Origin of the sequence: Sporomusa sp., assembly GCF_035561155.1 — a bacterium.
Classification (GTDB): Bacteria; Bacillota; Negativicutes; order Sporomusales; family Sporomusaceae; genus Sporomusa.
Map to the genome: position 1 here is coordinate 1 of NZ_DATMYD010000089.1, position 43,269 is coordinate 43,269.

Consider the following 43,269-nt stretch of genomic DNA (forward strand, 5'->3'; position numbering starts at 1 on the left):
AAAGAATAGTGAACTCAAACACAGACACGGGTATGATGTAGCGTCATCTTCGGGTCTTGTTGGCATGGAGTTACAGGGGGCGATGGCGATCTTTACTGTGAATATAAAGAGAATATTGAAACTGATAAGGTAGAAGACAAGCTATAAAGGTTTCCTAAATGGTAAAAGACGACCCTCACCCCAAAATTGGGAACAAGGGTCGTCTTCTGTTTCGTACTTTTTAAGCTTTGCTCCGTCAAAACCACAAGTTCTTCAGTGGCCTCGAATTATTCCGGGAGTTTTTTAAAACTATTACAGTTGCTCTCTTGCAGTGCCTACCAGTTTACCAAATGCAGGCATATCGTTAACTGCCAGGTCTGCCAGCATTTTACGGTTGACTTCTACTCCAGCCTTTTTGAGCCCATTGATAAGCTGGCTGTAAGAAATACCGTTGATGCGGGCGGCAGCATTAATCCGAGTAATCCACAGTTTACGGAAATCGCCTTTTTTGGCACGACGGTCACGGCGCGCATAGTACAGCGCTTTCATTACTGTTTCGTTTGCTTTTTTGAACAACTTGCTCTTGGAACCGCGATAACCTTTAGCTAATTTAAGAATTTTTTTATGACGTCTATGTGCAGTAACGCCTTTTTTAACTCTTGGCATGACACATACCTCCTGATGTACTTATAAATTGTTATACGTTTAGGCGTAAGGAAGCATTTTCACTACGCGATCGTGGTCAGATTTACTAACCATAGCAGCTTTACGCAGGTTGCGTTTACGGGACGGAGATTTTTTTTCAAGAATATGGCTTTTGAAAGCTTTGGCGCGTTTAAATTCACCGCTACCAGTTACTTTGAAGCGTTTAGCAGCGCTTCTGCGGGTTTTCATTTTCGGCATTGTTGGATATCCCCTTTCTATTTATGTGCTAGATTGTGTATTGTTGCTTGGTTTAGGAGCAACAATCATAATCATATTTTTACCTTCAAGCTTGGCTTCACGTTCGATATTAGCCATGTCTTTAAGTAAACTAGCCATTCGTACCAGCACTTGCTTGCCAAGTTCGGGATGGGAAAGTTCCCTTCCTCTGAACATGATAGTTACTTTGACTTTGTCGCCATCTTCCAAAAAGCGCTGGGCGTTCTTTAGCTTAACGTTAAAATCATGATCCTCAATATTTGGACGGAGTTTAACTTCTTTAAGCGCAACTACCTTTTGCTTCTTTTTGACTTCTTTGTCGCGTTTTTGCTGCTCGTACCGGAACTTACCAAAATCCATAATCCGGCAGACCGGCGGCTTAGCCGTTGGCGCCACTTCCACCAAGTCAAGATTTTGTTCCCCTGCTAAACGCAATGCGTCTCTCAGCGACATAATTCCCAGCTGCTCATTAGTGCTGCTGACTAACCGAACTTCCCTTGCCCGAATCTCTTCGTTAATCTTTAAAGTCTCTTTGCTAATTGCCGCTCACCTCCTGATATACTTTGCTAAAACAAAAAGCGGATGGCATAAACCACCCGCGCAACAGCTTAATCAAATAATGATTTGCTTAATTGTGACCCTACTAACAACCCTGCCGGCGCTGTAAGGTGAGAAGCGGATGGCTTCTGCTTTAAAAACGATTCAATTTACTTGATAATATTAACATCAACTACCAGGGAAGTCAAGCTGTTTTTTTACATTTTATCAGCTTTTGGTAGCAATTTCGTCAACTACTGTAGTAATAAAGCTATCGACAGGCATAGCGCCAATATCACCTTGACCGCGCTTACGAACAGCCACACTGCGGGTTTCAGCCTCTTTGTCACCAACCACCAGCATGTAGGGCACTTTTTCTAATTGAGCTTCACGAATCTTGTACCCAATCTTTTCGTTGCGGTCATCAACTTCCACCCGGATGTCCTTGTCACGCATTTCTTGAGCAATGTCTCTGGCGTAATCGGCATGACGTTCGCTAATCGGCAAAATCTTAACCTGTACAGGTGCCAGCCACATGGGGAATGCCCCTGCAAAGTGTTCGATTAAGATTCCAATAAACCGCTCTATGCTTCCGTAAGCCACCCGGTGAATCATTACCGGACGGTGCTTTAGACCATCTTCACCGACATAGGTCAAATCAAATTTTTCCGGCATCAGCATATCTAGCTGAATGGTGCCACACTGCCAAGTACGGCCAATTGAATCTTTAAGGTGAAAGTCAATTTTGGGGCCGTAGAAAGCGCCGTCTCCCGGATTAATTTTAAAAGGCATATTAAGCTCTTCCAATGCTTCTTTAAGGGCAGTCGTAGCAGTTTCCCACACCTCATCAGAGCCCATGGCTTTTTCAGGTTTGGTGCTCAGTTCAGCGTGATATGAGAGCCCAAAAACGCTGTAAACGGTATTAAAAAGTTCAATAACCTTCTTGATCTCAGCCTTAATTTGGGATGGCAGCATAAAGATATGAGAATCATCTTGAGTAAAGCTGCGTACCCGCATAAGCCCATGCAGTGCTCCGGAAATTTCATGGCGGTGTACAAGCCCTAATTCGCAAGTGCGAAGCGGAAAGTCACGATAACTATGGTGCTGAGTGCGATATACCAGAATACCGCCCGGGCAATTCATCGGCTTTACGGCGTAACCTTCCTCGTCAATTTGGGTGAAATACATATTCTGCCGATAGTGATCCCAGTGGCCGGACTGCTGCCATAGTTTTTGGTGAAGAATAATCGGAGTTTTAATCTCCTGATAGCCGTATTTCACATGCAGCTTACGCCAAAAAGCCTCAAGTTCATTCCTGATAACCATGCCTTTTGGATGAAAGAACGGGAAGCCGGGGCCTTCTTCTTGAATGCTGAATAAATCAAGCTCACGGCCTAGCTTGCGGTGATCACGCTTTGCGGCTTCTTCCATCATAGTTATATAAGCATCCAGATCAGCCTTTTTCTCAAACGAAGTTCCATAGATACGTTGTAGCATTTTCCGTTTTTCATCCCCGCGCCAGTAAGCGCCGGCAATGCTTTGGAGTTTGATAGCTTTAACACGCCCTGTGGAATGAACGTGAGGGCCTGCACACAAGTCAACAAATTCGCCTTGCTTGTAGAGCGATATCTGTACATCTTCCGGCAAATCGCGGATGAGTTCCTGTTTATATATCTCACCTTGTTCGCCAAACAACGCCAGCGCTTCTTCGCGACTCACCGTCATACGCTCAAGCGGCAGGTTTTGTTTAACAATACTCTCCATTTCAGCCTGAATTTTCCCCAAGTCTTCAGGCGTAAATACATGGGGAGTGTCAAAGTCATAATAAAAACCATTGGCAATCGCTGGGCCAATCCCTATCTTAACATCGCCATACAGGCGCTTGACGGCTTGTGCTAGGATATGAGATGAAGTATGCCGTAAAGCATCTTTGCCTTCAGCATCTTCAAAAGTTAAAAATTCGACGGCAGCATCCTTGTCAAGTCTGGCAGTCAAATCTGTGACTTTGCCATCTACCTTGGCAACCAGCGCTGCTTTAGCTAGGTTCCGGCTAATTGATTCAGCAGCTTCAGCCAGTGTTACTCCTTGTTCGACTTCGCGCACAGCTCCGTCTTTTAACGTCATCTTTATTTTGCTCATCTTCGGCAACCTCCTTAAAAAATAAAAAACTCTCAATCCCTATAGGGACGAGAGTTTAAATACCCGTGGTTCCACCCTGCTTGGCGAAATCGCCATCTCAGAACTTTGATAACGGGGTTATATCCCCCGGCTCAGCTTACGCTTACTAGTTCAGTTGAGCAGTTTCGAGGTGGTAATAAACGCTTGGTTTGCGTAAAGATGCTTACAGCCTATGACATCTTTTCTCTGGGACGCCTTTCAAGACCTTATCTTGTCCTCGGCATTACTGTTACAGTAGTTTTTAGTTATCAAAAGTATATACAAATCCAGCAGCGTTGTCAAGACTATAACTCGGTATGATTAGATTTTCCATAATCTGTAGCGCACATCTCACAGCCATCACACAATACTACCCGGCCATCAAAAACACTTTTGATTGTCTCCAGTGCTTCCTCATCTCTGGCGCGGTTGGTGCTATGCACCATGATATTGTGTGGTGCAATGGTGATGAGTGCACTTATTAACAGATCTTCATAATTAAGGCTGTTGGGGTCGCCGGCGCTATGGCTTTGAAGTACGACGCTTTCCAAGTGCTGATTATTTAAAATTTTGCGGTGTGAGTCATAAATTTTGAACACACCAATACCGCTGATAACAACATGAGCTTCTTCAACCCGCGGTTCCTGAACATCAACAAAATAGCGCAAAACTCGAATAAATTCCTTATATTCAAGTTCCATCATGAAGTCATCTACAACTTTGTCAATGACTTCAGACAACTGCAGGCGATAATCCTTCAGCCGGAAGTTCAAAAAACCGTCAAGCACCAGCTCATGATGATTATCAAGATAATCCAGAATGCGGGCCAGGATCAGGTCATAGCGGGTAGCCGGACTGGCCCTGAGCGCTCTTACGGCATTAGACTCGACTATAGCACGCTCATCGTGATTAAAATAACAATAGTTGCTGGTAACAATTTTATTTATAATTTTGTTTTCCTCAGTACTAATAATCCAGTCGGCAAGTATCTGTGAGACACTGCCTCTTAGCACATTTTTTATCCGCTCGTAATTACGAAAAGATAGCTCGCCGTCACTGATATTTAAGCCGAGAAACTTATAACCGCCCCGATCAAGTTCTTCTATAACTACGCGGAAGCCTTCTTGGGTCAGCGTTTTACAGTCGCATTCCAGTTTTTCTCTGATTTCTCCAGTTGTTCCGTTCAGGCCGATCGAAAGTAACTTCACCACCCTCACTCCCTTCTCATATAGTATATGTTCCACAGTGTATTTGCATACAACGAAGGGAGTGAAGTGTTTTTCAGTTTAGTTTACCATGTCTATTTGATTGTTAATCGCCGCAAGCCATTGATTACGGCCTTTTACAACAAATTTAATTACTTTATCTTTAATAGTAACGACCTTAAGTACATTGGGAATAACAAAAAAAGTCTTTTCCGTCCCGAGGGTTTTTATATGAGTCAACAGCACTTCGTCCATATACTTGTTGGCAATGCTGAGTGAATAGCCAACAAATACCAGCCGGTGATCTGTTAAGTAGAGAGCTCCGTTTAAAACATCTCCCTCACAGCTATAACTGGCAAGACACTTTTTTATAATGGTTTCATCTGGTTCTAACGGAAAGCTATACATAGCAATACCCCTTAAGCCTGCCGCGCATCTTCAGGCACGACCAAAAATTCAATGTCCGGGTTGCGCTCCATCACCCATCGAAGCTGCCATTCATTGCTGATTAAGGCTACTGGTCTATCTTTTATATCCTGCACCAAAAGGCCGCTATCCATATTTTTCATGGACTTTACGTCAATATTTTCACCGTAAAGCCATCTGGCTACAGAGTACTGCAGTCGATTCATTAAAATATCAACGCCATATTCGTGTTTCAAACGGTATTCGAGTACTTCGAACTGCAGTGAGCCGACAACCCCAATGACAAAAGATTCTACCCCATAATCCGGCTGACGAAACACCTGGACAGCCCCTTCTTGGGTCAACTGAGTCATCCCTTTGACAAATTGCTTACGCTTCATCGTGTCTTTTGCCTGTACACGGGCAAATTGTTCTGGCGGAAACACAGGGAAGTCCTGGAAGGTAAAATTAGAACCCTCCTGACATAGAGTATCACCAATGCCAAAAATCCCAGGATCAAATAAACCGATAATATCGCCCGGATAAGCTTCGTCGATAATGGTCCGCTCCTGGGCTAAAAATTGCTGCGGCTGAGCTAACTTTACTGGTTTGCCGGACTGCGCATGATAGACGGTCATGCCTCGTTCAAACCGGCCTGAGCATATTCGCATAAATGCCAGACGGTCACGGTGGGCTGGATTCATATTAGCCTGAATTTTAAATACAAAGGCTGAAAACTTATCATCACTAGGGCTAATCAACCCTTCTGATGATACTCTGGGCATCGGTGGCGGTGCTAGCTCTAAAAAGTCTTCAAGAAACATTTGCACGCCAAAATTAGTCATTGCACTACCAAAAAACATTGGGGTCAGTTCCCCTCTGGCTACTTTATCAAAATCGAACTCTTCACCAGCCATGTCTAAAAGCGCAATATCATCACATAGCGCCTGATGAATGTCAGCACCAAGAATTTCTTTAAAAGCCGGGTCATCCACATTGCCTTGTGTTGATGGCAAAGCCCATTGACCGTGTACACCACTGCGCTCAAACAATTCAATTTTTGCTTGTTTTCGTACATAGATACCGCTGTAGTTACCGTCAATTCCAATCGGCCAGTTCATCGGATAAGCACGAATTCCTAAAACATTCTCGATTTCTTCCATAAGTTCAAAAGGGTTACGGCCATAGCGGTCAAGCTTATTTACAAATGTAAATACGGGTATCCCCCGCTGTTTACAGACCTGAAACAGTTTTTTAGTCTGATCCTCGACGCCTTTGGCCACGTCAATAAGCATTACTGCACTATCGGCTGCCATTAGCGTTCTATATGTGTCTTCACTGAAATCCTGGTGACCAGGAGTATCTAATATATTGACACGGTAGCCGTCATAATCAAATTGCAACACACTGGACGTTACTGAAATACCCCGCTGTTTCTCGATCTCCATCCAGTCAGACACAGCATGTTTCTGCGCTTTTCTGGCCTTGACCGAACCGGCCAGACGAATGGCTCCGCCGTAAAGCAATAATTTTTCTGTTAGCGTTGTCTTACCGGCATCAGGGTGAGATATAATTGCAAAGGTGCGCCGTTTATTGGTTTCGGGAGCAAGGTTTGACATTATTGCCTCCTAAAGTGAATTATATTATTTTTGCGGCATAACTGTCCTATTACCGGGAATAATCATACCGAGACTATTAATGGAGGGACACTTATGAGTATACACATGAGTCAACTGCCAGTCAAAAAAGTTTGTATTGATGCCCGTACGCTCTCAGGCGACGGAGTATATGAATTTACCGTCGATTGCGGTGCTGTGTACTTTGGCGCAGTTTATGATAATGATGGCAAATTACAGTCAATTGACCAATATTTTTATACTGACCGTTTTTCTCGCGATGATATTGACAGTGCAATGAATGACGACCAATTGCTCACTGTCGATAACCGGGATTTTCCAGCCAAAGCCTACCTGTTGAGCAAAAACATCTCAGGCCAAGATTGGCTGAGATTTCATGCCGTTGTGCCCTGTGCTGTAAACCCTGATTATTTTTTCAACAAATTTATCGGCGAGTAGTCCTCTCAATAACGTAAACAGTACAATAATTTAATATACACCATTCATTAACAGTAGTCAACGTCACTTTATCTCTACTTACTTTTGTATGGTTTAAAATGACGTTGACATATTACATGCTGTGCTATATAATCTACTTTGTGATAAAAAGTCCAATATCGCGGGATGGAGCAGTTGGTAGCTCGTCGGGCTCATAACCCGAAGGTCGCAGGTTCAAGTCCTGCTCCCGCAACCAATGCTGGTGTAGCTCAGTCGGTAGAGCGTATCCTTGGTAAGGATAAGGTCACCGGTTCAATCCCGGTCACTAGCTCCATATTGTTTGGCGGCGTAGCTCAGCTGGCTAGAGCATTCGGTTCATACCCGAAGTGTCCGGGGTTCAAATCCCTGCGCCGCCACCAACTAGATTTTTAAACCTCGCCGGTTGTGGCGAGGTTTTTTTATTCTACTGTAGTTTCTTATATAAAAAATAAAAAAGGCTCACAGGTAAAAACCTGTAAACCTATTATGTACTGGTGGGACTAACTGGACTCGAACCAGTGACCCCTACGATGTCAACGTAGTACTCTAACCAACTGAGCTATAGTCCCTTAACACACATTCAATTATATTACGGTTAACTGAAAAAGTCAAGCAGTAATTTATAAAGTTCAACTAAGCCTCAGAGTGACTTTAAGGCTCTGAGGCTTAGTTGAACTAATCCTCAGAGCTTAGCGCCACTTATTCCGCCGCCCCAAGAAGCGAGGGTATTAGTGGCGGTTAGCTATCGGATAATCTAGTACAGGATGTTATTAGCAATGACCAGACGCTGAATTTGATTGGTTCCTTCGTAAATCTGCATGATTTTAGCATCTCTCATGTATTTTTCTGCCGGGTATTCTTTAGAATAGCCGTAACCACCCAGTACTTGCACCGCGTCGGTAGTAACCTTCATGGCAGTGTCAGCGGCAAAGCATTTGGCAATCGCCGACTCTTTAGCATAGGGAACTCCCTGATCTTTCATCCAGCAGGCTTTAAACACCAGCAGTCTGGCAGCTTCAATCTGCATAGCCATATCAGCCAACATAGCCTGCACGAGTTGGAATGAAGCAATTGGCTTATCAAATTGAACGCGCTCTTTAGAGTACTTAACAGCAAGTTCAAATGCTGCTTGGGACAACCCTACCGACACTGCACCAACAAAAGGCCGGGCAGCATCAAGTGTCTTCATAGCGATTTTGAATCCTTCACCTTCACGGCCAATTCTATTGGTTGCTGGAATACGAACGTTTTCCAAAACTAATTCGCAGGTGTTAGATGCTCTGATGCCCATCTTTTCTTCTTCTTTACCAACAGAGAAGCCCGGTGTGCCACGATCGACGATAAAGGCAGTCAAACCGCGAATACCGGCAGTTTTACGCGTATTGGCAAATATAATGTAGATATCGGCAATGCCTCCGTTGGTAATGAAGCATTTGGTTCCATTAATAATATAATGGTCGCCATCTTTGACGGCAGTAGTGGCAACTGCTCCAGCATCTGAACCGGCACCCGGTTCAGTCAGAGCAAAAGCAGCCAGCTTACCGTCATTAATAACATCAAACATTTTTCTTTTTTGAGCGTCAGTACCTAATAAAACTACCGGGTAGGAAGCTAACGCATTGGCAGCTGTAGTTGTGGCTACACCTGCACAGCCTTTTCCTAATTCTTCATATATAAGAGCAATTGAAACCGCATCAAGACCAGGTCCGTCATATTCTTCGGGAACAGTTAAATTAAGCAAGCCTGCTTCGTCAAGTTTCTTCCACAGATCAGGTGGAACCACACCCTCTTTATCCATTTCCAGAGCGTGAGGCGTGATTTCTTTAGCAACAAAATCTTTTACCATCTTTTGCAGATCCAGTTGATCGGGAGTAAAGTTAAAATCCATGCTTTGCCTCCTTATTTGTTAGCATAATACCAAAAAATACTAATGATAAGTATACCGCATAATTTTTTTTTTGTTAACACCTAATTGCGAAAAAATAAAAAAAATGCGCTATTTTAACAACAATTTAGCGCCAACTGCGAGTAATACCAATCCAAACACCTGTTGTGGACTGCACGCCGAACGATCAAGACCAAATCCGCCAAAATGGTCAATAATAATAGCCGTTAGCACCTGACCAACAATAATTGCTGTGGTGGCATTAGCCACACCGACATTGGGGATACTGGCAGCTACCAGATATATTATACCTACGCCAATAATACCTCCCAGCCAGGAATACCAGGGCGCCTCCTGCCATGCATACAAATTGCCTTTACCCATGTTAAATATAAACAACAATATCATGACTAAAATAGTTCCGGTTATTTGAACTACAAAAGTGGCCTCTAAGAGGCCAACAGCCTTACTTAACGAAGCATTAAGCGACCCTTGTACCGCCATTAGCACTCCGGAAATTAAAGCCAGTACCAGTGGCAGCATTTCACCTGAGATAAAATTCAATCCTAACACGCCCCCTACAAATTATAAAGAGAGACTTAGCCTCAGATGGGGTTTTAACCCGATCTGAAGTTTAGTCGAACTTGTCCAGTGATTTGGTCACCGGATAAATGTAGTATAATACTCGGGACTCTTTAATATTCGGGGATCAATTAGTAAGATACGCAAATAAAAAAAACAGCAGGCCGAAGCCTGCTAATCTTTTAGTCAAGTATATAGACTGTTACTTTTTGAACACCAAAGTTCAAAGCATCACGACGGCTGTCAAAAGCTAAGTCAATCCGTTGTCCTTTAATAGCGCCACCGATATCGTCAGCTATGGCATAGCCATATCCTTTGATATACAACCGACTTCCTAAAGGAATTACCGATGGGTCAACAGCAGCCATGCCTTTACGTAAGAGGTTACCCCGGTATGTATAACTGCCATTACCAGGGTCATATGCAGAGTAGGCGGATGCATTCATAACAAGCGAGCGGCTGTATCTACTAGTCTCACCAGCCAAACGCTCAAGGTAGGTAAATGTTTCTTTGTCAACAGTACCAGTTACTTGTAGGCTGGCACTTTGTTGAAAATCTTTTACGGCTTTAGCGGTAACCGGACCGAAAACACCATCAATCTCTCCGGCATAGAATCCACCATCTGCAAGAAACTTTTGGACGGCTCGCACTTTGTCGCCACGTATGCCCACAGACAAAGGCGCTTGTTCCTGTGGTACTTCCTGTGGTACTGCAGCCACTGGTACTGCAGCCACTGGTGCTGCAGCTGATCCCACGGAAGGAATGCTAATGCCAAACAACAGGGCAACGGTAAAAATTGCTGCCAAAAGGGCTTTCTTCAATGTATCACCTCTCTTACAATAAGCCTCCGAGGTTAGCTGTCGGGTTAGGGTCAAAGAGAAGGAAAGAGAATAACCCCTCCGCATTAAGCGGATTCACCCCTGTATCTTTACTGGTTCCCCCGTACCTATAAGGATTCGGCATTATAAATATGATACACTGAAATTCCATGTTGGTCAAATTCAGTAAAATGCTGTATTTTTATCTTATCACCCAATAGCATCCAATTGTTTAAATTTTATTAAAAATCCTTAATAATTTTTATATTCCAAGTGCTGTACAAAGTTCTTTAGTAGCTACACCGCTAACAGGTATTCCTTTGTCTGATTGATAAGCCTTTACAGCTTCTTCTGTCATAGAACCAAATAAACCGTCAGCGCGTCCCTGAAAATATCCTAATTCTTTAAGTTTAAGCTGGAGGGCAACCACGTCAGATCCCGCAGTCTTGAATTTTAAGCTTCGTGCAACTTTAATCTTTCGGTCCTCAATACGCACAGGAGTACCAACAGGAATCCATTCAAATAGTTCTTCAACATCTTTATTGCGCATCCTTATACAGCCATGACTGGCGAATTGGCCAATTGACCATGGTTTATTCGTTCCATGAATGCCATAGGTACCCCAAGGTACATTTAGCCCCATCCAGCGTGTTCCAAACCCTGTTCCCCAGTTATAATCCTTCCATACTACATTCCACTCACCGATTGGTGTAGGGGTTTCGCTTTTCCCTACAGCAATCCGGTATTTTTTATATAACTGGTCATCATTGTAGACTTCCAGTACCCTTGACTGAATTTTGACTACTACACTTACTTTCCCCGGCGGCGCTTCAGTAGGCTGGTTGTTTCCGACAGAGGCCAGCTCTCTCTCATCCATATATTCAAAACCAATAATACTAAAGACAATGCTCAAAATGGCTAAAATCGCTATACCGTAAAAGATTCGGGATCGCCTGAATCTAAAGGACATAATCGAGTTCACTCTATTCCCTCCCAGCAGCCAGCTATTCTTCTCAAAATATATGCGCCAGCACTAAGGGATATGAGGCAAGAAATAAAGAAAAACCGGCCGTAGCCGGTTAGTTAAGAACATATACCTTTACCTTTTTTATGCCATAATCCAAAGCCTCTTGTCTGGTATTAAAAGCTAGGTCGACGCGATTGCCTTTTATTGCGCTGCCTTGGTCGTCAGCTATTGCCTCGCCGTAACCTTCAACCCACAATTTAGATCCCATAGAAATAACATTAGGATCAACAGCCACTACACCTTTTTTTACTTTTCCGCCTACATAAGTCAGATCATTCCACTTACCATTATCAAGCGGCCCAGGACCGTAGGCAGTTGCTGTCATATCAAGCATTTTACGATAGTTTTGCGGAGCGCCGGCAAGTGAGTTGTTACTCTCCACTGCGTTAGGAGTCAGGATATTGCTGTTGTTCAGCACCATAGAAAGCAAGGCAAATTCACTCTGATATCCGGCCAGACGATTAGTTACCTCTTGTTGGACTTTCTCTTGTACTTTACTGCGTGCGGCAGTCTCTACAGCCTTAACAATATTATCCTTTACACCTGCCTGGTCTTGACCAATCAGTTGTGCGGCCACGGTGGTAATATCGTTAACCGTATTAGCTTTTCCTGCACGTTCAACAGCAGTCTTAGCAATTGTTCCCCACAAGGCTTCTTTGCTGCCCGCTCCCAGATTATCTTTTATCTTGATTAACTCTTGTATTTGGGCAGCAGCGGTGTTGCCAGCAACGGCTTCAGCCAGCTTGTCCTCCAAAAACGCGGCCTCAGCTTTAGGCAAGGCTGGCGAAAACATCGGCATTGCAAAAGCCATCAACAGGATCGCGGCTATCTTTTTCTTCAAGGTTAATATACTCCTCTCATTTGATGGTCTACGGTTCGAATGACATTTTATCATATACTTTACATAATAAACAGTGGTAAGTTTAAGAAAAAAGCCCGCTTGCAACTGCAAACGGGAAAATAGTAGCTAATTTAGGTAACATAATATAAAGGCTGTTATTTTGCTAATTGGTATAGCGTTTCGGTTAGAACCTCCAGGCCAGCAGCAATAGCTTCAGTTTCTACATATTCGCTGCCGTTGTGACTAATACCCTCTTTACAAGGGATAAATATTAATCCTGTCGGTGCGATATGAGCTATATTCATTGCGTCATGCCCGGCACGACTATCAAGCCTCAGGCTTGTCAGTTTTAGCTTCTGACAGACAGTCTCGATGGTTTCATTGATTGTTTGGTCAAGTATAATCGGTTTTTCTGATGAGAGCACTTCGATGGCCACCGGTGTATCGTTATCGTCTGCGATCGTGCTGACAGCATCTTTTATTTCTTGCAGGATATCGATTATGCTTTCATGCTCTGTGCCGCGAATATCGACCCACATTTCAACCTCTCCGGGAATTACACTGATTACGCCTGGATAAGTTCTTAAAATTGTCACTGTCGCCACTGCACCCTGATAGTCATATTCTGCAGAGATATTTTTGACGGCCAGCACAATCATAGCCGCGCTAACCAGCGCATCCTGCCGGTCTTCCATTGGGGTGCCGCCGGAATGACCTGGTATTCCAGTCACAGTTATTTTCAATTTGGTGGGAGAAGAAACTTTATCAACTATGCCAATACTCACTCGGCCCTGTTCCAGAATTGGTCCTTGCTCAATATGCAATTCCAGAAATCCCTTAATACTATTATTAGACCGCGCGGCAGACCCAACATGCTCAATTTCAAGTCCAAGGGCGACTAATTCAGAAGCAAGGCTAATTCCCTCCTGGTCCTTAATTCGTTTCCAGGAGTGAACATTCGCTAGCCCCGCCATTGCTTTACTACCTATGGTCGCAAAGTTAAACCGGCTGGACTCTTCAGCAGCAAAAACGACTACTTCCAAAGGATGCTTAATATCGCCGCGAGCCTTTAAAGCTTTAACAGCTGCTAGGCCGCAGAGTACACCCAATACACCGTCGTATTTGCCGCCTGAAGGGACCGTGTCAAGATGAGAGCCTGTCATCACAGCCGGAAGATGGGATTGACTACCTTCAGGCTCATACCGGCCGATAATGTTGCCAATGGTATCAGTATGTATGGTAAGACCGATCTCTTGCATAAGCTCCGTAATAAATTGCCGCGCCTGATGGTCGGCTTTGCTAAACGCCAGGCGCGTGACGCCAGACTTGTCTTGACCAAACTGAGCCACATGCTCTAGCTGCGCAAGAACCCATTCAATATTCTGCGAATGATTAGCTTGAATAGCCACCGCCCCCTTAATACATTCTTACTGACAGTATACCGCTGTTTCAACAAAAATTCCATAACTCTTGTTAAAAAGAAAAAACGCCTGGCATGCCAAGCGTTCTACTGTTTAGCCTAGAATACCTTGTTTTACAGTATCTAATCCTAAACGGTCTATCATCATGCCAATACGCTCATGTTTGCGAGCGGTCTCTTTGTAGTAGGTAATAATTTTCTCGATAATTGGCAGCACTTCGGCCTGTGGTATTTCTTCAGCCAAGAGATCAGCGACTCTGGCTCTAGCGCCAGCGCAACCACCAATCACTACTTTCCAGCCTTTGGCGGTACCGATAAGTCCAATATCCTTAACCCAACCCTCACCGCAGGAATTGGTACAGCCGCTAACGCCAAATTTAAGCTTTCCAGGTAACTCCATGCCATGATACAGTTTATCAATTTCAAGACCTAGAGTTAATCCATCTTGTTGTGCACGCTTACAGAAATGGGTAGCCGGACATATCTTAACGCTACGGACACACAGACCTACGGCAGCACCTTTATCCATTCCCAGGTCATCCCAAACAGCATCAATTTTATCTTCAGGGATACCAACAATGGCAATCCGCTGTGCTGAAGTCAATTTGAGCGCCTTAGCACCATATTTTTCGGAAACATCAGCAATTTTTCTTAATAAATTGACATCAAGAATAACCCCGCCAGGAATATGAGGCGCAATCGCATATGTTTCTCTGTCGCGCTGAACAATAGCGCCTTTCGCAAGTAAATCTGTTTTAAGTTCCATAAGTAAACCTCCCATAAGATAATTATATGTAATAGAACATTATTATAAATTAGATGTTTAGCTAAAAAATTCCTGCTTAAAAAAAAATTTTTTATTGAAAAAAAATAGCGCCACTAAGACGCTATTTCTACATCATTAACATTTAGCCTTAAGCCCAACCATCAAGCATTTCCCGCAGTTTTACAACATGCGTCTGTTCCTCAAATTTCAAGAGGTTAAATACATTTCTGGCTTCTTCAAACTTAGCACATTTAGCTAAAGCGTCATAGAACAGAATTGAGTCTTTCTCATCCTGCATAGCTGCTCTTAAGATATCGGCAATGCTCTTAAATTCAGGAAACATTTGTGCGGCCTTGTCTTTAGGGAAAATATGCGGTTCAGCAAGTACGGTCAGGTAGCGTGAAGTCTCCTGATCAAACAAATAGTCATCACCTGTCTGCTGGTTTTCTTTAACCTTATTATAAAGTTTAGTAAATTGATCGTGGTGGTGAATCTCCTCATTCATAAGCAACATGAACAAGTCTTTGTGCTCTTTGGTATCTGCTTGATCATACGCCTTTTTGTAAAAATCGCGACCACGGGCCTCCATATCAATAGCTATTCTTAGTGCTTCCAGATCACTAAACAAGTTGCCCATATCACAGGCGTTTTTTTCCATAATTATATAGCCTCCTTTATTTGCAGTAATTCTACTGATATATTCCATATTTCCAAGCAAATTCCTTTTACCCTTGTGACTTTTTTAACTTTTTTATCAAACAATAGTGAATAATCCGTAAGTTAGTGTTACATTCTTATTATATATAGTAATTATTCTTGGGTGGGAGGACTTTCGTGAGTATACTTACCACACTACAGACACCAATATTTGCCGCTGAAGGTATTTTACATCTAAATAGGGAAAACTATCAATTAGAAGTTGCCGGCCTAGCCGATAAGCATGGCATCTTTTCACTCCAGGAACTTAAACAAAACTTTCCTGAGCAAAGTAAAGATTTCCGGTTAACCTCGGTAAGCGGCTGGTCAGTGCGGGCCAAATGGAACGGGATATTATGGCAAGATTTCATTGCCATGATACAACCATTGCCTACAGCCAGATACGCCCTATTTTCAAGTGCCAAAGACTATACCACTGCCGTACTGATGAGTGATTTGATGGCATCAACCTCGATGCTGGTATGGGGTGTAGACGGCGAATCGCTTGAGGATGAATACGGCGGGCCCCTGCGAATGGTTATCCCCAATCTTTGGGGTTACAAAAGCTGCAAATGGCTGGTAAAAATCGAGTTTGTTGAAAAATATGCGACAGGCTATTGGGAGTTAAGGGGTTATAGTCACCGCGGTGCAATTGAGCCTGGCGAAACCTATGATGTTAACGCCAGGAAATATCGGCCAATTAGCGGCGGAGAAGTAACCGAATTTTAAATTAGGGGGATATTTATGGATAAGCGTAACAACGTAGTAAAATTTGGTGGAAATCCGCTAACACTCCTCGGCAAAGAGGTTAAAGTTGGAGACAAAGCATCCGACTTTACGGCATTAACTCCCGACTTAAAACCACTCTCTTTGAGTGATACTAAAGGGCAGGTACGCGTAATTAGTTCTGTACCATCAATTGATACCCCTGTGTGTGATATGCAAACGCGCTGGTTTAATCAAGATGCCGGTAATATTGAAGGCCTTGTAGTATTATCCATTAGTGTTGATTTGCCATTTGCCCTGACGCGTTACTGCGCGGCCAAAGAAATTAGCAATGTAAAAACCTTATCCGACCATAAAGATCTTGATTTTGGTTTAAAATACGGATTTGTGATTGAAGAATTACGTTTACTCAGCCGTGGCGCTATTGTTATTGATAAGAATGATGTTATTCGTTATGTTGAGTATGTGCCTAATATTGAAGAACAGCCAAATTATGAAAAAATTATGGAAGTCGTAAAACAATATTTATGATAAATTTGCAAAACAAAACTCCCAGTGAATCACTGGGAGTTTTGTTTTTTAAAATGTTTTAGCAGATGTGTATCATATTTTTTTTGTATTGACGATAGAGCACTTTTAGCGAGCTTACTTTTTCTGCTAATTCAATTTGAAGTTCGGATGCACTATCAAAGTCACCGGCTTGAATAGCATCTTTAATACGGGTAAATAAGCTTTTTTGCGATAAGCAGTCTTTTGCCAAATATACTCTGAGGGTATTTATTTTATCCCAATTATTCAGATCAAGGTCACTGGCAGAGTCAGCGTCATGTAAAGGCTTAGCCTCTTTAACTATATTGAGGTTTTCCGGAATAATGCGGTTTAACAACTCAGTTTGCCAACGAACCAGCGCACCGGCCACAAAGGCTTGAACAAGTTCAGGACGGAAAGCGCCGCCATTGGTAAGTGTTTTAACTTTTTCCGGGTATTTACTAATACTTTGCATGTTTTCCCAAACCGTAGCAGGCGGTTTGCTGAACAGACGGTCACGCTCTTCAGCAGAATAATCATCAAACACGTCATGCTCGCTGCGGTACGCCCGGTCAGTTTCAAGATAGAAGCCTTCAGTGCCGGCCTCTTTAGATAATTCTGCATCAAGTGCTTCTACTGATTTTCCGGAGTTAACGGCAGCTTTAACGCCATCAAGTATACTCATGTAGAAGGCAGTCAATGCAATATAAGTATTGGTGTAAGGATTCGGGGAACGAACTTCAAATCTTGTAGCCATCGGGCTATTAATATCACGTACAAGACCAGCAAGGATCGTTCTGTTACGGGAAGGTACAGCAGGAGTATGACCTAGGGAGGTCACGATACATATTGGGGCCTCGAAACCAGGCTTTAAGCGGTTAAGCGAGTCATTTGTTGAAGAAATAAACGGATTGATAACTTCATAATGCTTCAGAAGGCCCATGATAGCGCCGTAGCCGATTGCACTCAAGAAATATTGTTTCATATCAGATGGCGAGAACAGGTTAACAACTTTACCAGATTTAAGCTTTGCGGCAATACCAATGTGAGTATGTTCGCCACTACCGGCAACACCTATAATCGGCTTAGCCTTGAAGGTTACTTCCAGGCCGTTAGCGCGGAAAGCTTCTTTAACTAAAATTCTGGCTTGCAACTCGTTATCTGCGCATTGAAGAGCATTAGAGAACTTCCAGTCAATTTCAAGCTGTTCCATAACATGGCTCAGATGGCCGGATTCATCGATTTTAGCTTTTACGCCGCCAACCTCTTTATGACCCATTTCCGGCTCAAGACCGTATTTGGCCATCATCAGCAGGGCTTGTTCCATAGCTGTACGGACATTGCCCCGAGTACGCTGCCAATATTGTTCCTGCATAACCTGCGAAGCAGACAGTTCTTCTACTTCTGCTTTATTAGCCGGAGTTTTTACCCAAAATTCAAGTTCAGTGGCAGCCGTGAAAATGATCTCTTCAACGTCAGCGTTATTGATATGTTCTAGCCCGGCAATTTTGTCGTTCTTTTGGAAAAGAGCTTTGAGCTCACCTTTAATATATTCCAGGCTTTGCGCCAGAATTGAACGGGAGTCAACTCTAACACCATTATGTACCAAGAAAGCAGGAATCCTTAGTGTACCAACAGGCTTACCGGTTTCCTCATCAATGTGTTCAAAATTATAGTCTACAAACCAGTTAACACCAGCATCTGCCAGCATATCTACTTTGGCATTATTTAAAGTGGCAATACCAGTGAGAACGACAGACGAGCCATCAGTTTGTACCGCGCTGCCGTTATAAAAATCATCCATATCCTTAATAAACAGGTTAATTGGCACTTTTTCATCAGTATCATTGCCAGCCAAGTCGATGCCAACAAGTGAAGCAAACTTGATTTCCGGGTGATTATTGAGCAAGCTTAAAATTTCTTCTTTGCTATACTTACCAGCAGGAATAAAATACACTAAATCTTTTACCATTTTTCTTCACCTCATACACAAAATGTCTTACAGTATAGGTTTTCACATTATTCCCTGGTCAATACAAGTAAAAAAACAGACTCCTCCCACTGCTGATTGCGGAAGAGTCCTCATTGACTCAGGCTTTAAATATGTCTTTATTATAGCATAAAAATCTAGTTTGTCTACAGTCTACAAACCAGTTGTGTTTAACTTGTGATAATGTCACCTTGTAAACTAATAAAATGTCACTATGAACAAAGAGGTGCGTTATCTTGCCTCACCAGAAAATAAAAAGCCTGGCTTTATCAAGCCAGACTTTTAAAATCATGTATTATACGTTAAATAATAGGTCGCCATAAGTTGGCATTGGCCATACATCTTTATCTACTAGAGTTTCAAGTGTATCAGCAACTTCTCTTAATGTTCCCATCTTTTCAAATACATCAAATCTGAATAATGAAGCTTGCTCATAAGTATCGCCATGAGCATTTGAAGCTTTTTCTACAGCTTCTTCAAGTACAGCAATATTTTTCTTTAATGATGCAGTTAATGAAGATACTTCTATTAACAATTCAGTTTGAGCTGTTAAATCAGCTGCTACACCTGTAGCTTTAATTGTATTGATTGAAGCAGCAAGGTTGGTAGCAAACTTGATAACTGCAGGAAGTATTTGCCTCTTAGCCATTTCTATCATTGTTAGAGCTTCAATGTTAATAGTCTTGATATAATTTTCAAGATCTATTTCATAACGGGATTCCATTTCTACTCTGCTTAATACACCATGTTTTTCCATTACTGCTAAATTCTTTTCAGAAATTAATGCTTTAATGGCTTCTACAGTAGTCTTTATGTTTGGAAGGCCTCTCTTTTCAGCCTCAACTACCCATTCATCTGAATATCCGTTTCCATTAAATACTACATTCTTATGCTTAGTCACATATTCAGTAAGAATTGCTTTAACTTCAGCCTCTACATCTTCAGCCTTCTCTAATCTTTCAGCAACTTCACTTAATACCTCAGCTACTATAGTATTCAAAATATAGTTTGGTGCTGCGATTGAAGCAGAAGAAGGAACCATTCTAAACTCAAACTTATTACCTGTAAATGCAAATGGAGATGTTCTGTTTCTGTCAGTTGCATCCTTTGGTAATGCTGGAAGTGTGGTAACACCTATTTCCATGTGACCGCCAGTTTTCGAGCTTGTTGCTCCACCATTTTCAAGTTGCTCTAATATGTCTTGTAATTGCTCGCCTAAGAATATTGAAATTATAGCAGGAGGAGCTTCGTTAGCACCTAGTCTATGATCATTTCCTGGATTTGCAGCTGATACTCTTAATAAATCCGCATATTCATCTACAGCTTTTATAACAGAGCATAAGAATACAAGAAACTGCTCATTATCATGTGGAGTATGACCTGGCTCAAGTAGGTTCACTCCATCATCTGTTCCCATAGACCAGTTATTATGTTTACCGGATCCGTTAATTCCCGCGAATGGTTTTTCATGTAATAAGCACACAAGATCATGTCTTAAAGCAACCTTCTTCATTGTATCCATAGTAAGTTGGTTGTGATCTGTTGCTATATTTGTAGTAGTGAATATTGGAGCTAACTCATGCTGTGCAGGAGCAACTTCGTTATGTTTAGTCTTGGCAGAAATTCCAAGCTTCCAAAGTTCTTCATCCAATTCCTTCATATAAGCAGAGATTCTTTCTTTGAGTGAACCAAAGTAATGATCTTCTAATTCCTGTCCCTTTGGAGGTTTAGCTCCAAAAAGTGTTCTTCCTGTAAATATTAAGTCTTTTCTTTGTTCAAAAGTTTTCTTATCAACAATAAAGTATTCTTGTTCTGGTCCAACAGTTGTAATGACTTTATTTGTAGTTGTATTTCCAAGAGCTTTTAATACACGCAGCGCTTGTTTTGATAAGGCTTCCATTGAACGTAATAATGGAGTCTTCTTATCCAACGCTTCTCCTGTGTAGGAACAGAAAGCAGTTGGTATACATAATGAATCATCTTTTATAAATGCTGGTGATGTACAATCCCAGGCGGTATATCCTCTAGCTTCAAAAGTAGCTCTAAGACCGCCGGATGGGAATGAAGAGGCATCTGGTTCTCCTTTAATTAATTCTTTACCAGAAAACTCCATTATAGCCTTACCATCTGCAGTTGGTGATATAAATGCATCATGTTTTTCAGCAGTTATGCCTGTCATTGGTTGGAACCAATGAGTAAAATGTGTTGCACCTTTTTCAAGCGCCCAATCTTTCATTGTGCTAGCTACTACGTCTGCAACTGCTGGATCTAAAGGAAGCCCCTCTTCAATTGTCTTCTTTAAAGCTTTGTAAGTAGCTTTAGGAAGACGTTCCTTCATAACAGCATCATTAAATACGTTTGAACCAAAAATTTGTCCTAGTTTGCTCATCAAAAAAACCCCTTTCAATTCTTTAAATAATTTAGGTTATACTTTCAATTTGCAGTAGTTTAAAACACCCTTATGATAAAACCATGAAAAAAGTAAAAGAACTAAGCTAAAAAAAAAGACTCCTTCACATAACATTATTATGTGAAGGAGTCATCATTGACTCAGATATTAAATATGTTTTTATTATAGCATAAAAATACAATTTGTCTAGGGTTCAAATAACATTTTAAACATATTTTTTTCATCAACTGCCTACGGCTGTTCCCGCGGAAGCTTGTCACCACCCATTTTTGCAACAAGGAAGATTAATAGTAAAATTGCCGCTATTCCACCGACCATAACAGGAGTTGTTAACACCTCACGCGGCAGGTACTCATACAGACCATATACGCCGAAGAAAATAAATATGACGGCAGCAACCCACTTTACTAGCCGTTCGGGTATTTTTTTGCCCAAAACTACGCCGATGAGAATCCCGATTGCATTAGCTATCATCATACCAGCCGTAGTCCCCAGCCAAACTGGTATCATTTCATTAGCAAACTGAGCAGCCAGCGCAACGGTAGCCAGCTGCGTTTTATCTCCCATCTCCGCAATAAAAAAGGCAATAGTAACTGTCCAAAAAGGGCTACGATGTGTGGCTTTATCCTCTCCATTTAATTCATCGCCCCGGATTGTCCATAAGCCAAATATGATAAAAGAGGCGGCGGCAGCAATCTGAACATTCTGTAAGGGAATAAACATGGTTATGTAACTACCAACTACTACAGCAAGCAGATGATTAAGTATTGTCGCTACAAAAACTCCCCACATTACGGTAGGCCATGGATAGCGAGTGGCAAACGCCATACCCAATAACTGCGTCTTATCTCCCATTTCGGCAAGCACAACAAAGGTAAGCGCGGTAATAAATGCGGTCAAGAAAGTCTCCCCCTAATAAGTAGTCAAATGCAACAGTTATAGTATGACCAAAAGGCAGCAATACTTCATCCCCAAAACTTTACATTTATAAGTGATTAGGATAATATGTTCCTATAATTAAATAGGCCACTTAGAAATGTCTAGATGCAAGGTGTGTGTCAACAGGCGTTGATAAGCCTATTCAGAAAGGATGGATTTCAGTGGAACTACATGAAGTCATAAATAACCGCCGTTCAGTGCGGAGTTACACCGATACCAATGTAGATAAGGCAATAATCGAAAGGTTATTAAACTCAGCAATACAAGCCCCCAGCGCCATGAACTCTCAGCCTTGGGCTTATGCGGTAATTCAAGATGTCACTCTTTTAAAAGAGTATTCTGACCGCAGCAAGCACTTTCTCTTGAGTTTACTTGACCAAGTGCCGCAATTGAACAAATATAAAGCAGCATTCGAGAACCCTGAATTTAATATTTTTTATAATGCGCAATCCCTTATTATTATTTTTGCAAAATCCAAAGATCTGCATAGCAACGAAGACTGTTGTTTAGCCGCACAAAACCTCATGCTGACTGCACACAGTCTAACCCTTGGAACGTGCTGGATCGGTTTTGCCCGCCCATTTCTCAATCTACCGGAGGTTAAAGAGGAGCTCAATATTCCCATCGCCTATGAAGCCATCGCCCCTATCATTGTGGGCTATCCGCAGGTTAACCCACCTGCAGTCCCCAGGAAAGCGCCTGAAATTCTGTTCTGGAAATAACACAAAACCCGCAGCTATTAAGGCTGCGGGTTTTCCTGTTTTCTTATCTGAGTAGTCATTAAGCCGAGTTCTGTTCCGCGTTAGCGGTGACGATCATTTATCTTGGCCGGCAGTTGCCTGACGGCTCTAGCGACACAACCCGGAAGGCTCAGCGGGCAGCTTCATCCCTTCCCTATTCGGTCTTGCTCCAGGTGGGGTTTACCTAGCCAGTCAGTCACCTGACTGCTGGTGCGCTCTTACCGCACCGTTCCATCCTTACCCGGCAAATGCCAGGCGGTTCACATTTCTGTGGCACTTTCCCTGAGGTCACCCTCGCTGGACGTTATCCAGCACCCTGCCCTACGGAGCTCGGACTTTCCTCGAATACATAATGTATCCGCGATCATCTTTCGTACTCAGAAGCTATAATACTTTAGTATTTTATTATATCACTAATCAGCGAATGAGTCAATAAGTGAATTACTGTTGATTAATCGTTTGACGAATTGATTGTACCTTGGCTGGAATATCACTGGCACCGACAATATCGGTAACTATCGCAATAATCTTTGCACCGCACTGTTTTACTTCTCGAATATTGTGCTCTTTAATACCACCAATGGCGACAAATGGAATTTGATGGTTTTTAGCAACATACTCGAGATAGGTAAGCCCTACTGGTTCACAAACGTCTTTCTTAGTATGGGTGGCAAATATGGGCCCAACACCAATATAATCTATACACCCTAATTCTACTGCAGCTTTAACCTGCGCCGGTGAGTGGGTGGATAAACCAAGAATCATGTCACTGCCGATCAATTCTCTAACCTTGGTTGGCGGTAAATCTTCCTGGCCAACATGTACGCCGTCAGCGCCAATCAGCATCGCCAAATCAATATGATCATTAATGATGAAAGTGACGCCGGCTTTCTTCGTCATTTCCCGTATTCTCAGACACTCTGCATACATTTGTCCAGCCTTTTTGTCTTTTTCCCGATATTGAATCACTTTAATTCCGGCAGCAATTAATAATTCTACTACTTCAACATTGTTTCTGCCAAGAGAATATTCTTCGGCGGTCAAGGCATATATGTCTGTGGTTAAAAAATTGGCCATACCAGGTTTATGCATCGAATTATCCCTCCTTATTAACGTAAAAAATAACTTAGAATGACATCTGCTTGTTTAGCTGCCGCAATATGCACACGTGGCGCAAGCGGCGGACACTCTGGCCCAATTGCCGAGGTCAAATCACCGATAAGGTAAAAATTTTCTTTAAGTTGACGGACAATAATACTGTCACTGTCGCCCCAACCAGCCAGCCCCGAAGCAGCCACAAGCAGTTTCCCTGAATTAATATATGTCTCAACAATCAGCTTCTTATATTCCGCGCGGTCAAATGCTTCGACAACAGCGTCACAGTCTGCAAACACATCCTCGGTCATATTGTATTCAAATTTTCCTTGGACTGCCTCGATATTAATATCAGGATTAATAAGCCTAAGATTCTCTTTAAGTGCTTGGACTTTTGATTTTCCTACCTGGTGCATGAAGTAAAATTGCCTGTTTAAATTGCTGGCATCAATGACATCAAAATCAATTATCTTAAAATGCTTAAAACCGGTACGTACCAACATCTGGGCGCAGTTTGAACCAAGTCCACCAGCCCCAGCAATACCAATTTTTATTTTGGCGATTTTGGCCAGTCTGTCTGGAGTTAAATACCGGCTAAGCCCTTGTTCGAATTGACTCACCACTGTCACCACATCTGCCAGTCTTTATATACAGGTTGGTAATTGTGAGAATACAGCATGGCTGCCATCTCAGCTACGCTGCGTTCGTCAGATATTTCAAACTGTCCGACAGATGGCTCTTCTGAATGACCACCAACGGCTGTGCATGACCCGGCTGACATTTTGGTAATTCCAAGTTTGACCATATTATTACGCAATGCAGCGCTCTCACGTGTAGATAGTGTTATCCCCCCGCGCGGCATAAACAGTCGGAAAGCCAACACATATTGGACGAGATTTTTGTCGCTCACAATAACCTTTGGTGGAAAGCCACCGACATGTGGTCTCATTCTAGGCGGCGACATACTGATCTCAACATCCAGATACTTTCGCTGCAAATAATCGGCATGTACACCTGTCAGAAAAGCCTCGCTGCGCCAATCACCAAGACCTAACAGCGCACCAATGTTAACAGCACGCATAGCTGCCTGGCAAGCCCGTTCAGGAGCGTCTAGGCGGTAACGGTAATCACGCTTAGGCCCGGCCGGGTGTAGTTCAGCATAGGTTTCCTCATGATATGTTTCCTGATAGATAGTCATTCCGTCAACGCCGGCTTTAACAAGTTCACTATATTCTTCTGTATTGAGAGGATATATCTCAATACTAATAGATGTAAAATAGTCTTTTAATATTTGAACACATTCTTTGATATACTCGACAGAAGAATGATGCCGTGATTCTCCAGTAAGAATAAGAATATGCTTCAAACCGGTAGCGGCGATGGCCTCAGCTTCAGACTTTACTTGCTCGAGTGATAATTTTTTACGCTCAATCGTGTTATGGGCATGAAAACCGCAATATACACACTGGTTGACACAGTAATTAGCCAAATATAGCGGTGTATACAGCAGGATGGTATGTCCAAACTGTTGTACTGTGAGGCGATGTGCCTGCTGGGCCATAGACTCAAGATGCCTCTCGGCTCTAGGGGACAAAAGCGCCAGGTAATCAAAGGCGGTTAAACGGTCTTTACTAATAATCCGCTGAATATCGTTGTCAGTAATCTGTTCAAAGAAAGCAGCGAAATTCAAATCCTGGTATTTTAACAATTCTTCATAAACACTCATGTTACGACCTCCTCCCGACAACGCTGCAGTTATTCGTGCAGAAAACCAGTCAATGGTGACGAAGCATCCGCATAGTCCTGAATGGCCCCAGGTCCGGCGAGGTATGCTTTGCGACCAGCGGCAACAGCCAAGCCAAATGCTTCAGCCATAACGATCGGACTGCTTGCTGTTGCTACAGCTGTATTAACTAGCACTGCCGCCGCTCCCATTTCCATGGCTTCAGCAGCTTCTGATGGACGGCCAATGCCGGCATCAACAATAATTGGCAGAGGAATTTCTTCAATAAGGATTTTCACCAGTTCTTTTGTTTTAAGACCGCGATTCGTACCAATTGGCGCTCCCAGCGGCATAACAGCAGCTGCACCGGCGTCCACCAAACGCTTTGCAGCCATTAAATCTGGACTCATATAGGGAAGTACAACAAAACCTTCTGCAGCTAAAATTTCCGTAGCTTTAATGGTTTCAATATTATCGGGGAGCAAATAACGGTTATCAGAAATAACTTCAATCTTAATCCAGTTGCCACACCCGGCTGCCCTGGCTAACCGGGCAATGCGAACGGCTTCATCCGCAGTTCTGGCACCTGATGTATTTGGCATTAACGTACACTCTTTCGGTATGTAGCCGACTATGTTTTCTTCGTTATATTCAGGGTCGATTCGCCGCAAAGCAACCGTTATCACCTGGGAACCGGAAGCTCTGACGACCTCTGGGATAAGTCTGTTATTTGCAAATTTGCCTGTTCCTAAAAATAAACGACTGGTTAGTTCCTTACCACCAATAGTTAAACCATCCCAAGCTAATTTTTTCTCCATAAAACTCAGCCTCCTCCTACAAAAGTGACTACCTCGAGGCAGTCTTCCGGTTGCAAAACAATGGCTTGCCATTCTTCTTTTTTAACTATTTTCTGGTTATACTCGATCACAATGACTTCAGGGTTAAATCTTTGGTCAACAACAAGTTCAGCAATGCTAAGACCATCTGAAATAAACAATTCTTTGCCGTTCACAGTCAATCGCAAAATTCTTCCTCCTTTTGAATAATAAAAAAAGCACGTCCCCCCGATGGGTAATGACGCGCACAATTACACAAATTACACACGACCTCCCTCCGCAGGTATTATCCCGATCAGGTAATGGAGGTAAGGAACTCGTTAGTTCCACTCTCAGCCCATAACATGAGCTCCCTCGGTCACTCGATATTTTTTTGTATGAATTTATTGTATACCAGGATTAGGCAAATCGTCAAACTATTTATAGCTGCAAAATACAGACTAAATAAGCCTAATAGGTTGTAAATACGTCCTCATTCGTATTTTTGGCAATAATTGTAATATTCCAGAGGTTTTTCTTGGCACAATCGTTTAAATAGCCAGCTACACATTCGACTACCGGTTGTTCGGTGGCAAAATGGCCAGCATCAATAATAGTCAGTCCTTCTGCAACTGCCTGTTGCGCCTCATGATATTTTACATCGCCGGTTACCAAGATATCAGCGCCAGCTCTAATTGCGTTTTTGATTAGACTTGCCCCACTGCCGCCGCATACTGCTACTTTGCTTATTAAGGCATTTACCGAACCCGCCGCTTTTACTGAGTTGATATTTAACGCTGTTTTTACGTGACTGATAAAGCGATCAAGGCGCATTGGACTGATCAGGCGGCCCACTCGTCCCAGCCCGTAGCTTGAACCTTTATTTAACAGCAAGTATTCGTCATAAGCAACTTCCTCATAGGGATGCGCTGCCAACATTGCGCTTATTACGTCTGAACGCAAACTAGCCGGCAAAATAGTTTCCAGACGGCATTCATCGACAAACTCAAGTCTGCCTGGTTCACCAATGAACGGCTTCGATTCAGTTAACGGCAAAAAAGTTCCTGTACCGTGAGTCAGAAAAGTACAGTGACTGTAATTGCCAATATGCCCCGCACCAGCCTCAGTTATAGCCTTTCGCACCTGCTCAACATGAGTACTAGGCACAAAAATGACTAGCTTGTGAAGTTGTTCCTGATATACAGTGGCTAATGGTCTAACTTCTTTTAGCTCTAACTTTTGAGCTAATGCATCATTGACGCCACCAGGGGCGCTGTCAAGATTAGTGTGAGCGGCATAAACGGCTATGCCAGCTTTAATTAGAGCAGCCAACATACTACCTTGCGGTGAATCAGTTCGGATGCTGGTAATGCCTTTGAAGATCAGCGGATGGTGAGCTATAATCAAGTCAACACCTACCGCAATTGCCTCGTTAACAAGCGTTTGATCTACATCTAAGGCAACAATAACTTTATGTATATTTTGCTCAGGGTGGCCAAGAAGCAGCCCGACATTATCCCAGGTCTCCGCCAAGTGTTTTGGAGCCAGTTTTTCAAGCTCTGCAATGATATCCCGGCATATTACAGGCATAGCAACTTTTCCTCCAATTCTTTAAGCTTAGTGGTATATTCTCTGTATTTAACAGATTTAACAGCGTCGGCACTGCCCTCCATAGCTAAAATCACGCCACGCAAATGGCTGATTAACTCATTAACGTGCAGCTTTAGCAACGGATGCTTTGACTGCCATAGGAGCGGTCCAATTTCATATAGCACCGGTTCAACAACTGAGCTCACACCAGGTTCGGCAGCAATGATCTGATACAGTTTCCCTTCTTCCTGCACCAACTGCTCATCGACAATCCGCCAGCCATGAGTATGTAACCAACTGCGAACATTTGCGGCAGCAATCATGGGTTGTAAGATAAGACGTTTTACCGTTCTAGTTACTTCAGGACGGGCCTGTAAGATATCAATAATATTTGCTCCGCCCATGCCAGCGATAACCACGACATCCGCTTCGCCAGGCTCGACAACCTCAAGTCCATTGCCTAGGCGTACTGAGATATGCTGCTTTAGGTGTACCGCTGCAACCGCGTTGTGAGCCGATAAATACGGCCCCTGATGAACATCACCTGCAATGGCAGAGGTAACAATTTTCTGTTCTACAAGATATATGGGCAAATATGCGTGGTCTGTGCCAACATCAACCATAGTTACTCCGGCAGGTACCATGCCTGCAATAGCTCTTAATCGCTGACCCAATTTCACTAAACAGCCCTCCTGGCAAAATTCCATTAGATTCACTTGATGGATTAAGTAAACGCAGTAGTATGTATAGCAAAAAACCTGCGAAGTTAACTTCGCAGGTTTTTTGCTGTGGTGGGCGATGACAGGATCGAACTGCCGACATCCTGCTTGTAAGGCAGGCGCTCTCCCAGCTGAGCTAATCGCCCAAGATGGTGACCCGTAAGGGAATCGAACCCTTGATACCGCCGTGAAAGGGCGGTGTCTTAACCGCTTGACCAACGGGCCATAAAATAAATGGTGGGCCCACCTGGGATCGAACCAGGGACCAGCCGGTTATGAGCCGGCTGCTCTACCGCTGAGCTATAGGCCCTAGAGATATTAAAACAGGTTTTCCGAAGAAAGCCTGTTTCATCCGTTTAATAACTGGCTCCTCGAGTAGGACTCGAACCTACGACCGATCGGTTAACAGCCGATTGCTCTACCAACTGAGCTATCGAGGAATATCGCCAACGTTGATTATTATAAAACAATGTCTAGGTTACGTCAAGTGCTTTATTTAGTTTTTATTCAAGAAAATCTTTCAACTTTTTGCTACGGCTGGGATGACGAAGTTTCCTGAGCGCTTTAGCTTCGATCTGACGGATACGTTCGCGCGTAACACCGAAATACTGCCCCACTTCCTCAAGTGTCCGCGCCCGGCCGTCATCTAGGCCAAAACGCAGACGCAGTACCTTCTCTTCACGAGGAGTCAGTGTTTCAAGAACCTCTTCAAGCTGTTCTTTGAGCAACATGAAAGATGCTGCTTCGGCCGGAGCCGGAGCATCCTGATCTTCGATAAAGTCTCCCAGATGCGAGTCTTCTTCTTCGCCAATCGGCGTCTCTAGCGATACGGGTTCTTGCGCTATTTTCATAATTTCCCGTACCCGTTCAACGCTGACATCCATAGCTTTGGCAACTTCTTCGGGTGATGGCTCCCGACCTAATTCCTGCAGGAGCTGCCGTGATACCCGAATAAGTTTATTAATGGTTTCAACCATGTGAACAGGAATACGAATCGTACGCGCTTGGTCAGCGATCGCCCTAGTTATTGCCTGGCGTATCCACCATGTAGCATACGTACTGAACTTATATCCCTTATTGTAATCAAACTTTTCTACCGCTTTGATTAAACCGAGATTACCTTCTTGAATAAGATCAAGGAAAAGCATGCCGCGACCAACATAACGTTTGGCAATGCTTACAACCAGCCTCAAGTTGGCTTCAGCCAGCCGACGTTTAGCCTCCTCGTCACCTTGTTCCATACGCTTGGCCAGTTTAATCTCCTCGTCAGCAGTTAAAAGTGGTACCCGGCCAATCTCCTTAAGATACATTCGAACTGGGTCATCGATGCTAATGCCTTCAGGAATGGTGAGATCTATATCTACTTCTTCGGCCGTTGATTCAATCTCAGACATGTCTGGGCCTTCAATCAGTTCAACATCCGGAACTTCGTCAACAATCTCAATGCCTTTGTTACTAAAAATTTCATACATATCGTCAATTTCATCAGGGCTCATATCTTCGGTCTGCATTGTATCCATAATCTCAGAATACGTTAACACGCCACGTTTTTTAGCCTTGTGTAAAAGCTCATTGACTTGCTCACCCGACGTATTTTTCTTATCGGCCATAGTTTTCCCCCCTTCCTCTGGCATTTGACGGTAATAGACAGTTTACTATTTGATTATTAATGATGTAATTTGCTAATTTCATGTTTAATTCGCTGACTTTCCGCCAATTCCTGCAGAAAGCTACTATCCCCCATGCGTTCTAATTCATCGGCCATTAGCCGGTGTTGTTCATATAATGCGGTCAGATGTGCTAGCCGTATAGTTTTAATACAGTCATCAACAAATTTGACCACATCATCAAATTGTATATCCATTAACATAATATGAGAAAACTCAATCTTTGCTTTTTCACTTAGGCTATCTACACGGGCATGGATTGCCGTCTGCGTTATATTTTTTTCCATATTATACGCAGTAAATATGAATTTAATAATCTCTTGTTGTAGAACGCCTTGTATTTCTTGTGGTAAAATTTTAGCCGATACATAGGGAATAAGAGATAAATCATCGCACAACAGTCTGATAAGCTGACGTTCCGCCTGTACTACAGCTGGAGGCACCTGCTTATATAAGAGCGCAATATTTATAGTTTTCCCGTTTTTTACATTTTTATCCTTTTTGAGTTGCACAATATACTTTGTTATCTCGCTTCTTAAAGCACTTTCATCAACTGCAAGTACTTGAGATAAACGGGTAATATGAGCGTTTACTTCGACTGCGTTATCTGCTTCCGCCAGAATAGGCGCCAATTTGCCGACAACGGCAATTTTGCCTTGAACTGTAGAATAATCATCCGATTTGAGTGCCCGGTCAAGTTGATAATCCAGCAGCGGCTGAGCTGATTTGAGCAAGTCGTTGAAGGCACTGCTGCCATGTTTCCGAATAAATTCGTCCGGGTCTTTACCATCAGGTACTGACACTACTTTAATGGCCGCCCCTAACGAACGAACTGTATCCAGCGCACGAACGGTAGCGTTTTGTCCAGCGGCGTCGCTGTCATAGGAAAACAACAGCTCGGCGTTAAGTTTAATGAGATTTCTAGCCTGTTCAGACGTAAACGCTGTACCTAACGATGCTACTACATTTTTGATACCCTGACTATACAGTGTTATAACATCCATATAGCCTTCTACGATGATAACCTGACCAGAATCACGAATGTGCTTATAAGCATGATCAAATCCAAATAAGACATGTCGCTTGTTAAAAATCTCAGTCTCCGGCGAATTGAGGTACTTAGGCTGACTATCGTCTAGGACCCTGCCCCCAAAACCAATGATTCGTCCCCTCACGTCACTTATGGGAAACATAATCCGATTACGGAATCGATCGTAAACACCATCCCCTGAAGTGCGGGCGGCAGATAATCCCGATTTGAGCAATATATCGAGGGCAATACCACGTTCACAGAAGGTTAATGATAGTTTATCCCATGCCGGCGGTGCAAACCCTAGTTTAAAGAAATCAATCATTTCGGCAGATATGCCACGGTTAATCAAATATTCGCGGGCAGCTTTGCCATAATTGGTTTTAGTTAAACAAGCATGGAAAAAGTCTCTGGCTAACTCATTTACCTGATATATTTTCGCAAGTTCCTGGTCTCTGGCTTGCTCGCGGGGTGACTTCTCCTTTTCCGGCAATGGAATATTAAGTTTTTTCGCCAGCAGTTTTACGGCTTCGATAAAAGTAATGTTTTCAACCTTCATTAAAAAATTAAAAACATTGCCGCCGGTCTGACAACCAAAACAATAGAAAAAACCTTTGTCCGGAGTTACCGAAAACGATGGCGTTTTCTCATGGTGGAAGGGGCAGCATCCCCAATAATTTTTTCCCTTCTTTTTTAGCGATACATAATCGGAAACCACGCCGATAATATCGCTCTCTGACCGCAATCTATCGATAAAATCATCGAAAACTGCATCTTTCATAAGATTCACCTTATCCAGGCAATGACAAATTCCCTGCTTTGTTTTATGGCTTCGAAATATGCAAATAGTTCCAAGCTTTGACTTTATTCTACATTAAGACTAATATTCCTGCCAAAGGGATGCAAGTCATACAAAGTTGTTTATAGAGCCTTTCTTATCATCTTTTATTTTTATAATTATTATTCAATATGAATGACAAAATTCCTCTTTTAGATCTTGACAAAGGTGAACATTTTTGCTCAAGAAAAAAAACAGAGCTCTAGTTTAAGCTCTGCAAACTATCTTGATATCCCCCAGGTAGCTGGGATGAATAGTTTCTCAAATTGTTTAATAGCATATAGATCAGTCAAACCAGCGATGTAGTCAATCACAACCGTCTGCAAGCCCCACTGTTCTTCACGCTCTAAAAATTCTTGCGGTAGACTGCCAGGGTTGGCTATGTAGTATTCAAACAGCTTACTGACAACATATTTGGCCTTTTTCCGGTCAGGTTCCAGCTCAGCTGAATGATAGATTTTTTTAAACATAAACTCCCTAAACTCATTCATAGCCGCTTTGACCCGGCTGGACATAATAATCTCATTCTTTCCTTCAGACTCGGTAATAATATCCGATACCATCACCGTTATCATGCTTGAGGGATTTGTACCCAAAACCTTACTCACAGGTGACGGCAAATCCGAAGGCTTCAACATACCTGCACGAATGCCATCGTCATAGTCGTGGCACAGGTACGCAATACGATCACCGCTGCGCACGATATTCCCTTCAAGTGTAAAAGGTTTGTTATCACCAGTATGATTTAAAATACCGTCTCTAACCTCTGCAGTCAGGTTAAGACCCTGCCCACCTCGTTCAAGATATTCTACCACTCTTAAGCTTTGCTCGTTGTGATTGTAATGGCCGATAAGTTCGCGTAGAGCATACTCACCAGCATGACCAAAGGGGGTATGTCCAACATCATGGCCTACTGCAATCGCTTCGGTCAAATCTTCGTTGAGCATAAGGCCACGAGCAATTGTTCGGGATATCTGCGCAACTTCCAAACTGTGGGTCATACGCATGCGATAATGGTCGCCGGGAGATATGTACACCTGTGTTTTATGTTTAAGACGCCTAAAAGATTTACTATGTATGATACGATCCCTGTCTCGCTGAAAAGCAGTACGGAAATCACACAGCGATTCTTCCCTGTCCCGTACGGCATCGCGACTTTTTGCAGCATATGTTGATAATATTTTAAACTCTTGTTCTTCAATGCGCTCACGAACTTTCATGCTTAAAAGCCCCCTTTCCTTATATAGTATTATAACATTATTTACCTTTATTTAATAGCTAACCGCCCTTAACACCTGTTTTTTAAGCTAGAAGGCAGATTGCTGCATATTTTGCCAGAGGCATTTTCTAAAGTTATTTGCTATAATAATGTAAGAAGGGAGCGAACTAAATGAAGTATAATAAAATATTTTTGTCTACTCTTTTAATATTTATTCTATTAACGGGGGTTGCCTCTGCGGCCAAACCAATTATAACTGCTGATCGTACATACTTTGATATTAATTCAGGCTTATATATTCTAAACGGCAATGTTTACATTGAAGTGAGAGACCGGGTTATTATGGCCGGCCAAGCCAGAGTAAACCCAACGACTATGGAAGTTTGGGGAACAGGCGGCATTTCTGTACAGCAGCGTGATATCAATTTTACCGGTGATAGCGTTTATATTTATGGTTCCAAGGCGCAGGCAAAAATTGACGGTGGAGTAAACCTGTCACGTTCGGGACTCTCCATTAACGCTGATAATGTAGACTTTAACTGGCGTACCAGAGTCGCCGTTTTTAATGGTAATGTACAGGTATCTCAGGGCAGCAACAATTGGTCAGCTGATTCTGTAAGCTATAACGTTGATTCGAATAGTTTCTTGTAAAATCAAAAATATCCCTGGCAAGCATTGTGAGCTATGCCAGGGATATTTTTATTTATTATTTGCCAGTTTATTTTTCTGAACTACTTCTAATATTCGATTAGCCGTTTCTTCTATCGCCTTGTTTGATACATCGATTACCGGACACTGCAGCCGTCTCATAATTGAGCGTGCATAATCAAGTTCCTCATGGATCCTTCCAATGTTGGCATAGCTGGCATCAGGCGCCAACCCCATGGTTTTTAGGCGCTCACAACGGATTTCGTTGAGCTTAAACTTATCTATGATCAGGCCCACAATACGGTGAGATGGCACTTGAAAGAGTTCTTGCGGCAACGGCGCCTCCGGAACGAGCGGAACATTAGCCACTTTAACCTTCTTATGAGCCAAATACATACTAAGTGGAGTTTTCGAGGTACGTGATACACCAATAATGACGATATCGGCTTTTAAGAGACCCAAAGGATTCTTGCCATCATCATATTTAACAGCAAATTCTACTGCTTCTACCCGTTTAAAATATTCCTGATCCAGTTTATGGATCAGACCCGGCTTAAGGCGGGGAGTCATTCCTGTAACTTTTTGCACAGCATAAATCATTGGTCCCATTATATCAATTGTCGGAATGTTATGCGCTTGAGCCTGTTCTAGCAACGCCTCACGCAAATTAGGCGACACCAAAGTATGACAAATAACACAAGCATGTTTCGCCGCTTCTTGCACTGTTTCGGCAATTTGTTCCACCGAGTTGATATACGGGATTCTAATAATATCAAATTCTCCGGAGCTAAACTGGCTGGCAGTAGCACGAGCCACCATCTCGGCAGTTTCACCGATAGAATCTGATAATGCATAAATAATCGGCAGGCTAGCTATAGCAGTTCCCCTCCTCGTCCCTCGCCAAGTTCAACAAACAATCTGGCGATATTAGTTTTGGTAAGCCGTCCGATCACTTCATAGGCTTTCGCACCTTGATGATTGGTTAACGAAACGACCGGCAGACTATCTACCTCGTTATCGATAATTTTCTTTGCAGCTGTTAAAACAGATTCGTCCGGAGATGTAACAACGATCTTGGGCATTGGAGTCATAAGTACTTTAACCGGCATCTTATGAAGGTCACTCCCGCCCATAGCTACCTTAAGCACATCTTTACGAGACACCACTCCGGCTAGAATTCCACCAGGCTCTACTACAAATACTGAACCAACATCTTCAAGAAACATGGTGACGACAGCATCATAGGCGCTGGTGCCTGATGTCACAACAACAGGCACTGACTGTATATCCTGCACCTTTATCCTGCTTACTTGTTCTGTAAGCATGCTTATAGCATTTTTTCCGGTATAGTAGTAGCCTACTTTGGGGCGGGCATCGACCATACCGGACATCACCAGGATAGCTAAATCAGGCCTGAGGGCCGCTCTGGTTACATTAAGACGTTCAGCGATCTGTTCCCCGGTAATAGGGCCTAAAGTCCTGACCATCTCAGCAATTTTCTCTTGCCGCGGCGATAAACCCAATAAGTGCCACCCCCTTTTCATTACGGGCGTAATTCAACTAGATAACGACAATTTTAGTTATATCAGCAGTATGTGCCGATAGGCCGGATATAGCCTTTAATAATGCCAATCGATTGTTTTTGACAGCCTCATCTTCAACCATAACCATAACCGCTCCAAAAAAACCATCAATTGGCGCAGCCATACCAGACAGCACATTAAGTACACCCTGATAATTTTTTTCTGTTTCATATTTTTCAATTGCGTTGTGAGCTTCTAAATAAGCTTTGAACAAGTCGTGCTCAGCCGGGGCAGCAAACAGGCTGGGGTCAACGGTCTGAGAACCGGCATTTTTCGCTAGATTTCCCACCCGTACAAGAGCCTGTACGGCCTTTTGCATAGCAATGCTTCCACCCGCTACAGCCATAGCTTTAGCTCTCAGCCATGTATCATAAATATCATCAACACCTGTTGCCAATACAGCGTCGATCATGTCATATCTTAATTTTTCGTCAGATAGAATATTTTTAATTCGAAGGCGGAAGAATTCCTGAATGTCTGTTAACAGTTTAGTCCTGCGCTCATTATCGGTAATACCTAACAAGTCCATAGCCTGTTCAGTTACAGCGGCTAAAGAAACATGATACTTAGCGTCAATAAAAATATTCACTACACCAAGCGCTTGGCGCCTCAGTGCATATGGATCCTGAGAACCTGTCGGGATAAGTCCCCGGCTGAAGGTAGCCACAATATTATCAACCTTGTCGGCAATACTGATTAACCGACCGGCAGTTGCCTGGGGCAATTGGTCACCAGCAAACCGCGGCAGATAATGTTCAAACACTGCCTCAGCCACTTCTTGCGGTTCGCCGCTTAGCAGGGCGTATTCCCGACCCATTATGCCCTGTAGCTCAGTAAATTCATTGACCATACCTGTCACTAAGTCGGCTTTAGCCAAATAAGCGCCGCGGTTCACAACAGTAAGTTCGCCCTGACTAATCGCAAGCATTTGTCCTATTCCTGCAGCCAGACGTTCTAAACGCAGAACCTTATCATAAAGTGTACCCAATCCTTCCTGGAACACAATCGTCTTAAGTTTTTCCACGCGATCAGCTAATGGCACTTTTTGGTCTTCTTCAAAAAAGAACCGGGCGTCTGCCAACCTTGCTTTAAGCACTCGCTCATTACCGTGACGAACAATATCAATATGATCAGAGCCGCCGTTGCGGACTGTGATAAACATTGGCAGCAGTTTTCCATCTTTCCCGGTTACAGGGAAATACCGCTGATGCTCACGCATCGGAGTAATAATGGCTTCAGGCGGTAAGCTGAGATATTTATCTTCGAAATTACCGCACAGCGCTGTCGGGTATTCTACAAGATAGACTACTTCCTCTAACAACTCTTCGTCAATTGTAGCTGTTCCGCCACGGCTTACCGCCAAGGTTTCAATTTGCTCTTTAATTATGCGGCGGCGCTCATCTTGATCAACCATAACAAAGTTTTCGCTGAGTCGAGCAAAATAATCCTCAACTGAATTTACCTCTACCTCAGCCTTCCCCAGGAAACGGTGGCCACGCGTAATCTTACCGGAGGTCACTCCCGGCAGTGCGAAAGGCACAACCTCGTTACCAAACAATGCTACTACCCAGCGGATTGGGCGGACAAAGCGCATTTCAAGATCGCCCCAGCGCATGTTTTTGGGAAATGACAAGCTCGTTACAATATCTGTTAAAAGCCCTGGCAGAAGCTCAGTAACCGAGCGGCCGATTTCCTGGACAATGGCATATATGTAGCCATCCTTAACAACAAGTGCTGACGGGTCAACACCCTGTCCCCGGGCGAAACCTAATGCAGCTTTGGTAGGCGCTCCGTCTTGATCAAAAGCAATTTTTACTGCCGGACCTTTATTCTCACTATTTTTATCGGCTTGGCTTGCAGCTACTGCTTTAACAATAACCGCCATACGGCGCGGCGTGCCAACAGCCCTGACTTCACCGTGGGTAATCCTGAGTTCTGACAGTTTAGCTTTAGCCATATTTTCAAGCTGCGCTAATGCACCCGGCATAAACTTTGCAGGAATTTCTTCTGTACCTATTTCTAACAGTAAATCTTTGGTCATGGCTTACTTACCTCCCTTTAGGAGCGGATAGCCCAGCTTTTCGCGCTGCTCTAGATAGCCTTGAGCACAGAGCCGCGCCAGGTTTCGTACTCTGCCAATAAATCCTGTACGTTCACTAACGCTGATTGCGCCGCGGGCGTCAAGCAAGTTGAAGCTGTGGGAACACTTTAACACATAGTCATATGCCGGAAGTACGAAACCCAATTCAATAACTCTAATCGCTTCTTTTTCGTACATGTCAAACAACCTGAATAACAACTCAGTATCAGCGATTTCAAAATTGTAGTGGGACTGTTCAACTTCATTGCGGTGGAAAATATCGCCGTAACTAATGCCATTTATCCATTCGATATCAAAAACGTTTTCTTTTCCTTGAATATACATAGCCAGCCGCTCTAGTCCGTAGGTGATTTCTACAGATACCGGCTTAACGTCAATACTACCAACTTGCTGGAAGTAGGTAAACTGAGTAATCTCCATGCCGTCCAGCCACACTTCCCAGCCTAGTCCCCAGGCACCTAGTGTCGGTGATTCCCAGTTGTCCTCAACAAACCGGATATCGTGCTTAGCCGGATCGATTCCCAGTTTAGCCAGGCTAGCTAAGTATAATTCCTGAATATTAGACGGTGATGGCTTCATAATAACTTGATACTGGTGATGTTGGAACAGGCGGTTGGGATTATCACCATATCGTCCGTCAGCCGGACGGCGCGAAGGCTCAATATAAGCCACATTCCATGGCTCAGGTCCCAGTGCCCGTAAGAACGTTGCCGGATTCATAGTTCCCGCACCTTTTTCCACATCATACGGCTGCTGAATTATACATTTTTGTTCTGCCCAAAAGTTTTGCAGTGTCAGGATTATCTCCTGGAATGTCATAGTTTCTGACCTCCTATTAAAAATAAAAACATCTCGTCCCAGTAACTTAATTTCAAGTTACAGGGACGAGATGTTACTCCCGCGGTTCCACCCTGATTGGCCGTGTACAAACGACCCACCTTAATCTATTACAGGTTTTACTCTCTCATAAGACTGATTCAACATTTTGAACCATCTCAGGATTTCCTCCTGCAGCTTGGGAAGGCCTTTCACCTTTGTAATACCAGGCTTACACTATCCCTGGTTCGCTGCACTAAAAGGTTACTTATTCCCGCATTGCCGTACTTTTAGACTCTTTCCACTATATAGTCGTAACTATTAGCTATAATACCCAATGCTCAAAATTTTATCATGGAAATATAGGAAAATCAAGGGGGTCTTATCGAACTGACCGCCAAACAGCTTACTTATGGGTAGATTCGACTTTTACTCGTTTATTTAGTAGTTCTCTTGAACAGGCAGGACAATAATCATGGGTGAATTCTGCCTCAGAGTGTTCCTGCAGGTACTTTGAGATATTAATCCATTCTCCCTTTTCGTTACGGATATTGTGACAAGATGAACAAATTGGAATTAACCCCGAAAGCTCTGTGATTAAGGATATATCCTCAATGATCAATATAGCCAGTGTGTGCTGCTTGTACACAAGCGGAGCTGCAGTTACCTGTAATACAAACTCCTTTATCGCATTATCCTCGATAACAGAAAACTTACCTTTTTGACGGGAGACCGTTTGTCCACTGATTGCTAACACAGCATTAGCCCTAAGAATACAGTTCTCACAATTAGAATTAGAACCACACCCATTTTTAGCATTAACGCATCGAAACAAATCGCCGCCACGGCGATAAGCATTATCCTTGAGCGGTTCAACACAAAACATTCTACTTCCTTCGGGATTTATAGCATGAACATACCCATTTGCATCTGCCAGAACTATTCCAGCTGGAATAATTTTGAATAAAAGCTTAAAAAACTCATTATCTTGCAATAAGTCGAGCATTATGCACTTCCTTTCATCCCTAAGATATATTACAATATTTTCAACATTTAACCATTTTTTCCTGCTGCGATAAAGAATGCAAAAAAAAACACTCTTCAATACGCGAAGAATGTTTTTTAAAAAATCGATTTTGCAGCTAAATACTAATACGCATCCCTAGGAAACTTGTCCATTTCATCCTCGGCTTCTTCCTCTTTGGCATCAGCCTGCTCCGTATCCTGCCTTACTACTTCGATAGTACAACGCTTAAACACAGCCACCAGCACGCCCAAAGCTGCCAGCTGCGGCAATACCACAGCGCCAATGGCGCCCAGCGCTACAGGTATTTCAGCCAATACCCGCCCATCATGCTTGACACGTATCTTATTGACATTACCTTCGCGGATAAGTTCTTTCACTTTGTCAATGACCTCGGTTGAACGCACCGAGAACTCTTCTGTCCAGTTGGTTTTGTTCTTATCCTCAAGCTCAATAAGAGTTTCAATCACATTGCCTTCATTGCGTTCTAACGCCCCTTTAGCTTCCCGGTAGGATACACCTGTACGTTCACGAATCATATCAATTTTCTCTAAAGTAATATCCATCTTGTACAACCCCCAATATTTTTGGGTTAGTTTCCCCGATTATACAGCTGTTATTCCTTTCCTATAGGGCATTAATCCTATTGATAAAATCCAAGGATTTCAAGGGACGTTCCAGTTGGTACCGTACAAAACCATACAGCAGACTCTCAGCACTAGCCAGTGTTTTAGCGTTGATGGCAAACTGCCCCGGTTGACTTAAATCCATTGTAAGTAACTTGTCTAAAAAATCTTTATCTGATTGTTCAAACTCTGGTGCGCCAGATGGAGTGCATGAATAGCACGTGCCACCACCATCAGGATAACTAAAACAGGCTGGCAAACTCAGTTCCCGGCCGCACCGGGCGCAGCGCTCGTATTCAGGCTGAAACCCGGCAAATACCATTAAATGCCATGCACCAGCCAGCGCAGCAATGCGTGGATTGCGGGCAGCGAGCAAATTTAATACAGTTAATAGTGTATCAAAAACCTCTGGCGCAGACTGGCGCTCCGGCCACAACCCGGTTGTCAATTCGGCAATAAAATTGGCATAAGCTAATCTTGTTAAATCTTCCCGTATTTGCCGAAATGAGGTTTGTATCTCACACTGCTTTATTGTATCCATACCCTTTCCACCGGAGGATATGGCCAAATTTAAATGAGAAAACGGCTGCAAACCGCCCCCCAGCCTGTTTCTGGGTTGACGTGCACCATACGCCATAGCGGTGACAATACCATGTTCACGCGAAAACAAAGTGACCACCCTGTCAGCAGCGCTCCAATCGCGCGCCGCCAACAGAATGGCTTCAGTTTGATACTCTACTGCCATCTAACCTCACGTAATAAGTTATTCCAAAGATATTCTGGTTCAGCTAATAGTTCTGTGGATTCATCCGCTGATTCAAGTTGACTGGTGCGGGAATCTAAACAGGCACGATAGGTAAGGTAAGCATCGATATTACCGGTACTTAAAAAAATCTCCCACATTGTTTCCCGTAATAACACTCGACATCATCCCTTCACTCTTATATTGGCAGGCAGGACTAGCCACAAACCTATTTAATTAAAAACTACGCCTCTTCATCTGTTTCCAGAGGAAAAAGCGGTACAGCCTTCACTCTTACAATCCTAAAGCCGTTAACGCGGAGCACCTCAAACGAATAGTCACCAATATTCACCTTGTCGCCGGTTTCAGGACGGCGCCCTAACATTCCGAATATATAACCACCAAGAGTATCTTCCTCATGGTCCTCTAATCGGATATTCAAGAGCTCAGTTACATCATCTAACAGCACCCGGCCATCAAACTCATAACTCCCGTCAGCCAAACGCTGAATTTCAATATCTTCGATTACATCATGTTCGTCCTGAATATCGCCGACAATTTCTTCAATTACGTCTTCAAGTGCTACTAAACCGGCCGTACCACCATATTCATCAGCAACCACAGCCAAATGAGTTCGCTTACGTCGCATCACTTGCAAAAGGTGCGCAACGGACATACCTTCAGGTACTACTAATATCTCCCGGACAATGGATGTTAAGTCACGTTCACCATCTGGACATATATCAAAGTCCATTAGGTCGCGAATGTGAACCATGCCAATAATGTGGTCTTTATCCTCTACACACAGCGGATACCGGGTATGACCTGTTCCCCGTACCACCTTCATGTTTTCCTCAAAGGTATCGTCAGCAAACAGGCATATCATATCCTGCCGTGGCACCATAATTTCCCTGGCCAGGCGGTCAGCAAAATCAAAAACGTTGTCAATGAGCTCACTTTCCATCTGATTTAGTACGCCGCCACGATGGCTGGCACTCACAATCATCCTTAGCTCTTCTTCAGAATGAGTCAGGTCAGCTTCATTAACGGCTTTAATTCCCATCATGCTCAGAATCGACTTGGCGGTGCGATTGAACAGTAGAATAATAGGATAACCAAGCTTGTGAAAAATATATAACGGCCACACACAAACCAGCGCCATGCTCTCAGCCCGTTGGATAGCCATCGATTTCGGCACAAGTTCCCCGAGAACGATGTGTAAAAAAGTAATAAGAATAAAGCCTAAAGCAATACTTATAGTAGTAATCATCCACTCAGTAAGCGGAACATATTTAAGCAAAACAGGCTCTAATAAGGATGATATAGCTGGTTCACCTAACCAGCCAAGCGCCAGGGATGCCAAGGTAATGCCTAGTTGGGTCGCACCTAGATAAGTATCGAAAGAAGTCACGACCTTTAAGGCTAACTTAGCCCTACCGTTACCCTGATGAGCCAATTCTTCCAGCCTGGTTTTGCGAATTTTCACTAGCGAAAACTCGGCTAACACAAAAAAACCATTGATTAAAACCAGTAAAATTGCAGCCCCCAGTTTAATTAAACTGAATAAAGGCGAATCGATAACGCATCTCTCCCTAGTTATTGGAATCATTACTGCGGGGCATAATTGCGCCGGCTGTAATAACATATTGCAGTGCACTTTCGCTTGTTACGTCTAAAGGTATTATGTCCCGTCTGGGCAGGATAATATTAAAGCCTGAAGTTAGATTTAAGCTCATAGGGACAAACACGCATACATGCTCTTCAGAAAATTTTTCAGCCAATGGAGTTGATAATTCTGGCATAACAAATCCAAGGGCTTTTACCCCAGGATGGGGATATGGCACCAGTACCGCATTTTCTAATAGCTTTTGTGATTCAAATACGGCTGTGGATATTTGTTTGACACTATTATAAATAAATTTCACTACTGGTATAGAGCTTACGACGCGCTCGCCATAATCAATAACTTTTTTTGAAATCCAGTGCGAAGACAACCAGCCGACAAGAACAATCAAAAACAGGACAACAGCGAGTGCTAAACCAGGAAAATGAATTGGCAGGTATTGCCCTAGCAGACGCTCGGTAAACGAAAAGATATTAATAACTACAACTGCCGTAAGTGCAATCGGTACAATGACAATTAAACCATTAATAAAATATTTATAACCCCACTTCATTAATTCACCTCTCCTTACAAATGATACCATTAAGCGTCGTATTGGTCAATAAATCGAGTAGGAGCTGAGTAATTAATTTACTCAGCGACCTCTCACACCACCGTACGTACCGTTCGGTATACGGCGGTTCAATAGAATTAGTGTATTAATGAATATCTTTCACTTATGGTGATAAAGCCTAATTTCCTTAG

General features: G+C 43.1%; 43 protein-coding genes, 8 tRNA genes, 1 other RNA gene, 2 riboswitches and 1 other annotated feature. Of the genes, 8 read left to right on the forward strand and 44 right to left on the reverse strand.

The window, feature by feature from the left end; all coding sequences use genetic code 11:
• Window positions 1-291: 291 nt before the first annotated feature.
• From rplT to VN447_RS12165, 7 genes are all read right to left on the reverse strand, one after another.
• Window positions 292-645 (reverse strand): 50S ribosomal protein L20, encoded by a 354-nt coding sequence (gene rplT / locus VN447_RS12135; RefSeq protein ID WP_325525624.1) that lies wholly within the window; start codon window positions 643-645, stop codon window positions 292-294.
• 39 nt (window positions 646-684) lie between these two features.
• Window positions 685-882, reverse strand: a complete 198-nt coding sequence (gene rpmI / locus VN447_RS12140) for a 50S ribosomal protein L35 (RefSeq protein WP_084576924.1) — start codon at window positions 880-882, stop codon at window positions 685-687.
• A 21-nt stretch (window positions 883-903) separates the two neighbouring features.
• On the reverse strand, window positions 904-1,440 hold the full coding sequence (infC, locus tag VN447_RS12145; protein ID WP_325525662.1) for a translation initiation factor IF-3: 537 nt from the start codon (window positions 1,438-1,440) through the stop codon (window positions 904-906).
• Window positions 1,441-1,464: 24 nt separating this feature from the next.
• Window positions 1,465-1,598, reverse strand: a sequence feature (ribosomal protein L20 leader region).
• Between the two features lie 67 nt (window positions 1,599-1,665).
• On the reverse strand, window positions 1,666-3,576 hold the full coding sequence (gene thrS / locus VN447_RS12150) for a threonine--tRNA ligase (RefSeq protein WP_325525625.1): 1,911 nt from the start codon (window positions 3,574-3,576) through the stop codon (window positions 1,666-1,668).
• Between the two features lie 323 nt (window positions 3,577-3,899).
• Complete coding sequence (gene ytxC / locus VN447_RS12155; RefSeq protein ID WP_325525626.1) at window positions 3,900-4,802, reverse strand: putative sporulation protein YtxC; 903 nt, start codon at window positions 4,800-4,802, stop codon at window positions 3,900-3,902.
• 78 nt (window positions 4,803-4,880) lie between these two features.
• Window positions 4,881-5,207: a GRAM domain-containing protein gene (locus VN447_RS12160; protein WP_325525627.1), complete on the reverse strand. Its 327-nt coding sequence runs from the start codon at window positions 5,205-5,207 to the stop codon at window positions 4,881-4,883.
• An 11-nt stretch (window positions 5,208-5,218) separates the two neighbouring features.
• A complete protein-coding gene (locus VN447_RS12165; protein WP_325525628.1) occupies window positions 5,219-6,823 on the reverse strand; it encodes a peptide chain release factor 3 in 1,605 nt (534 codons plus the stop codon).
• 93 nt (window positions 6,824-6,916) lie between these two features.
• Here VN447_RS12165 and VN447_RS12170 point away from each other — a divergent pair, with 93 nt between their 5' ends.
• The 4 genes from VN447_RS12170 (at window position 6,917) to VN447_RS12185 (ending at window position 7,677) form a co-directional block, all read left to right on the forward strand.
• Window positions 6,917-7,279 carry a hypothetical protein gene (locus VN447_RS12170; protein ID WP_325525629.1) on the forward strand — a complete coding sequence of 121 codons (363 nt, stop codon included), beginning with the start codon at window positions 6,917-6,919 and terminating at the stop codon, window positions 7,277-7,279.
• Between the two features lie 159 nt (window positions 7,280-7,438).
• A tRNA-Met gene (locus VN447_RS12175) sits at window positions 7,439-7,514 on the forward strand.
• 2 nt (window positions 7,515-7,516) lie between these two features.
• Window positions 7,517-7,592, forward strand: a tRNA-Thr gene (locus tag VN447_RS12180).
• Window positions 7,593-7,600: 8 nt separating this feature from the next.
• A tRNA-Met gene (locus VN447_RS12185) sits at window positions 7,601-7,677 on the forward strand.
• Window positions 7,678-7,789: 112 nt separating this feature from the next.
• Here VN447_RS12185 and VN447_RS12190 read toward each other — a convergent pair.
• From VN447_RS12190 to VN447_RS12230, 9 genes are all read right to left on the reverse strand, one after another.
• A tRNA-Val gene (locus VN447_RS12190) sits at window positions 7,790-7,866 on the reverse strand.
• A gap of 185 nt (window positions 7,867-8,051) precedes the next feature.
• The gene (locus VN447_RS12195) at window positions 8,052-9,185 is read right to left on the reverse strand and encodes an acyl-CoA dehydrogenase family protein (RefSeq protein ID WP_325525630.1); all 1,134 of its coding nucleotides are present in this window, start codon (window positions 9,183-9,185) and stop codon (window positions 8,052-8,054) included.
• Window positions 9,186-9,293: 108 nt separating this feature from the next.
• Window positions 9,294-9,746: a DMT family transporter gene (locus tag VN447_RS12200; protein ID WP_325525631.1), complete on the reverse strand. Its 453-nt coding sequence runs from the start codon at window positions 9,744-9,746 to the stop codon at window positions 9,294-9,296.
• Between the two features lie 200 nt (window positions 9,747-9,946).
• A complete protein-coding gene (locus VN447_RS12205; RefSeq protein WP_325525632.1) occupies window positions 9,947-10,585 on the reverse strand; it encodes a 3D domain-containing protein in 639 nt (212 codons plus the stop codon).
• Window positions 10,586-10,590: 5 nt separating this feature from the next.
• Window positions 10,591-10,736, reverse strand: a riboswitch (cyclic di-AMP (ydaO/yuaA leader).
• A 108-nt stretch (window positions 10,737-10,844) separates the two neighbouring features.
• Window positions 10,845-11,555 carry a L,D-transpeptidase family protein gene (locus VN447_RS12210; RefSeq protein ID WP_325525663.1) on the reverse strand — a complete coding sequence of 237 codons (711 nt, stop codon included), beginning with the start codon at window positions 11,553-11,555 and terminating at the stop codon, window positions 10,845-10,847.
• A gap of 106 nt (window positions 11,556-11,661) precedes the next feature.
• Window positions 11,662-12,450 (reverse strand): 3D domain-containing protein, encoded by a 789-nt coding sequence (locus VN447_RS12215; RefSeq protein WP_325525633.1) that lies wholly within the window; start codon window positions 12,448-12,450, stop codon window positions 11,662-11,664.
• A gap of 155 nt (window positions 12,451-12,605) precedes the next feature.
• On the reverse strand, window positions 12,606-13,859 hold the full coding sequence (locus VN447_RS12220; RefSeq protein WP_325525634.1) for a Zn-dependent hydrolase: 1,254 nt from the start codon (window positions 13,857-13,859) through the stop codon (window positions 12,606-12,608).
• A gap of 105 nt (window positions 13,860-13,964) precedes the next feature.
• Window positions 13,965-14,636, reverse strand: coding sequence for an NAD(P)/FAD-dependent oxidoreductase (locus VN447_RS12225; RefSeq protein WP_325525635.1), 672 nt, complete (start codon window positions 14,634-14,636; stop codon window positions 13,965-13,967).
• Between the two features lie 148 nt (window positions 14,637-14,784).
• Window positions 14,785-15,294 (reverse strand): ferritin family protein, encoded by a 510-nt coding sequence (locus VN447_RS12230; RefSeq protein ID WP_325525636.1) that lies wholly within the window; start codon window positions 15,292-15,294, stop codon window positions 14,785-14,787.
• A gap of 176 nt (window positions 15,295-15,470) precedes the next feature.
• On the opposite strand from VN447_RS12230, the gene VN447_RS12235 reads away from it, so the two are divergent.
• Window positions 15,471-16,061 carry a molybdopterin-dependent oxidoreductase gene (locus tag VN447_RS12235; protein WP_325525637.1) on the forward strand — a complete coding sequence of 197 codons (591 nt, stop codon included), beginning with the start codon at window positions 15,471-15,473 and terminating at the stop codon, window positions 16,059-16,061.
• Between the two features lie 15 nt (window positions 16,062-16,076).
• Window positions 16,077-16,589, forward strand: coding sequence for a thiol peroxidase (tpx, locus tag VN447_RS12240; protein WP_325525638.1), 513 nt, complete (start codon window positions 16,077-16,079; stop codon window positions 16,587-16,589).
• A 58-nt stretch (window positions 16,590-16,647) separates the two neighbouring features.
• Here the strand turns inward: tpx and VN447_RS12245 are convergent, their stop codons facing one another.
• The 3 genes from VN447_RS12245 to VN447_RS12255 all read right to left on the reverse strand — a co-directional run bounded on the left by VN447_RS12245 (window position 16,648) and on the right by VN447_RS12255 (window position 21,886).
• Window positions 16,648-18,558 carry a glutamine synthetase gene (locus tag VN447_RS12245; RefSeq protein WP_325525639.1) on the reverse strand — a complete coding sequence of 637 codons (1,911 nt, stop codon included), beginning with the start codon at window positions 18,556-18,558 and terminating at the stop codon, window positions 16,648-16,650.
• A 313-nt stretch (window positions 18,559-18,871) separates the two neighbouring features.
• A complete protein-coding gene (locus tag VN447_RS12250; RefSeq protein ID WP_325525640.1) occupies window positions 18,872-20,965 on the reverse strand; it encodes a glutamine synthetase III in 2,094 nt (697 codons plus the stop codon).
• A gap of 252 nt (window positions 20,966-21,217) precedes the next feature.
• Window positions 21,218-21,886, reverse strand: coding sequence for a TMEM165/GDT1 family protein (locus VN447_RS12255; RefSeq protein WP_325525641.1), 669 nt, complete (start codon window positions 21,884-21,886; stop codon window positions 21,218-21,220).
• A gap of 155 nt (window positions 21,887-22,041) precedes the next feature.
• Here VN447_RS12255 and VN447_RS12260 point away from each other — a divergent pair, with 155 nt between their 5' ends.
• Window positions 22,042-22,647, forward strand: coding sequence for a nitroreductase (locus VN447_RS12260; RefSeq protein ID WP_325525642.1), 606 nt, complete (start codon window positions 22,042-22,044; stop codon window positions 22,645-22,647).
• 44 nt (window positions 22,648-22,691) lie between these two features.
• On the opposite strand, the gene rnpB is transcribed toward VN447_RS12260, so the two are convergent.
• From rnpB to VN447_RS12335, 15 genes are all read right to left on the reverse strand, one after another.
• Window positions 22,692-23,045: RNase P RNA component class A (gene rnpB, locus VN447_RS12265), an RNA gene on the reverse strand.
• Window positions 23,046-23,106: 61 nt separating this feature from the next.
• The gene (gene thiE, locus VN447_RS12270; RefSeq protein WP_325525643.1) at window positions 23,107-23,757 is read right to left on the reverse strand and encodes a thiamine phosphate synthase; all 651 of its coding nucleotides are present in this window, start codon (window positions 23,755-23,757) and stop codon (window positions 23,107-23,109) included.
• A 17-nt stretch (window positions 23,758-23,774) separates the two neighbouring features.
• Window positions 23,775-24,380 carry a sulfur carrier protein ThiS adenylyltransferase ThiF gene (thiF, locus tag VN447_RS12275; RefSeq protein ID WP_325525644.1) on the reverse strand — a complete coding sequence of 202 codons (606 nt, stop codon included), beginning with the start codon at window positions 24,378-24,380 and terminating at the stop codon, window positions 23,775-23,777.
• A gap of 5 nt (window positions 24,381-24,385) precedes the next feature.
• The gene (gene thiH, locus VN447_RS12280; RefSeq protein WP_325525645.1) at window positions 24,386-25,486 is read right to left on the reverse strand and encodes a 2-iminoacetate synthase ThiH; all 1,101 of its coding nucleotides are present in this window, start codon (window positions 25,484-25,486) and stop codon (window positions 24,386-24,388) included.
• 29 nt (window positions 25,487-25,515) lie between these two features.
• Window positions 25,516-26,301: a thiazole synthase gene (locus VN447_RS12285; protein WP_325525646.1), complete on the reverse strand. Its 786-nt coding sequence runs from the start codon at window positions 26,299-26,301 to the stop codon at window positions 25,516-25,518.
• 5 nt (window positions 26,302-26,306) lie between these two features.
• Window positions 26,307-26,507 (reverse strand): sulfur carrier protein ThiS, encoded by a 201-nt coding sequence (gene thiS / locus VN447_RS12290; RefSeq protein WP_325525647.1) that lies wholly within the window; start codon window positions 26,505-26,507, stop codon window positions 26,307-26,309.
• Between the two features lie 67 nt (window positions 26,508-26,574).
• Window positions 26,575-26,685, reverse strand: a riboswitch (TPP riboswitch).
• 84 nt (window positions 26,686-26,769) lie between these two features.
• Window positions 26,770-27,888, reverse strand: a complete 1,119-nt coding sequence (locus tag VN447_RS12295) for a Nif3-like dinuclear metal center hexameric protein (protein WP_325525648.1) — start codon at window positions 27,886-27,888, stop codon at window positions 26,770-26,772.
• On the reverse strand, window positions 27,879-28,568 hold the full coding sequence (locus VN447_RS12300; protein WP_325525649.1) for a class I SAM-dependent methyltransferase: 690 nt from the start codon (window positions 28,566-28,568) through the stop codon (window positions 27,879-27,881). The genes VN447_RS12295 and VN447_RS12300 overlap by 10 nt, the downstream gene beginning before the upstream one ends.
• A gap of 109 nt (window positions 28,569-28,677) precedes the next feature.
• Window positions 28,678-28,753, reverse strand: a tRNA-Val gene (locus tag VN447_RS12305).
• A gap of 4 nt (window positions 28,754-28,757) precedes the next feature.
• Window positions 28,758-28,832 (reverse strand) — tRNA-Glu (locus VN447_RS12310).
• Window positions 28,833-28,842: 10 nt separating this feature from the next.
• Window positions 28,843-28,917, reverse strand: a tRNA-Ile gene (locus VN447_RS12315).
• 54 nt (window positions 28,918-28,971) lie between these two features.
• Window positions 28,972-29,047, reverse strand: a tRNA-Asn gene (locus VN447_RS12320).
• A gap of 63 nt (window positions 29,048-29,110) precedes the next feature.
• Window positions 29,111-30,217 (reverse strand): RNA polymerase sigma factor RpoD, encoded by a 1,107-nt coding sequence (rpoD, locus tag VN447_RS12325; RefSeq protein WP_325525650.1) that lies wholly within the window; start codon window positions 30,215-30,217, stop codon window positions 29,111-29,113.
• Between the two features lie 56 nt (window positions 30,218-30,273).
• Window positions 30,274-32,085 (reverse strand): DNA primase, encoded by a 1,812-nt coding sequence (gene dnaG, locus VN447_RS12330; RefSeq protein WP_325525651.1) that lies wholly within the window; start codon window positions 32,083-32,085, stop codon window positions 30,274-30,276.
• 278 nt (window positions 32,086-32,363) lie between these two features.
• Complete coding sequence (locus VN447_RS12335) at window positions 32,364-33,362, reverse strand: deoxyguanosinetriphosphate triphosphohydrolase (RefSeq protein ID WP_325525652.1); 999 nt, start codon at window positions 33,360-33,362, stop codon at window positions 32,364-32,366.
• Window positions 33,363-33,532: 170 nt separating this feature from the next.
• On the opposite strand from VN447_RS12335, the gene VN447_RS12340 reads away from it, so the two are divergent.
• Window positions 33,533-34,012, forward strand: a complete 480-nt coding sequence (locus VN447_RS12340) for an LptA/OstA family protein (protein ID WP_325525653.1) — start codon at window positions 33,533-33,535, stop codon at window positions 34,010-34,012.
• A 48-nt stretch (window positions 34,013-34,060) separates the two neighbouring features.
• On the opposite strand, the gene VN447_RS12345 is transcribed toward VN447_RS12340, so the two are convergent.
• The 10 genes from VN447_RS12345 to VN447_RS12385 all read right to left on the reverse strand — a co-directional run bounded on the left by VN447_RS12345 (window position 34,061) and on the right by VN447_RS12385 (window position 43,078).
• A complete protein-coding gene (locus VN447_RS12345) occupies window positions 34,061-34,885 on the reverse strand; it encodes a pyruvate, water dikinase regulatory protein (RefSeq protein ID WP_325525664.1) in 825 nt (274 codons plus the stop codon).
• A complete protein-coding gene (locus VN447_RS12350) occupies window positions 34,882-35,532 on the reverse strand; it encodes a helix-turn-helix transcriptional regulator (RefSeq protein ID WP_325525654.1) in 651 nt (216 codons plus the stop codon). The genes VN447_RS12345 and VN447_RS12350 overlap by 4 nt, the downstream gene beginning before the upstream one ends.
• Window positions 35,533-35,569: 37 nt before the next feature.
• Window positions 35,570-37,633, reverse strand: coding sequence for a glycine--tRNA ligase subunit beta (gene glyS / locus VN447_RS12355; RefSeq protein WP_325525655.1), 2,064 nt, complete (start codon window positions 37,631-37,633; stop codon window positions 35,570-35,572).
• A gap of 3 nt (window positions 37,634-37,636) precedes the next feature.
• Window positions 37,637-38,512 carry a glycine--tRNA ligase subunit alpha gene (gene glyQ / locus VN447_RS12360; RefSeq protein ID WP_325525656.1) on the reverse strand — a complete coding sequence of 292 codons (876 nt, stop codon included), beginning with the start codon at window positions 38,510-38,512 and terminating at the stop codon, window positions 37,637-37,639.
• A 403-nt stretch (window positions 38,513-38,915) separates the two neighbouring features.
• On the reverse strand, window positions 38,916-39,515 hold the full coding sequence (locus VN447_RS12365; protein ID WP_325525657.1) for a histidine kinase: 600 nt from the start codon (window positions 39,513-39,515) through the stop codon (window positions 38,916-38,918).
• A gap of 143 nt (window positions 39,516-39,658) precedes the next feature.
• Entirely contained in the window at window positions 39,659-40,099 is a 441-nt protein-coding gene (locus VN447_RS12370; protein ID WP_325525658.1) for a DUF4342 domain-containing protein, read from the reverse strand.
• A 61-nt stretch (window positions 40,100-40,160) separates the two neighbouring features.
• A complete protein-coding gene (gene recO / locus VN447_RS12375; protein WP_325525659.1) occupies window positions 40,161-40,904 on the reverse strand; it encodes a DNA repair protein RecO in 744 nt (247 codons plus the stop codon).
• Window positions 40,895-41,062 (reverse strand): YqzL family protein, encoded by a 168-nt coding sequence (locus VN447_RS23300; RefSeq protein WP_414714908.1) that lies wholly within the window; start codon window positions 41,060-41,062, stop codon window positions 40,895-40,897. Before VN447_RS23300 ends, recO begins: the two co-directional genes overlap by 10 nt.
• An 83-nt stretch (window positions 41,063-41,145) precedes the next feature.
• A complete protein-coding gene (locus tag VN447_RS12380; protein ID WP_422663599.1) occupies window positions 41,146-42,510 on the reverse strand; it encodes a hemolysin family protein in 1,365 nt (454 codons plus the stop codon).
• On the reverse strand, window positions 42,494-43,078 hold the full coding sequence (locus VN447_RS12385; RefSeq protein ID WP_325525661.1) for a DUF502 domain-containing protein: 585 nt from the start codon (window positions 43,076-43,078) through the stop codon (window positions 42,494-42,496). The genes VN447_RS12380 and VN447_RS12385 overlap by 17 nt, the downstream gene beginning before the upstream one ends.
• Window positions 43,079-43,269: the final 191 nt, after the last annotated feature.

Coding starts and splice junctions, on each gene's coding strand:
- rplT (WP_325525624.1), bottom strand. CDS start 645: ATGCCAAGAGTTAAAAAAGGCGTTACTGCACATAGACGTCATAAAAAA.
- rpmI (WP_084576924.1), bottom strand. CDS start 882: ATGCCGAAAATGAAAACCCGCAGAAGCGCTGCTAAACGCTTCAAAGTA.
- thrS (WP_325525625.1), bottom strand. CDS start 3,576: ATGAGCAAAATAAAGATGACGTTAAAAGACGGAGCTGTGCGCGAAGTC.
- VN447_RS12160 (WP_325525627.1), bottom strand. CDS start 5,207: ATGTATAGCTTTCCGTTAGAACCAGATGAAACCATTATAAAAAAGTGT.
- VN447_RS12165 (WP_325525628.1), bottom strand. CDS start 6,823: ATGTCAAACCTTGCTCCCGAAACCAATAAACGGCGCACCTTTGCAATT.
- VN447_RS12170 (WP_325525629.1), top strand. CDS start 6,917: ATGAGTATACACATGAGTCAACTGCCAGTCAAAAAAGTTTGTATTGAT.
- VN447_RS12195 (WP_325525630.1), bottom strand. CDS start 9,185: ATGGATTTTAACTTTACTCCCGATCAACTGGATCTGCAAAAGATGGTA.
- VN447_RS12225 (WP_325525635.1), bottom strand. CDS start 14,636: ATGGAACTTAAAACAGATTTACTTGCGAAAGGCGCTATTGTTCAGCGC.
- VN447_RS12230 (WP_325525636.1), bottom strand. CDS start 15,294: ATGGAAAAAAACGCCTGTGATATGGGCAACTTGTTTAGTGATCTGGAA.
- tpx (WP_325525638.1), top strand. CDS start 16,077: ATGGATAAGCGTAACAACGTAGTAAAATTTGGTGGAAATCCGCTAACA.
- VN447_RS12245 (WP_325525639.1), bottom strand. CDS start 18,558: ATGGTAAAAGATTTAGTGTATTTTATTCCTGCTGGTAAGTATAGCAAA.
- VN447_RS12250 (WP_325525640.1), bottom strand. CDS start 20,965: ATGAGCAAACTAGGACAAATTTTTGGTTCAAACGTATTTAATGATGCT.
- thiE (WP_325525643.1), bottom strand. CDS start 23,757: ATGCATAAACCTGGTATGGCCAATTTTTTAACCACAGACATATATGCC.
- thiH (WP_325525645.1), bottom strand. CDS start 25,486: ATGAGTGTTTATGAAGAATTGTTAAAATACCAGGATTTGAATTTCGCT.
- VN447_RS12285 (WP_325525646.1), bottom strand. CDS start 26,301: ATGGAGAAAAAATTAGCTTGGGATGGTTTAACTATTGGTGGTAAGGAA.
- VN447_RS12295 (WP_325525648.1), bottom strand. CDS start 27,888: ATGCCTGTAATATGCCGGGATATCATTGCAGAGCTTGAAAAACTGGCT.
- rpoD (WP_325525650.1), bottom strand. CDS start 30,217: ATGGCCGATAAGAAAAATACGTCGGGTGAGCAAGTCAATGAGCTTTTA.
- dnaG (WP_325525651.1), bottom strand. CDS start 32,085: ATGAAAGATGCAGTTTTCGATGATTTTATCGATAGATTGCGGTCAGAG.
- VN447_RS12335 (WP_325525652.1), bottom strand. CDS start 33,362: ATGAAAGTTCGTGAGCGCATTGAAGAACAAGAGTTTAAAATATTATCA.
- VN447_RS12340 (WP_325525653.1), top strand. CDS start 33,533: ATGAAGTATAATAAAATATTTTTGTCTACTCTTTTAATATTTATTCTA.
- glyS (WP_325525655.1), bottom strand. CDS start 37,633: ATGACCAAAGATTTACTGTTAGAAATAGGTACAGAAGAAATTCCTGCA.
- glyQ (WP_325525656.1), bottom strand. CDS start 38,512: ATGACATTCCAGGAGATAATCCTGACACTGCAAAACTTTTGGGCAGAA.
- VN447_RS12365 (WP_325525657.1), bottom strand. CDS start 39,515: ATGCTCGACTTATTGCAAGATAATGAGTTTTTTAAGCTTTTATTCAAA.
- VN447_RS12370 (WP_325525658.1), bottom strand. CDS start 40,099: ATGGATATTACTTTAGAGAAAATTGATATGATTCGTGAACGTACAGGT.
- recO (WP_325525659.1), bottom strand. CDS start 40,904: ATGGCAGTAGAGTATCAAACTGAAGCCATTCTGTTGGCGGCGCGCGAT.
- VN447_RS23300 (WP_414714908.1), bottom strand. CDS start 41,062: ATGTGGGAGATTTTTTTAAGTACCGGTAATATCGATGCTTACCTTACC.
- VN447_RS12380 (WP_422663599.1), bottom strand. CDS start 42,510: ATGATTCCAATAACTAGGGAGAGATGCGTTATCGATTCGCCTTTATTC.
- VN447_RS12385 (WP_325525661.1), bottom strand. CDS start 43,078: ATGAAGTGGGGTTATAAATATTTTATTAATGGTTTAATTGTCATTGTA.